This window comes from Mesorhizobium sp. WSM4816 (assembly GCF_055811535.1).
This window is the reverse complement of the sequence record NZ_JBVVQR010000035.1, coordinates 1-57,671: the sequence shown is the minus strand read 5'-3', so window position 1 is coordinate 57,671 and position 57,671 is coordinate 1. Positions and strand designations below refer to the sequence as shown.

The following is a 57,671-nucleotide window of genomic DNA, read 5'->3' as shown; positions in this document are numbered from 1 at the left end:
AGAAACCGGCGGGCGCTCCCAGCCGGCCGAGCGCTATTGCCGTGTTGAACACCGCGCCGCCGACATAGGGGGCAAAGGCCGGCTCGCCCTCAGTCGTGGTGCGTGGCAGCATGTCGATCAGGGCTTCGCCGCAACAGAGGATCATGATTTTCTGGTCTCCGGCGGATAGATCACACCCTTGCGGATGATGATGTTGGCGTAGAGCCGCGGCTCGCTTGTCGCGACGATCGCGTGTGCGGACCTGACCCGTTGATAGAAGTCGGCGCCGGCAAGCGCAACCACCTTGCGGCCCGGAGCACGCTCGGCGCAGATCGCCTCCATCTCGTGATGAACGGGATCGGCAAGCAGGGGATCACCTTTCACCGAGGCGCGAAACAGCGCCTCCGGCACCGCGTCATCGACAGGCAATACGCTGAGGATGGCGTCGAGCATCGGAGCAAGATGATGACCGTCGGCACGGATGAGCCGGTGTGCCTGCTCTTTCGCCGGGTAGTTTCCGTCGACAAGGGCGATCTCGTCGCCATGGCCCATGGCACGCAGCATCGCCAGAAGCTCCGGGCCGAGCAGGGCCGGGATTCCGATCAGCATTCAGGTGCTCCTGGAAATCGTGGTCGAACCGATGAGGAAGCGCTCGGAAAGCGGCAGACTGGCACCGCCCAGGGCACGCGCATGAATGCCGACAGTCCCCTCGCGCACGGCCGGAAGCTTCAGGCCTTCACCGTCGATCTTGCCGATAGCATCGATAACGGCATCGACGAGCCGGCGCCGCACGGCCTTCGGCATCCATCCGTCGATCACCGCCGCCTCGAAATCGATAACCGATGACGCCGCCACAATGGCATAGGCGAGCGCCTGCGATGCGCAGGCGATCCAATCGTCGAGCTCGACGCCGATTTCGCCCCAATCCTCCGGTGACGTCCACAGATGTGAGGCTTCGACGCCGCGCGCGTTGAGTGCCTTTTCCAGCATGGCGATCGACGCCACGCCGATCAATTGGGTCGGCTTGCCGTCCGGTCCAGGCACCGGCATCGAACCCAGCGCGCCGGCATTGCCGGTCGGTCCGCCGAAAAGGTGACCGTTCAGCACGATGCCGCCGCCGGCGAAGGCACCGATGTAGAAATAGACGAAGTCGCGTGCCGTGCCCGCTTTGCCGAACACCAGTTCGGCGCCGCAGGCAGAGGTGGCGTCATTTTGCAGGTAGACGGGGAATTCGCACTGTGCCTGGATGTCGGCGCGGATGTCTCGGTGGCGCCATTCGTCCATGACGTCGCGCGGCGCACCTGCCGTATTGGCCCAGCTCCACAATTCGAACGGCATGGCAATGCCAAGTCCGGCAATGCGCTTGTCCTGCGCCGGGGTGAGTTCGCCGCGCATCGTCTTCATGCCGGAGGTGACGAACTCGACCGTCTCGCGCGGTGCCGGATAGCGGTAGGAATGCTGCAGCATCGAGCGCACATTGCCGAGAAAATCGATCAGCACGAGTTCGGCGCTGCGGCGGCCGATCTTCAGGCCGATGAAATAGGCGCCATCGGGATTGAGCGCCATCGGAATGGAAGGTTGGCCGATCTTGCCGCGCAGCGGCGCCTGGCGGACAAGAAGGTTGTCCTCCTCGAGCTCGCGCATGATGACCGAAACGGTCTGGGCCGAAAGTCCGGTCATGCGCGCAATGTCGGACTTCGCCAGGCTGCCGTGCTGACGCACCAGCGACAGCACCAGCCGCTCATTGTGGTCCCGCATGCCGCTCTGGTTGGTGCCGCGGTGAATGCGGCTTTTGGCTGCCTCGGGCGAACCGTGCCTTGGTATGCCGGTCTCCACCCCTTCTCCTCCCGTCGTTTCCCTTAATGCTTTTGGCCAGAATGAGTGACCGACGCCACGCTGTCAATAATAAATAAGAGTGATTTAATTATTGACAAGAGCCTCAGTCTGGTATTCTCTTGGGGCAAGCGTCCACGCTGGGAGAAGTCGCTGGATGCTCATGCGATGCCGGTTGGCCGGCATCCGAACTGGTCCCACTGGGAGGAAAATCGTGACCAAGACAGCACTGCTAAGATCCACCGTTTTTGCCGCGGCCGGACTGGGTCTGATGGCATTCACCTCGGCTGCGTCCGCCGCCGATGTCGGCGCCTGCCTGATCACCAAGACCGACACCAACCCGTTCTTCGTCAAGATGAAGGAAGGCGCGAGCGCCAAGGCCAAGGAACTCGGCGTCGAACTCAAAGCCTACGCCGGCAAGATCGATGGCGACAGCGAGAGCCAGGTGGCGGCGATCGAAAGCTGCATCGCCGACGGCGCCAAGGGCATCCTGATCACCGCGTCGGATACCAAGGGCATCGTCCCGGCGGTGAAGAAGGCACGTGACGCCGGTCTGCTGGTGATCGCGCTGGACACGCCGCTTGATCCGCTCGACGCCGCCGACGCGACCTTTGCGACCGACAATCTGGAAGCCGGCAAGCTGATTGGTGCCTGGGCCGCAGCGACGCTCGGCGACAAGGCGAAGGATGCCAGGATCGGCTTCCTCGACCTGACGCCCTCGCAGCCGACGGTCGACGTCCTGCGCGACCAGGGCTTCATGATGGGCTACGGTATCGACGTGAAGGACCCCAACAAGATCGGCGATGAGGATGATCCGCGTATCGTCGGCCACGACGTCACCAACGGCAACGAGGAAGGCGGCCGCAAGGCGATGGAGAACCTCCTCCAGAAGGATCCTGGCATCAACGTCATCCACACCATCAACGAGCCGGCAGCCGTCGGCGCCTACCAGGCGCTCAAGGCCGTGGGTCTCGAAGGCAATGTGCTGATCGTGTCGGTCGATGGCGGCTGCCCCGGCGTGAAGTCGGTCGCCGAGGGCGTGATCGGTGCGACCTCACAGCAATATCCGCTGCAGATGGCGGCACTCGGCATCGAAGCGATCGCCGCTTACGCCAAGGACGGGACGAAGCCCAAGCCGACCGAAGGCAAGGATTTCTTCGACACCGGCGTCAACCTCGTGACCGACAAGCCCGCGGAGGGCGTGAAGTCCATCGACACCAAGGAAGGCCTCGCCAAGTGCTGGGGCTGATGCCGGTCTGACAGGCAACAGACCGAAGCGGCCAGGGGCTTGATCCCCGGCTGCTTCGGGTGGACGATGCGGAAATCGCAAGCGCGAACAATTCCGGCGGCAGATCGGGAACGGTTGGACGGGCGTCGGCGCGTAGCTGAAGCCTCATGGGAGGAAACATGTCTCAGGTTCAGGAATTCGAAAAGGCTCTCGCGAACAGCGAGACAAGCGTTGCTGCTTTTGACGAGCATGGTACGTCGCTCGTCAAGCGCATCCAGCATTTCCTGCATTCCACTCCGGCTGCGGTGCCGCTGATCGTGCTGGTCCTGTCGATCGCTGTCTTTGGCGTCACGATCGGAGGACGGTTCTTTTCGTCCTACACGCTGACGCTGATCCTGCAGCAGATCGCCATCGTCGGTATTCTCGGCGCCGCGCAGACGCTGGTCATCCTGACAGCCGGCATCGACCTGTCAATCGGCGTGATCATGGTGATTTCGGCCGTGATCATGGGCAATTGCGCGGTCACCTATGGCCTGCCGACCTTGCTTGCCGTGGTGATCGGGCTTGCCGCCGGCGGGGCCTGCGGGCTGCTCAACGGGCTGCTGGTCGCCTACATGAAGCTGCCGCCCTTCATCGTCACGCTCGGCACCTGGAACATCGTCATGGCCACAAACTTCATCTATTCGGCCAATGAGACGATCCGTGACGCCGACGTCGACGTCCAAGCCCCGCTGCTGCATCTGTTTGGCCTGAACTTCAAGGTCGGCACGGCGGTGCTGACGTTCGGCGTCATTGCCATGGTCGTGCTGGTGCTGTTCTTGTGGTATGTGCTCAATCACACGGCATGGGGCCGTCATGTCTACGCTGTCGGCGACGATCCGGAGGCAGCGAAGCTGTCGGGCATCCAAACCAAGAAGGTGCTGATCTCGGTCTACACGCTTGCCGGGCTGATCGCCGCTTTCGCTGCCTGGGTCTCCATCGGCCGCAACGGCTCGATCTCGCCGTCCGCTGCCGTCACCGACTACAATTTGCAGGCGATCACCGCGACGGTGATCGGCGGCATTTCCCTCTTCGGCGGGCGCGGCTCTATTCTGGGCACGCTGTTCGGCGCGATGATCGTCGGCGTGGTTTCGATGGGCCTCAACATGCTGGGCGCCGATCCGCAATGGAAAGTGCTGCTCACCGGTGTGCTGATCATCGGCGCCGTGGCGATCGACCAGTGGATCAGAAAGGTTTCGGTGTAACCATGACCCAGGAGCCCATCCTCACCGCGCGCGGCCTCGTCAAGCGCTACGGCCGCGTCACCGCACTGAACAGCTGCGACTTCGATCTCTATCCGGGAGAGATCCTGGCCGTGATCGGCGACAATGGAGCCGGCAAGTCGACGCTGATCAAGGCGATCTCGGGCGCCGTTGTCCCGGACGAGGGGATCATCGAGTTGGACGGCAAGCAGGTGCTCTTCAAGTCGCCCATCGAAGCCCGCGAAGCCGGCATCGAAACCGTCTACCAGAACCTGGCGCTGTCGCCGGCGCTGTCGATCGCCGACAACATGTTCCTCGGTCGCGAGATCCGCAAACCGGGTTTTCTGGGCGACTGGCTGCGCATGCTCGACCGCCCGGCAATGGAAAAGCGCGCCCGCGACAAGCTCACCGAACTTGGCCTGATGACCATCCAGAACATCAGCCAGGCCGTGGAAACGCTCTCGGGCGGCCAACGCCAGGGCGTGGCGGTGGCGCGCGCCGCCGCCTTCGGCTCGAAGATGGTCATCATGGATGAGCCGACGGCGGCGTTAGGCGTCAAGGAGAGCCGCCGCGTGCTCGAACTGATCCTCGACGTGAAGAAGCGCGGCCTGCCGATCGTGCTGATCTCCCACAACATGCCGCATGTCTTCGAGGTGGCCGACCGCATTCACATCCATCGGCTGGGCCGTCGCCTCTGTGTCATCGATCCCAAGCAATATACGATGTCGGACGCCGTCGCCTTCATGACCGGAGCGAAGCTTCCGCCGGAGGCGGCACTGGCGGCCTGATGCATGTCGCCCAAAAGCATGCCCTCGGGCGCACCGAGGGTGCGCTGCGGTTTTGGGACGTTATGCACATAACTAAGACTCTAAGATGCGTCGCAGACGCCGCCCAAACGCGACGCACTTCAAGTTGCTAAAACCGCCGCTGGGTAAGCTTCCCCGCGGCAATCTAACTCGATTGAACGCATAACAATATGCGCTAGCATGGGCTGGGAGGAATGGTGAAAGCCGGTATGATCATGGCAACCGCACGAGAGGCAGCATGACGCGCGCGATGACATCCAAAACCCCCATTCTCGAAAACTCCGATCCCAAGGCGCTTGCCGACGAAGTCTTGAAGGCCCTCAAATACAGGCTCGGCAAGGGGACCAGTGTCGCGACGCAATACGACTGGCTCACCGCCTCGATAAAGGTCGTGCGCGACCATATCGTCGATCATTGGATGCAGGCAACGCAAGAGGCCTACGCCCATCAGGAAAAGCGCGTCTATTACCTGTCACTGGAATTCCTCATCGGTCGCCTGATGCGCGACGCCTTCTCCAATCTCGGCCTGATGGACAATATGCGCGAAGCGCTGCGGTCTCTCGGCGTCGACCTCGACCTCATCGCGGCCCTCGAACCAGATGCAGCGCTTGGCAATGGCGGTCTCGGCCGGCTCGCCGCCTGCTTCATGGAAAGCATGGCAACCGTCGACATTCCCGCGCATGGCTATGGCATTCGCTACGCCAATGGCATGTTCCGGCAGGAAATCCATGGCGGCTGGCAGGTTGAGCTGCCCGAGACCTGGCTCGATCACGGCAACCCCTGGGAGTTCGAGCGGCGCGAACGCTCATTCGAGGTCGGTTTCGGCGGCTCGGTGGAATCGATCACCTCGAAGGACGGCAGGCTCGAGCGCCACGTCTGGAAGCCGATCGAACATGTTCTGGCGGTTGCCTACGATACGCCGGTGGTTGGCTGGCGGGCCAACCGCGTCAACACGCTGCGGCTCTGGTCCGGCATGCCGATCGATCCGATCCTGCTCGACAAGTTCAACGCCGGCGACCACATCGGTGCGCTCGCCGAAAGCAACAAGGCCGATGCCTTGTCGCGCGTCCTTTACCCTGCCGATTCCCACAAGGCCGGTCAGGAGCTGCGCCTCAGGCAAGAGTATTTCTTTTCCACCGCATCGTTGCAGGATATCATTCAGCGTCATCTCAGCCAGTATGGCGACCTGCAGTCGCTGCCCGACAAGGCGGCGATCCATCTGAACGACACCCATCCGGCCATCGCCGTGCCCGAGCTGATGCGCCTGTTGATGGATGTCCACGGCATGGATTTCGATCAGGCCTGGAGCATCACCAAGCGCACTTTCGGCTACACCAACCACACACTGCTTCCAGAGGCGCTCGAAAGCTGGCCGGTGCCGCTGTTCGAGCGGCTGTTGCCGCGCCATATGCAGATCGTCTACGCCATCAACGCCGAAGTGCTGCTGGAGGCGCGCGCCTCCGATCAGTTTTCTGACGAGCAGATCAGCCAGATCTCGCTGATACAGGAAAACGGCGAGCGCCGGGTGCGCATGGGCAATCTGGCGTTTGTCGGCTCGCACTCGATCAACGGCGTCTCTGCCCTTCACACCGAGCTGATGAAGGAAACGGTGTTTGCCGAGCTCCACCGACTCTACCCCGACCGCATCAACAACAAGACCAACGGCATCACGCCGCGGCGCTGGCTGATCCAGTGCAATCCCGGTCTCACCGCGCTCACCCGCGAGGCGATCGGCGACCGCTTCCTCGACGATATAGACGCGATCAAGGAGCTCGATGCCTTTGCCGACGACGCCGCCTTCCGCGACAAGTTCGCGGCAGTCAAGCGGGCGAACAAGGCCAAGCTCGCCAATCTCGTCGCCGACCGCCTCGGCATCAGGATCGATCCCTCGGCGCTGTTCGACATCCAGATCAAGCGCATCCACGAATACAAACGCCAGCTCCTGAACATCCTCGAAACAGTCGCGCTCTACGACCAGATCCGCTCCCATCCCGAGCGCAACTGGATGCCACGCGTCAAGTTCTTCGGCGGCAAGGCGGCGCCCAGCTATCACAATGCCAAGCTGATCATCAAACTCGCCAACGACGTCGCCAAAGTCATCAACCGCGACCCGGCCGTTCGCGGCTTGCTCAAAGTGGTGTTCGTGCCGAACTACAATGTCAGCCTGGCCGAGATCATGATCCCGGCCGCCGATCTTTCGGAGCAGATATCGACCGCCGGGATGGAAGCCTCCGGCACCGGCAACATGAAATTTGCGCTGAACGGTGCGCTGACCATCGGCACGCTCGACGGCGCCAATGTCGAGATCAAGGAATGCGTCGGCGACGACAACATCTTCGTTTTCGGCCTGACCACCGAAGAGGTCGCCGAGCGGCGCAGCAACGGCTACGATCCGCGATCGGTGATCGAAGCCTCTCCCGAACTGGCGCAGGCCGTGGCTGCCGTTTCGACGGGCGTCTTTTCGCCTGACGATCCGGAACGCTATCGCGACCTGATGAACGGCCTCTATCAGAGCGACTGGTTCATGGTCGCCGCGGATTTCGATGCCTACGCCTCAACCCAGCGCGATGTCGACGCGGTCTGGCGCGACAGCCCGGATTGGTACGCCAGGGCAATTCGCAATGTCGCCCGCGTCGGCTGGTTCTCGTCCGATCGCACGATCCGCCAATATGCGAAAGAAATCTGGAACGTGCCCGTTTGATATGATTGCATGAGGCCACGAACAACGTGGTCCGGGTGCCGGGGAGGGTCACTGCCTGATGAGGAAGCCGCGCGCGACCGCTGCGACAAGCGGGCCGGATGGACTGGCGTCAGCCGGTGATGTCGCGGCAATTGTCGCCGGCACGCATGGTGATCCTTTCGCTGTCCTCGGTGTGCACGAGGTCGACAAGGGCTTTGTCGCCCGCTGCTTTGTCCCTCATGCCGAGTTCGTCACTGCCTATACGCTGACCGGCAAGAACGCCGGCGAACTCTCCAGGCGCGACGAAGGCGGCTTCTTCGAGGGCAGCCTGTCGCTCAGAAAGCGTCAGCCGCTGCGCTATCACGCGCGCAATGCCGGCGGTGACTGGTGGCTGATCGATCCCTATTCGTTCGGTCCGGTACTGGGTCCGCTGGACGACTATTACATCGCCGAAGGTTCGCACCTCAGGCTGTTCGACAAGCTCGGGGCGCATCTCATCGATCACGAGGGTGCATCCGGCGTGCATTTCGCCGTCTGGGCGCCCAATGCAAGGCGCGTTTCGGTGGTCGGCGACTTCAACGAATGGGACGGCCGCAGGCATACGATGCGCGTCCGCCGCGACACCGGCATCTGGGAGTTGTTCATCCCCGACATCGGCGCCGGACGGCCATACAAATACGAGATCATCGGGCCCGATGGCGTGAGGCTGCCGCTGAAGGCCGATCCGTTCGCTTTCAAGTCCGAACTGCGACCGGCCACCGCTTCGGTGACGGCGCTTCCGCCGGCGCATCAATGGGGTGACGAGGCGCACCGCGATTTCTGGCGCAACGCCGACGCCCGCCGCGAGGCGGTGTCGATCTATGAGGTCCATGCCGGCTCCTGGCAGCTTCACGACGACGGCAGCTTCCTGTCATGGGACGAGCTTGCCGACCGGCTGATCCCGTATGTCGTCGACACGGGTTTCACCCATATCGAATTCATGCCGATCTCCGAACATCCCTATGATCCGTCCTGGGGCTATCAGACGACGGGCCTCTACGCGCCGTCGGCCCGCTTCGGCGATCCGGACGGTTTTGCCCGGTTCGTCGACGGCGCCCACCGCGCCGGCATCGGCGTCATCCTGGACTGGGTGCCGGCGCATTTTCCGGTGGACGCGCATGGCCTGGCCAACTTCGACGGCACCGCGCTCTATGAGCATGCCGACCCGCGCAAGGGCTTCCATCCCGACTGGAACACCGCGATCTACAATTTCGGCCGGCGCGAGGTGGTCTCGTTCCTGGTCAACAATGCGCTGTTCTGGGCCGAAAAATACCATGTCGACGGTTTGCGCGTCGATGCCGTCGCCTCGATGCTCTACCTCGACTATTCGCGCAAGGCCGGCGAATGGATTCCCAACGAAAAAGGCGGGCGCGAAAACCTCGAGGCGGTCAGCTTCCTCCAGAGGATGAACAAGGAAGTCTATGGCCATCATCCGGGTGTGATGACGATCGCCGAGGAATCGACCTCATGGCCAAAAGTTTCGCAGCCGGTACATGAGGGCGGGCTGGGTTTCGGCTTCAAGTGGAACATGGGCTTCATGCACGACACGCTGGAGTATTTCTCCAAAGAGCCGATTTTCCGCAAGCATCACCACGGCGACATCACCTTCGGTCTGGTCTACGCCTTCTCAGAGAATTTCGTGCTGCCGCTCTCCCATGACGAGGTCGTGCACGGCAAGGGGACGCTGCTTGGCAAGATGGCCGGCGACGACTGGCAGAAATTCGCGACGCTGCGCGCCTACTACGCCTTCATGTGGGGCTACCCCGGCAAGAAGCTGTTGTTCATGGGGCAGGAATTCGCCCAGCGCCGCGAGTGGAGCGAGGCGCGCGCACTCGACTGGAACCTGCTCGATTTCCGGGCCCACCGCGGCGTCTGGCAGACGGTGCGCGATCTCAACTATCTCTACCGCTCACGGCCGGCGTTGCATGCGCGCGATTGCGAACCGGAGGGCTTTTCCTGGCTGATCGTCGACGACAGCGCCAACTCGGTCTTTGCATGGCTGCGCAGCGCACCGGGCGGAGCCCCGGTCGCCGTCATCTCCAATTTTACGCCGGTGCCGCGCGACAATTACCGCGTGCCGTTGCCAATGGCTGGAAGATGGCGCGAGATCATCAACACGGACGCCTCCGACTATGGCGGTTCCGGCAAGGGCAATGACGGTGCCGTCGAGGCTCGGAAGGAAGCAGGAGGCATCTCGGCGACGATGCTGTTGCCGCCGCTGTCGACGATCATGCTCGAATTTGCTCCGGACTAGGCGATGTCTCGCAGCGCGTAACTTGGGAGGATAAGAATGGCAGAGATAAAACGGACCCAGCCGCTGGCGCGCGATGCCATGGCCTATGTTCTGGCCGGCGGCCGTGGCAGCCGCCTCAAGGAATTGACCGACCGGCGCGCCAAACCGGCGGTCTATTTCGGCGGCAAGACGCGCATCATCGATTTTGCGCTCTCCAATGCGCTCAATTCCGGTATTCGCCGCCTCGGCGTGGCCACCCAGTACAAGGCGCACTCGCTGATCCGCCACCTGCAGCGCGGCTGGAACTTCCTGCGGCCCGAGCGCAACGAGAGCTTCGACATCCTGCCGGCCAGTCAGCGCGTATCGGAAACGCAATGGTATGAGGGCACGGCCGATGCCGTCTACCAGAACATCGACATCATCGAGGCCTACGGGCCCGAATACATGGTCATCCTGGCCGGCGATCACGTCTACAAGATGGACTATGAGCTGATGCTTCGCCAGCATGTCGATGCCGGCGCCGACGTCACCGTCGGCTGCCTCGAAGTGCCGCGCATGGAGGCGACCGGCTTCGGCGTCATGCATGTCGACAAGAAGGACACCATCATCTCCTTCATCGAGAAACCCGCCGATCCGCCCGGCATTCCCGACAAGCCGGATTTTGCCCTGGCCTCGATGGGCATCTACGTGTTCAAGACCAAGTTCCTGATGGAGCAGCTGCGCCGCGACGCGGCCGAACCGGGCTCAAGCCGTGATTTCGGCAAGGACATCATCCCCTATGTCGTCGAGCACGGCAAGGCGATCGCCCATCGCTTCGCCAAATCCTGCGTGCGCTCGACCGCCGAGAACGAAGCCTACTGGCGCGATGTCGGGACCGTCGACGCCTATTGGGAAGCCAATATCGACCTCACCGACATCACGCCCGAGCTCGATCTCTACGACCGCGACTGGCCGATCTGGACCTATGCCGAGCTGAAGCCGCCGGCGAAGTTCGTGCATGACGAGGATGGTCGCCGTGGCTCGGCGGTATCCTCGCTGGTCTCGGGCGATTGCATCGTCTCAGGCGCGTCGCTGAAGCGAAGCCTGATCTTCACCGGCGCGCGCATCAACTCCTATTCGACGCTCGAGGACGTCGTCATGCTGCCCGACTGCCAGGTCGGCCGCAGCGCGAGATTGAAGCGCGTGGTGATCGATCATGGCGTCAGGATTCCCGAAGGGCTCGTGGTCGGCGAGGATCCCGTCCTCGACGCCAAGCGCTTCCGCGTTTCCGAAAAGGGCATCTGCCTCGTCACGCAGGCCATGATCGACAAACTGGGACTGTCGTGAATGCAGGTCCTGTCGGTCACGCCCGAAATATTCCCTCTGATCAAGACTGGCGGGCTTGCCGACGTGACCGGCGCGTTGCCCATCGCGCTCGCCGGCAAGGGCGTGGCGATGCGCACGCTTGTTCCCGGCTATCCCCAGATCATCGATGCCTTCAAGAAGAAAAAACCCGTTCACCACTATCCGCTGCTGCAAGGCGGCAAGGCTTCGGTCCATGCCGTCCAGATCGCCGGGCTCGACCTGTTCGTGCTCGACGCGCCGCATCTGTTCGATCGCCCCGGCGGCCCCTATGGCAATGCCACCGGCGCCGACTGGCCGGACAATTGGCGGCGTTTCGCGGCCCTGAGCCAGGTTGGCGGCGACATCGCCGGCGGCGCCGTCTCGGGTTACCAGCCTGACATCGTCCATGCCCATGACTGGCAATCGGCGATGACGCTGGCCTATATGCGCTACGGCAAGGCGGTCGGCACGCCGTCAATGATCACCGTCCACAATCTCGCTTTCCAGGGCCAGTTCGGCGCCGGCATCTTTGGCGAACTCGGCTTGCCGGCGGCGGCCATGGCGCTCGACGGCGTCGAATATTACGGCGGCGTCGGTTTCCTCAAGGCTGGCCTGCAGGCCGCCTGGGCCATCACCACAGTCAGCCCGACCTATGCGCAGGAGATCCGCTCGCCGGAATTCGGCATGGGGCTCGATGGCCTCATCAACATGCGGTCCGTCGATCTCTATGGCATCGTCAACGGCATCGACACCGAGATATGGAACCCTGAAACCGACAAGCATCTGGTCTCCAGCTACACGGCCAGGACGTTGAAGGCGCGGCACCCCAACCGGACCGCCGTCGAGGATCGTTTCAACCTTGACCGCGACGACAGTCCGATCGTCTGCGTGATCAGCCGGCTCACCTGGCAGAAGGGAATGGACATACTGGCAACGGTCGTCGACGGGATTGTTGCGAGGGGTGCCCGCCTGGCGATCCTGGGGTCCGGCGACGCCGGCCTGGAAGGCGCGCTGCTGGCCGCCGCCGCCCGCCATCGCGGTCGCATCGGCGTCGTCGTCGGTTATGACGAGGCGCTTTCCCACACCATGCAGGGCGGCTGTGACGCAATCATCATCCCGTCGCGCTTCGAGCCTTGCGGACTGACGCAGCTTTACGGCCTGCGCTATGGCTGCATGCCGGTCGTCGCACGCACCGGCGGTCTTGCCGACACGATCATCGACGCCAATGAAGCTGCGATTTCGGCAGGTGTGGCGACCGGCTTCCAGTTCGCACCCGCCGATGCCGGCGCCTTGCTGCACGCTATCCGCCGGCTGGTCGCGGCGCACGCCAACCCTGCGATCTGGACGTCGATGCAGCGGCAAGGCATGAAGGCGGATGTGTCGTGGGATAAAAGCGCAGAAAAATACCTCGAACTCTATCGCTTGCTGCTTTCGAAAAGGGCTTGACGCATGATACGCACCGTCGCCACCAAACCTTATCTCGACCAGAAGCCCGGCACATCCGGGCTGCGCAAGAAAGTGCCGGTGTTCCAGCAGGAGCACTATGCCGAGAACTTCATCCAGTCGATTTTCGATGCGCTGGACGGGTTCAAGGGCAAGACGCTGGTGATCGGCGGCGACGGCCGCTTCTACAACCGCGAGGTCATCCAGAAGGCCATCGCCATGGCGGCGGCAAACGGTTTCGGCAAGGTGATGGTCGGGCAGGGCGGCATCCTGTCGACGCCGGCCGCTTCCAACATCATTCGCAAATACAACACCTTCGGCGGCATCATCCTGTCGGCCAGCCACAATCCGGGCGGCCCGCACGAGGATTTCGGCATCAAATACAATGCCGGCAATGGCGGCCCGGCACCGGAAAAGCTGACCGACGCGATCTTCGCCAAGACCAAGATGATTTCGAGCTTCAAGACCGCCGATATCGGCACGGTCGACCTCGACACGATCGGTACCGTCGAGGCGGGCGGCATGACCGTCGAGGTGATCGACCCGGTCGCCGACTATGCCGAGCTGATGGAAAATCTGTTCGATTTCGATGCGTTGCGTGGGCTGTTCAAGTCAGGCTTTCGCATGCGCTTCGACGCCATGCATGCCGTGACCGGTCCCTATGCCAAGGAGATCCTGGAAAACCGGCTCGGCGCGCCGAAAGGCACCGCCCGCAACTTCGTTCCCCTGCCGGATTTCGGCGGCCACCACCCAGACCCGAACCTGGTCCACGCAAAGCACCTCTATGACGAGATGATGGGACCGGATGCGCCGGATTTCGGCGCCGCTTCCGACGGCGACGGCGACCGCAACCTGATCATCGGCAAGGGCATTTTCGTCACCCCGTCGGATTCGGTGGCTATGCTTGCCGCCAATGCTCATCTGGCGCCGGGCTACAAGGCTGGCCTGAAAGGCATCGCCCGCTCGATGCCGACCAGCGGTGCAGCCGACCGCGTCGCGGAAAAGCTCGGCATCGGCATCTATGAAACGCCGACCGGCTGGAAATTCTTTGGCAATCTGCTCGATGCCGACATGGCGACGATCTGCGGCGAGGAAAGTGCCGGAACCGGCTCCAACCATGTCCGCGAAAAGGACGGGCTGTGGGCCGTGCTTTTGTGGCTCAATATCCTCGCTGCCCGCGGCGAAAGCGCCAAGCAGATCGTCACCGAGCACTGGGCCGCCTATGGCCGCAACTACTACTCACGCCATGACTACGAGGAGGTCGAGACCGACCGCGCCAATGCGCTGGTCGACGAATTGCGGGCCAGGCTCGCTTCCTTGCCCGGCACCAGCGTGCGCGGCATGAAGATCGCCAGCGCCGACGATTTCGCCTATGACGACCCGGTCGACGGCTCGATAGCCAGGAACCAGGGCATCAGGGTGCTGTTCGAAGGCGGATCGCGCGTCGTCTTCCGTCTCTCCGGCACCGGTACCTCGGGGGCGACGCTGCGCGTCTATATCGAGCGCTACGAGCCGGACAAGTCCAGGCACGATCTCGACACGCAGGAGGCGCTTGCCGACCTGATTGCGGCAGCCGATGATATTGCCGGGATACGCAGCCATACCGGCCGCGCCGAGCCGAGCGTGATTACGTGAGTTTGGTTGACAGCCGGCCGTCTGAGTTCGGCCTGCGTTGCGAGGCTCCCCCTTCTCCCCTTGGGGGGGAAGGTGGCCGAGCGAAGCTCGGTCGGATGAGGGGTGTTCCAGCTTGGCGCACACCTTTGCTCAAATCGCCCATGCCTCGTTTCTTCCAGCACCCCTCATCCGTCTCGGCGCTGCGCGCCAATCCACCTTCTCCCACAAGGGGAGAAGGGGTCGCCGTATGAACTCACTCGGTGCCACCGTCACCCGCGGCGGCATCCGCTTTGCCGCATGGTCGTCCGCGGCCAGCCGGCTCTGGGTCTCGATCTTCGACGAGCAGGGAGAGAGGGAGATCGACCGGCTCGAACTCCAGCCGGAAGGCGAGGGCGTTCACGCGCTTTTCGTTACCGGCCTCGCCGCCGGCACCCGATACGGATTTCGCGCCGATGGCGATTATACGCCCGAGAACGGGCTTTGGTTCGATCCCGACAAGCTGCTGGTCGACCCCTATGCCGTCGAAATCGACAGGTCTTATGTCTATGACGTCAGGCTCGCCGCGCGCCGGGGCGAGGGCACGGACACTGCGCCGCTGCTGCCGAAGGCGATTACCGCCACCCTGCCGCGGCCGGCGCCCGTCTTGCCGCCGCTGTTCCAGCCCGGTGGCCTGATCTATGAAGTGCCGGTGCGCGCCTTCACCATGCTGCATCCGGACATCCCGAAGCACCAGCGCGGGACGGTTGCAGCCCTTGCCCATCCGGCTATCGTCGAGCACCTGAAAAAGCTCGGGGTCGGGGCGGTCGAACTGATGCCGGTGACGGCATCGATCGACGAGCGGCATTTGCCGCCGCTCGGGCTGCGCAATGCCTGGGGCTACAATCCCGTGACCTTCATGGCGCTCGACCCGCGCCTGGCGCCCGGCGGTCTCGCTGAATTGCGGCAGACGGTTGCCACGCTGCGTGAGGCCGGTATCGGCGTCATCCTCGATCTTGTCTTCAACCACACCGGCGAAAGCGACAGGCTTGGGCCGACGCTGTCGCTGCGCGGTCTCGACAGCCGCGCCTACTACCGGCATCGGCCGGACGGCAGCTTGATCAACGACACCGGCACCGGCAACACCGTCGCTTGTGATCATCCGGTCGTCAGGGAAATGGTCCTCGACACGCTTCGTCACTTTGTCCGCCATGCCGGCGTCGATGGTTTCCGCTTCGACCTGGCGCCCATTCTGGGGCGGGTCGATGGCGCGTTCGACGCCGCTGCGCCACTGCTCATGGCTATTCGGGATGATCCGCTCCTTGGCGACCGGGTGCTCATCGCCGAGCCATGGGATATCGGCCCGGACGGCTATCAGCTTGGCAATTTTCCGCCGCCCTTCCTCGAATGGAACGACAGATATCGCGACGACATCCGCCGGTTCTGGCGCGGCGACAGCGGGATGGTCGGCGCGCTCGCCACCCGGCTTGCCGGCTCGTCCGACGTGTTTGCCAAGCCAGGCCAGCAGACGAGCCGCAGCGTCAATTTCATCGCCGCGCATGACGGCATGACGCTGGCCGACATTGTTGCCTACGAGCACAAGCACAATGAGGCCAATGGCGAGCAGAACCGCGATGGCCACGACGACAATCTGTCCTGGAACAATGGCGTCGAGGGCGAGACCGGCGACCGGGCGATCGTTACGGCACGTTTCCATGACCGATGTGCGCTGCTGGCCACGCTGTTTGCCTCACGCGGCACGATCATGCTGACCGCCGGAGACGAATTCGGCCGCACCCAGAAGGGCAACAACAACGCCTATGCGCAGGACAACGAGATCACCTGGCTCGACTGGTCCGGGCGCGATCGGGCGCTGGAACAATACGCCGTTTTGCTCGCCGCGACGCGTCGTTGCGTGCCGGCGCTTTCCGACACGCGCTTCCTGACAGGAGAGCCGCCGCCCGGATCAGAGCAACCGGACGCGGTCTGGCTCACTGAAACCGCCACGCCGCTCGACGAGGCAGGCTGGCACGATCCGGCGCGGCACCGCCTGGTCATGATGCTCGGCAGCGATGATTGCCGCCTTGCCGCGGTCATCAATGGCGATCGCCGGGCGTGTATGTTCACGCTGCCGGAGCACGACGGATTTCGCTGGCAGCCAGCCATCGAAGCATCGGACGGCGCAGCCGGAATTTCACGGCCGGTGCCGGGGCGAACGGTGATTTTCATGATCGAACACGAAGCCGCGCAGGCTCAGATAAAGGAGAACCCGAGTGGCAAGTGACCACGCCGAGTGGTGGCGCGGCTGCGTCATCTACCAGATCTACCCGCGCTCCTTCCAGGACACGACGGGGGACGGCAGTGGCGATCTGCGTGGTATCACATCGAGGCTGGCGCATGTCGCATCGCTTAGCGCTGACGCAGTCTGGCTGTCGCCCTTCTTCAAGTCGCCGATGGCCGATATGGGCTACGACGTATCCGACTATACATCCGTCGATCCGATGTTCGGCACATCGGAGGATTTCGACGCAGTGGTCGCCGAGGCGCACAGTCTCGGCCTGAAAGTCATTATCGACCAGGTCCTGTCGCATTCGTCCGACCGGCACGAATGGTTCGTCGAAAGCCGCGCGAGCCGCGATAATCCCAGGGCGGACTGGTATGTCTGGTCCGATCCGAAGCCAGATGGCACCGCGCCCAACAACTGGCTGTCGGTCTTCGGCGGCCCAGCCTGGGAGTGGGACGCGACCCGCAGGCAATATTACATGCACAATTTCCTCGCCTCGCAGCCGGACCTCAATTTCCACAATCCGGAGGTTCAGGACGCCCTGCTGGAAACGGTGCGGTTTTGGCTGGAGCGCGGCGTCGACGGGTTTCGCCTCGATACCGTTAACTACTATGTCCATGACCGCTGGCTGCGCAGCAACCCGCCCCTGGCGTCAAGCGTCGCAGGCACCAACACCGAAACCAATCCGTACCTCTATCAGGAGCATTTGTTTGACAAGACGCAGCCCGAAAACCTGGCTTTCCTCAAGCGGTTTCGGGCGCTGCTCGACGAATATGAGGGCCGCGTCGCTGTCGGCGAGGTCGGCGACGAAGCCCGTTCGTTGCAGACGCTCGCCGCCTACACCGGCGGCGGCGACAAGCTCGACATGTGCTACACATTCGACCTGCTCGGTCCGCAATTCTCGGCGGCGCATGTGCGTGGCTGCGTCGAAGCGTTCGAGAGTGCTGTCTCCGACGGCTGGGTCTGCTGGGCGTTTTCCAACCACGATGTCGTTCGCCATGTGACGCGATGGACAAGGCCCGGCGGCGACCCGGAAAGGACGGCGAAGTTCTCCATCGCGCTGCTGTCATGCCTGCGTGGATCGATCTGCCTCTATCAGGGTGAGGAACTCGGGCTGGAGGAGGCGGAATTGGCGTTCGAGGATCTGCGCGATCCTTACGGCATCCGCTTCTGGCCGGGGTTCAAGGGCAGGGATGGCTGCCGCACGCCGATGGTGTGGGAGAAGGGCGCCAACAATGCCGGCTTTTCAATCGGCAAGCCGTGGCTTCCAATCCCGGAAAGCCATCGCGCCCGCGCGGTCGATATCCAGAACGGCGAGGAAAAGTCAGTTCTGGCCAGCTATCGGGCGATGCTGGCGTTGCGCAAGCGGCATGCGGCGCTGGTACAAGGTTCGATCCGTTTTCTCGATGCCGAGGGCGAAGTGCTTGCCTTCATTCGCGAAGGCGGCGGCGAGAAGGTGCTGTGCGTTTTCAACTTCGCCGAGGAGCCGGCCAACTGGCCGTTGCCGCAGGGTATCGATGTCGCAGAGACGATCGACCTTGGCGCTGGTGCCGCCTTGCAGGAAAAGATTCTGTCGCTGCCGCCGTTGGGCTGCTTTCTCGGACGGGCCGGCTGATCTCTCCAGCTCACTGAACAAGCACAGAGCGCCCGCAAGTCGCGCCCATGACCCGGACATCGGCCTCGCCGACGCGCACGCCCAGCGTCCCAAGCACGTTGTAAACCAATTCGTCGACCGGCGCCGTCACGCCGTTCAGCAGCGCCACCACTGCCGGCTTCACGGTTCCGAGCAAGGCGGTTACATCAAGCCCGAGGCCCAGCGCACTGACCGAAAGCGACAAATTGTTGACCAGCGACGTGGTGAGAGATTGCGTCAGGTTCTTCGTCGAGGCGTTCTTTATCGTCTTGCTTGCGATGTCGGTGCTGTTGAAGGTCAAGATCGTCGGATCGTTGTTGGCGATCTCAACGGCCGCAGAACCATTCACGCCGATCAGATTGAGGGTGAGAAACAGAAGCTTCACGCTGACCTGCGCGATTTCGGCATTTTGAAACGACTGTGGGTTGCTGAAATCGGCGAAGGCGGATGGGCTGTTATCGGCATCGCTGGCGCCAAGGTGCAGCGAGGCAAGGCCCGGACGTGCGGCAATGGTAACTTTCAAACTGTCGGGGTGCCCCGTCGGGCAGCTGATGTCGGTCAGCTTGGCTTCGGCAGAGGCCACCTCGACATGCAGCGGCAGTTTGACGGCCAGCAGGCTGATGCCGCCACCGAGGTTCGCATTGCTGCCGCCGACGGACGCCACCAGCTTGATCCGCGTCTGCGCCGTACGCACCACAGCACCCTTCTCGCCGATTGTCAGCCATGGCGAGAATTGTGCAGGTTCGCCGATCGCAATGGCAAGCGTGGTGGAGGCAAGCCCCGGAATGGTGGCTCCGAGATTGAGCTCGACCTGCTTCGAGCCGTTGGCCAGTGCAGCAGCGGTGGTCAGCATGCCCATGGCGCTGGCGGCGACCGAAAAGCCGGGCGACTTTTGCCCGAGGCCCAACTGGCCCATTGATCCAAGATCGACAAGATGATTGAGCGGTATCTTGACCGTGTTGGTGGTCCTTGACGCGATTGTCTGCAAAGCCAGCTTGCTGGTGCTGCCAACGGGTGAAACATTAGCCATGGCGGTCGCTATCTCGCCCACCGTCGCTTTCGAAGCCAGCACCTCCGAATAGCTGACACCCGTCAGCTGCATCTCAACGGCAAGGGCATCGATGAACGAAAGCAGGTTCACGTCGGCAGCGATCAGAGCGTTGTAGTCCATGACGCTGAGCGCGATGTTGCCGCCCAGGAACTTGCTGAGAAGAGCGTTGAGGATGCCGCCATTGACGCTGAGAAGCCTGGACCCGACCGAGAACATCGCCTGCGGCGCTATGCTGGCCACGGCTTGGGTGCCGATCACCGGCGTAGGGATAAGCGAACTCGCGAAATAGCGGGCAGGAACCTTTTTCAACGTGACATGGACGGCGTTGTAGGGCGTTTTGCCGGCCTCGAAGCGCTTGTCGACGCCGAGCGACGACTCTGCTGAATATCGGCCGGGGGTGACCGACACCACAGTCTTTCCGAGGGCAGGGGTGATCGTCTGCCCTGCCTTCTGAACAACGATACCCGGCATTCCGTTGTCGCCGAGCGTGGTCACCACCGCGGCGTCAATGTTGTTGATGTTGGAGGCGGCGGTGATTGCCGCCAGATCGACCAGCGACTGAGCCTCCCGGCGCTCCACATAGATCGAGCCTTCATCGATGGCGAAGGCGGCCAGCGCCAGCGCGAACGGTGCGCACAGCGCCGTCATGACGGCGAAGTTCGCCGTCTGGTCGCCAAGCATCGAGCGGGCGCCCCGGCCGATCCTGCCCGCCAAAGTTTGCCACATTCAGATGCCTCCAACCCGGATTGTCGACTGACGTGAGATCGTGGTGCCAGGCATTGGCAGTGCCGGGAACAGATTCCAGACCGGCAGGTTGCGGGCATCATATTGGATTGACACGACGAACTGGTTTCCGTCGGCCGTGCTGTCCTTGGCCTGGTAAGTCAGCTTGTCGGAATCGACGAATGGATATCCCGCGGCATTGGTGGTGACGAAACTGGTCACCAGCGCCTGGCGCTCAACTTCGTTCAGCCCGGCAATCGCCGTGCGTGCGGCGTCCGCTGCGATCTGCTGCACGGAGTGACTGGCGCCAAAATAGATCCCATATGCAACCATGCCGAGCAGAAGCATGATAAAAAAGGGCGCAAGCAGTGCGAATTCGATCGCGGACGTTCCGGACGGTTCTCGAAACTGGTGTAGTTTGCGTTTTAGCTGACGCGTATTGCGCCGCTTTATAGCTATTGTCCCAATTTCCGCGCTGTTCATGTCCGTCGCCCATCAAGACATACCGAAGCTCGCAAAAGATGTAACCCGTGGCTGCTTAAAGGCGGATTAAGACATTGTGGCAAAGTGGAATCGACGAAAGATTTCCTGCCGGAAGCGAATGCTTGAAGCGGTTCTTCCGCCAAGTCGTGGAATTCATCAGCCGACGCAGCGCCCCGCTTCGACGCCCGACTTCTTCAACAAAAGCGGCGCAACCTGCTCGTTGCAGAGAAAGCGCCGTCGATCCCATCGACCACAACCTAAAGTTTAGTTGTAAGGGTCCCCATTGACTTGCATCAATATCATGCGATCCGCTGCAGGCTATTGCCCGTCCCAACGTCCCGCGCGTAACGGGGAGGGGCTTTCTCAAGAGGCCTTGGTGAGATTGACGCGGAACCGGTCACGTCGGCGCTGAGGCACGGTCCACGGGCTCGACTGCTATTTTGCCGATCGCGCAGTGGCTGTCGCTGCGCCTTACTTAGGGTGACCTCACGAGTCTGTTGAAATAAAAAATCACCACGTTACTGTTTGCCCACCAGCCGCCGGAAAGGGAACCGGCGGCGCGCTCAAAGGGGCCAGCTAATCGGCTTCGGGGCGTCAACACTCAAGAGGCGCAGCTGAACGGCCGCCTCGACAGGGAGAACTTCATGCTGAAAAACATGCTGAAGGCGACGGTGTTCGCCACAACCATGGCTTTGGCCGCCGGCACGTTCTACACGCCAGCCTTCGCCGAGGTCGTCTACAACCGCGGCACCGCCGCCGAATCGGAGTCGCTCGACCCGCACAAGACCTCGACAATATACGAAGCCGCTGTATTGCGTGACCTGTTCCAGGGGCTGGTCATGCAAGACCAGAAGGCGAACGTCATTCCGGGCGCCGCCGAAAGCTGGACTGTATCGGACGACGGCACCGTCTACACCTTCAAGCTGCGCAAGGACGGTGTCTGGTCGGATGGTAGCCCGGTCACGGCAGATGACTTCGTCTACGCGTTTCATCGGCTGGAAGATCCAGCCACCGGCGCCGAATATGCTTCGATGCTCTATCCCGTGAAGAACGCCGAGGAGGTGAACACCAAGAAGGCGAAGCCGGAGGAGATGGGCGTCAAGGCAATCGACGCAAATACCCTGGAAGTGACGCTGAAGGCGCCCACGCCCTATTTCCTTGAAATGCTGACCCACCAGGCGACTTTTCCGGTCAGCAAGGCGTCCATTGACAAGCTCGGCGCCGATTGGATCAAGCCGGGCAATCTGGTCTCCAACGGCCCCTTTAGCCTGGCGGAGTGGGTTCCCAACGACCACATCAAACTGGTCAAGAATCCGAAATTCTGGGATGCTGCGAGCGTCAAGCTCGACGTCGTCAACTACATCCCGACCGAAGATCGTTCGTCGGCGATAAAGCGCTTCGAGGCCGGCGAACTCGACAGCTACGACGACCTCCCGACCGAGCAGCTCGCCGATCTCAAGGCCAAGTTTGGCGATCAGATTCGCGTTGGACCTTACCTCGGCACCTACTATTTTTCGATCAAGACCGACAAGGCTCCGTGGGACAACGTCGAACTGCGCAATGCTATCTCCATGGCAGTCGACCGCGATTTCCTTGCCGAAAAGGTCTGGCAGAACTCAATGCTGCCCGGCTATTCGATGGTGCCTCCGGGCATTGAGGGCTATACGCCGGCAATGGCCAAATACGCGGACATGTCGCAGATCGACCGCGAGGATGAGGCCAAGAAGGTACTCGAGAAGCTTGGCTATACGCCCGAGAAACCGCTGAAGATGGAAATCCGCTACAACACGTCGGAAAACCACAAGAACACTGCAGTCGCCATCCAGGAGCAGTTGAAGCCGCTCGGCGTCGAAATCACGCTGCTCAACACCGACACCAAGACCCACTACTCCTTCCTTGAGCAGAAGGGCGACTACGACGTGGCGCGTGCCGGCTGGATTGCGGACTACAAGGATCCGGAAACCTTCCTCGGCATCTCCCGCAAGGCAAGCGGCAACAACTATTCGGGCTACAACAGCCCGGAATTCGAGAAGGCCATGGACGAGGCGGCCGCCGCCGGCGGCAAGCCCGAAGAGCGCATGAAAGAACTAGCCGAGGCCGAGCGCATCCTCGTCGATGACGTCGGCAACATCCCGCTTCTCTACTATAGCTACAAGGATATCGTTTCTCCGAAGCTTCATGGCTTCGAGGACAACGTCATGGATGTGCATCCGTCCCGCTTCATCTCCAAGGACTGATCTCCTTGGCCGGGCTGCCGCTCCCTACAGCGCCGCGCGTCCTTTGGGGCGCGCACAGGGCGCTGTAACGTATTGATTTTGCACGTGATCCTCTCCGGACCTTCGGCTCGGGTCATGCGTTAGGGGCGGCGGTCCCGGTTTGCTAGCAAAGCGGGGAACCGATGCTGCGTTACGTATTCCGGCGGCTTCTGACCGCCATTCCGACGCTGTTGGTCATCGTGACCATGGCGTTCTTCCTGATACGCGTCGCGCCTGGCGGCCCGTTCAATCAGGAGCGGGGCCTGAGCCCCGAGATCAAGGCCAATCTCGAAGCGCAGTTCGGTCTCAATGACCCGCTCTGGCTGCAATATGTCCACTATCTCGGCAATCTGCTGCGCGGCAATTTCGGTCCGAGCTACAACATGCCGGATTTCACTGTCGGCGAATTGTTTGCCAGGGGCCTGCCCGTTTCGATCCAGATCGGCGCCTCGGCCCTGATCCTGGCGCTGCTGCTCGGCGGCCTCCTCGGCACCATTGCCGCGCTCAACCAGAACAAGCTTGCCGACTATTCGGTGATCGCTCTGGCGACCGCCGGCAGCACCATTCCGACCTTCGTCATTGCGCCGGTTATCCAGCTTCTGTTCGGTCTGACCTGGAAACTGCTGCCGATCGGCGGCTGGGGCGATGGCGCCCTGCTCAACAAGATCGGCCCTGTGCTGACCCTCGCCCTGCCGCAGATCGCCATCGTCGCCCGCCTGATGCGCGGCTCGATGATCGAATCGTTGCGCTCGCACCACATTCGCACCGCACGTGCGCTCGGCCTGTCGGACTGGTCGGTGGTCGTCAAGCATGCGCTGCGCGGTGCCATATTGCCGATTGTCTCCTTCACCGGCCCGGCGGCGGCGGCACTGCTCACCGGCTCGATCATTGTCGAGACGATCTTTTCCATTCCCGGCATCGGCCGCTATTTCGTCGAGGCCGCGCTCAACCGTGACTACACGCTGGTCATGGGCACCGTGGTGGTCATCGCGCTGTTCACCATCGTCTTCAACCTGATCGTCGACGTCATGTATGCCTTCGTCGATCCGAGGGTGCGCTATGACTGACATCGCAGCCACCGCTCCGGCCATCGTCGGCCGTTCCCTGTGGGGCGATGCCTGGGCGCGCCTCAAGGCCAACCGCGCCGCCATGTTCAGCCTGTATTATCTTGCCTTCATCGCGATCCTCAGCGTGTTCGGACCCTCTTTTGTGCCGCATCGATACACCACCATCTACGCCGACTATGTGCGCATGCCGCCGAGCTTGTCGGCCTATCCGAAGCCCGACAAGATAGAAACCGCGCTCAACGAGGCGATCAAGCGCATGCGTGTCGAAATCAAGCAGTGGCGGCAGGAAGACAATCGCATCTTTGTCACCGTCACATCGCGCAAGCCGATCGACGACCGCAATGTCCGCTACCTCGACCGTTCCGATGCCTTCGACAACACCAAGATAGAGAGCAAATCGGCTGACGGCCTTGAAGCGGTGATGAGCGCTTCAATCAGGCAGCAGTATTTCCTGTTCGGCACCGACAATACTGGCCGCGATCTCCTGTCGCGGACGCTGATGGCCGGGCGCATCTCGCTGGCCATCGGCCTGCTCGCCGGGGTCGTTGCGGGCGTCATCGGCGTGCTCTACGGCGCTGCGTCCGGCCTTGCCGGCGGCAGGATAGACGAGGTGATGATGCGCATTGTCGATGTGCTGTATTCGCTGCCGTTCATTTTCTTCGTCATTATGCTGGTGGTGTTCTTCGGCCGGAACTTCGTGCTGATGTTCCTGGCGGTCGGCGCCGTGCTGTGGCTCGACATGGCGCGCATCGTGCGCGGACAGGCGCTGTCGATCCGGCGGCAGGAATATGTCCAGGCGGCGGAGGCGATGGGCATAGGCCAGCGCGGCATTCTGATCCGCCACGTCATTCCCAACCTGCTCGGCCCAGTGGTCATCTATATGACGCTGCTGGTGCCGCAGGTCATCATCCTGGAGAGTTTTCTGTCGTTCCTCGGGCTCGGCGTGCAGGAACCGATGACCAGCTGGGGCGTGCTGATCTCGACCGGCGCCAAGAACATCGGCACCGCCAACTGGCTGCTTCTGTTCCCAGCATTTTTCCTTGTCTCGACGCTGTTCGCGCTGAATTTCGTCGGCGACGGCCTGCGCGACGCGCTCGACCCGAGGGACCGTTGAGATGATCGCTTCCGAAACCATCCTCAGCGTCAAGGACCTTCGCGTCCGCTTCCGCACGCTTGACGGCGTGGTCGAGGCGGTCAAGGGCATCAACATCCACGTCAATGCAGGCGAAACCGTTGCCGTGGTCGGCGAATCCGGTTCCGGCAAAAGCCAGACGATGATGGCGGCGATGAGCCTGCTGGCCTCGAACGGCGAGGCGACCGGCGTCGTCGACTATCGCGGCCGCAACCTTTTGGCCCTGCACAAGTCCGAGCTCAACCAAGTCCGCGGCCGCAAGATCAGCATGATCTTCCAGGAGCCGATGACCTCGCTCGATCCGCTCTATTCGATCGGCAACCAGCTGATCGAACCGATCCGCCGGCATCGTGGGCTAGGCGCGGCGCAAGCACGCGAAGAGGCGCTCAAGCTCTTGCGGCTGGTCCATATTCCCGATCCCGAGCGGCGGATGAAATCCTATCCGCACGAATTGTCGGGTGGCCAGCGACAGCGGGTCATGATCGCCATGGCGCTGGCCAACGATCCCGACATACTGATCGCAGACGAACCGACGACCGCACTCGACGTGACCATCCAGGCGCAGATCCTCATGCTGCTCGCCGAACTGCAGCGCAAGCTTGGCATGGCGATCGTCTTCATCACCCACGATCTCGGCATTGTCCGGCGCTTTGCCGACCGGGTCTATGTCATGCGCTACGGCGAAGTCGTCGAGGAGGGCGAGGCGGAAGCGATCTTCGTCAGTCCGCAGCATGCCTATACCAAGATGCTGTTGGCCGCCGAGCCGACCGGAACCAAGGCGCCGCCACCGCCAAATGCGCCCGTCCTGCTCGAAGGCAGGAATGTCGAAGTGACCTTCAAGATCGGCGGCGGGTTTCTCGCCGGAGAGCCGCTGATCCTGCGCGCGGTCGACCACATTTCGATACGGCTGAAACGCAACCAGACCATCGGCATCGTCGGCGAATCCGGTTCAGGAAAATCGACGCTCGGCCGAGCCCTGCTGCGGCTCCTGCCAAGCGATGGGCTCATCCGCTTTGGCGATCGCGATATTTCTGCCGCCGACCGCCAGGCCATGCGGCCGCTGCGGCGCGAATTGCAGCTGGTCTTTCAGGACCCGTTCGGTTCGCTGTCGCCGCGCATGACCGTCGGCCAGGTCATCACCGAAGGGCTTCTGGTGCATGAGCCGACCCTGTCGGGCAGGCAACGCGACCTCCGCGCCGTCGAGGCCTTGCGTGAGGTCGGGCTCGACCCGAATGCGCGCAATCGCTACCCGCACGAATTCTCCGGCGGCCAGCGCCAACGCATCGCCATCGCGCGGGCGATGATCCTCAAGCCCAAGGTGGTCGTCCTCGACGAGCCGACGTCGGCGCTCGATCGGTCCGTCCAGAAGCAGATCGTCGAATTGCTGCGCGAGCTGCAGGCCGACCATGAACTGTCCTACCTGTTCATCAGCCACGATCTCGCCGTCGTGCGTGCCATGGCCGACTACATCATCGTCATGAAGCAAGGCAAGATCGTCGAGGAAGGGCCGACCGAGGCGATCTTCAGCAATCCGCAGGCACCCTACACGCAGACGCTGATGGCCGCGGCCATCGACGTCACACGGTTTCGCTTGAGCGCATAGCGCGGCCGGTCAGGACTGCAGCGGATAGTGATTGAAAGGTCCCGAGGCGAATAGACCGTCGTCTGCAGCCAGGGCTGCTATGGCTTCGATCTCGATCATCGCCTCGGGCGTTTAGAGCGCTATCATCTCGACGGTCGTCTCCGCCGACAGGGCTTGAAAAAACTGCTTCCGGCGGAGTTCAGCGACCTCCTTGAACTTGCTCATGTCCTGCGCTGGATTCAACATAACGCCCGAAGTTGTCCAGGATCGCCTGCCAGCCGTCACGCTGCATGTCCATGGAGTTCTGCGTCTCGGCATCGAATATGGTCGTCACCTTCGTTCCGTTGCCTGCAGCTTCGAAGGTCGTACGCGCCTTGCGCCCGTCGCTCATGGCGAATGCGATCGCCTTGTACGGCTCGACCTCTTCGTACACCGCCTCGAAATCGAAGCCGAAGCTGCCGTCCTTGGCTTCCATGCGCGCCTTGTAGCCGCCGCCCACCTTTAGGTCGGCTTCCGCGCTTGGGCAGCACCAGTCGTCGGAAGCGAAGTTCCACTGTGTGATATCGCCGGGCGTCGTGTAGGCCTCCCAGACGCGTTCGATCGGCGCGGCGATCGTGGTGGCAATGGTGATCTGCTGGTTGGTCATTTTGGTTTCCTTGTTGTCGCAGCCGGATGAGATCTCGCAGACGGTTTATTGCGTGATTTCGGGCTCGACGAGGTGAGCAAGCTTGCGCAGCGACTCTTGCCAACCGAGATAGCATGCCTCGACCGGGATCAGATCGGGCACGTTCTCCTGAACCACCGTCATCTCCGTTCCGACTGAAACGGCCGTCAGCGTGACGGTCACTTTCATCTCGCCCGGAAGGTTCGGATCATCGAACACGTCGCTGTAGACGAGCGTCTCGCCGGGGACGAGCTTCAGATAGGTGCCGCCGAAGGAATGGCTGTGCCCGGTCGTGAAGTTTCGAAACGACATTCTGTGCTTGCCGCCTTCCTTCGCTTCAAGCTCATGCACCGTACAGGTAAAACCGAAGGGCGGGAGCCAACTCGCGACCGCGTCAGGTTCCAGAAATGCGCGGTAGACCTTTTCGGGTTTGGTGGCGAGAACCCGGTGCAGTTTAACGGTGTTGGGCATGATCATCTCCATTCGTTGAGTTCACCAGGGCGTCGTTGCCGTGGATCGGGTTAGCCTGCTGCTGCGGCTTCCAGCGCCGCGATATCGATTTTCTTCATCGTCATCATCGCCTCCATCGCGCGCTTGGCCTTGGCGCGGTCGGGACTGGTCGTCAGTTCCATCAGCCGCTTCGGCGTGATCTGCCAAGAGAAGCCCCACCGGTCCTTGCACCATCCGCAGGCGCTCTCGCTGCCGCCGTTTCCAACAATCGCCTTCCAGTAGCGGTCGGTCTCTTCCTGATCTTCGGTCAGCACCATCAGGCTGACGGATTCGTTCGCCTTGAAATTCGGACCGCCGTTCAGGCCTAGAAAAGACTGGCCGAGCACTGTGAACTCGACCGTCAATTCATTGCCTTCCTTGCCGCCGGGATAGTCCGACGCGGCCGCATTCAGCCGATCCACATGGCTGTCGGGAAAGGTGGCGGCATAGAACTCTGCCGCCTTGCGTGCTTCGCCGTGGTCGAACCACAGGCAGGTCACGAGTTTCGTCATCATCTAATCTCCTCGGTTCTTGGGGGTATTTGTTCGCGCCGCGACTGCCAGATCTCAGTCGAACCGGCCCTTGGGCGCCTCGCCAGCCAGAACGGGACCGATGAACACCATCATAAGGTCGGCCTGGATTACATCGACCGCATATGTGTCCGATGATCTAAGCTCGCTCACGGTTTTTTCACCTGGTCTCGTTGCTTCCTGTCCAAAGGACGAACAAGTCGTGCGCCTCCCGACAGCCAACCTGTTATTTTTTGTCACGCGGCAAGGCCCACCTAACCCGAGTCGATCCCTCCAACCGCCGGCTGGTAAGAGCGGGTCGGCGTAGGGCCGGGCCGTTTGCTTCAGCACCGGTTGTCCATATCACGAGGCGTTCGTGAAGAAGGCGCTTGAGGTCCTCGGCGCGTTGATGCCCGCCGTTTTCGCGGAAACAAACAACAACCTAAAGCGCGCCGCATGAGGCCGGTCAAACGCGACGCGCTTTAGTCGCCCGCCGTCGTCGAAGGTGCTGGTGCACGCTGATCGGCTGCATCGCCTTCGCGGGCAGGCCGGTTCACGGCAAGCACCGACAATTCATGCCGGCGCCCATCTCGCGCGGTCCACATGATCGACTGTCCGGCCGAGAGGCCGATCAGGGCCGTGCCGATCGGCGTAAGGATTGAAACCTTGCCATCGGAGATGTCCGCATCGCCAGGAAAAACCAGCGTAATCGTTTTCGCGTCACCGGTATCGGGCTTGAACGTCACCGTCGAACCCATCTGGACGGCGCCCGCGGAGATCAAACCATCGGAAACGATGCGCGCTCGCTCGAGTTCGGCGAGCAGATCATCGGAAGCCTGCGGATTTCGTGCGGCCACGGTGCTCGCAAGCGCCGATAAACGCGCATGGTCCGATTTCGAGATGCGGATGGTCGGCTTGCGCCGGGTCTTCATTTTATCTTGCATTTTCGAGTACTCGTATTCTCAGTTGAGCGGGTTGCCTCAAGCATGGTTTAACTGGCCAATTCGAGGCAGATCTTGCTCAAAACCGATGCCCCAGAGCCGGTGCTGGCCTGCCTACGTTCGATGTCGATTTTATGTGCTTGCCCCGCGGCCCGGGGCACATGGCAGCCGAGCCGGGGGTTACGATCCCGCGATGGGGCAAACCCGGAAAAGAAAATCGCGACGGATCTTTTTTGTGGCGTTCATGTAATCGTAGTTGGTGCCGAGATCGGGGAAGTCAAGACGACCCTGCAGCAAGGCGCGACCTTCAGCCTTCTTCGGCAGATTACGCTTGAAGTTCATGCTCGATAGACTAAGTTTACCTGACTAAGTCATGGAGTTCGCAATGCACATCGTCAATATCCACGAGGCCAAAACGCATCTGTCCCGCCTTATCGACAAGGCAGCCAAAGGCGAGTCTTTCATCATCGCCAAATCCGGCAAGCCGATGGTGAAGGTCATCGCCATAGACGCTCCTGCGGCCGGCGAAACGCGTCGCGTCGGGTTTATGACCGGGCAGTTTTCCGTTCCGGACGATTTTGATCGCATGGCCGGTGAGGAAATTGAAAAGCTGTTTGGCGGCGGCGCATGAAAGTTCTGCTCGATACCCATCTTCTGCTCTGGGCGGCGGGCGAGCCCGACAAGCTTTCGCCTGCCGCTCTCGCGGAGATCGAGAATGCCGACAATATTTTGACGTTCAGCGCCGCAAGTCTTTGGGAGATTGCGATCAAACGGGGGCTGGGCCGGGCAGACTTTACCGTCGATGTGCGCCTTTTGCGTCGGGGCCTGATCGACAATGGCTATTATGAGCTGCCGATCACAAGCGAGCATGCCATAGCGGTAGCGGGGCTTCCCCCCATCCACAAGGATCCCTTCGATCGGATTCTGATTGCTCAATCGATCGTGGAAGGCATTACATTGCTGACCGTCGACGATCTGGTCGCGCAGTATCCCGCGCCCGTGCGTCGCCTTTGACGAATCCGCGCCACCAACTCTGATGTTGATCCCGGTATCATCGTGTGATGCCAAGCCGGAACAATTCGACAGCCGGTGAGTTTCCACGATGAAGGGCGATCTGTTTCGGAGGAAACTGCGATGAAACGCGTCCTTGCCCAAAACGTTGTACGGCTGATGCTGGGCGGCGTAACCGCCGGCATGCTCACGGTCGTCGAGATTCCCAGCCCGGTGGCGCCATTGTCGCTTGTGTCCGAGGCGAGGGCTGCCACCGACGTTTCCGTTTCGATCAGCACATTTTACGATGAACTGTCTTCGCATGGTGATTGGGTTTCGTACCGGGGAGCGACCGTTTTCGTCCCGGTTGATGTGCCTGACGATTGGCGTCCGTATACCATTGGGCATTGGGTCTATACCGAGCAGTATGGCTGGCTCTGGGTGTCCGACGAGCCGTTCGGGTGGGCGACCTACCATTACGGCCGCTGGGGCTATGCCGACGACATCGGCTGGTACTGGGTTCCCGGCACTCGTTGGGCGCCAGCATGGGTGAGTTGGCGGCGCGAAAGGGAGCACGTCATCTGGGCTCCGCTGCCGCCGCGCCGCGATCCCGATTTGATTTCGATCGAGGTGACCATCGACACCACGCCGGATTTTTACTGGGTCGTGGTCCCCACCCGCGAATTCCTTGCTGACGACATTTCTGTCGTCGTTATCCGTGATGAGCCGGAGTTTGTGCGCATTGTCGAGGCGGCCGAGCCGGCCGGCGACGTGACGATCCAGAACAACGTGGTGATCAACAAAGTCGTTGATGTTGATGTGATCGAGAAGGAGACAAACCAGCAGGTGACTGTCGTCGAGGTCAGCGAGACCGAGACGCCCGAGCAGGCCGGCAAAGTGGAAAACAATACGGTCACGGTCTTTGAAGGTGAAGTGAAAGCCGATCCCGACGCCAAACCAGCTGAGCTCAAAGACATCGAGGAGGTGAAGCAGGTTCAGGCAGGCCGGAAATCGAAGCCGACGGAAGACGCAGCAACGACCGAACAGGCGCCGGATGAAGAGGTTAAGCCGGAAGAGACCGCCAAGCCTGAGAAGCCGACGACCGAGGAACAACCGGCCGCCGAGCAGGAGCAGGCCGAGCCGGAAGAGACAGGCAAGCCTGAGAAGCAGAAGGCCGAGAAGCAACCGGCCGCCGAGCAGCAGCAGGCCGAGCCAGAAAAGGCAGCCAAGCCTGAGAAGCAAAAGGCCGAGGAGCAGCCCGCCGCGGAGCAGCAGCAGGCGGAGCCGGAAAAGACGGCCAAGCCTGAGAAGCAGAAGGCCGAGGAGCAGCCCGCCGCCGAGCAGCAGCAGGCCGAGCCCGAACAGGCGGCCAAGCCTGAGAAGCCGAAGGCCGAGGAGCAGCCCGCCGCCGAGCAGCAGCAGGCCGAGCCCGAACAGGCCGAGCCCAAACCACAGCAGCAAGAAAACGAGGCGTGCGATCCGCAGACTGGGGCGAACTGCTAGGTGGGTGGGTACAGACTACAGGCACCGCGATCGTTCCACCGCGGTGCCTGCTGTGAGCCGAGCCTTCATTGGTCGCGGTTTTTGGCAACCCCGCCACCCGCCGTAAGCCATCTTGCATCGAACCAGCGGTCCGCCGGTCCGTCATAGGGCAGGCGCGTGATATCCCAATGGCTGACGAAGCGCGCGTAGGCGCTCCACACTGGTGGACCGCCGCCGATGAAGACGACGCGGCCGACGAAGCGCTGGAGTGTGTCCTCGGGATCCATGCTGGAGCGAACGACGACAAGTTCCCGATCCGCGCGAGCAAAATCCGGAATGCTCGTGATCGTCTTGGGACCGGCGAGCAAGACGTGTCCTCTGGTCAGGTCGAAAAATCGTGCAACGTCGGCGACGAACTCCGGCGACCGGTTGCCTTCCCAGGGAAGGCGCCCTTTGAGGCCGAGCTGTCCGGCTTGGCCAATGGCACAGACGACTCTAACGACAGTCTTCTTCATGCGTACTCCACCGATAGCCGGTCTGATCGCATTCGCAACGCTTGCACGTCATGCTGCGCCACGCACTTTGGTAAGATGACCCAACCCGCTGCCTTACTCCGCTGCGGCTGGCTGGTCCACCGCCTCGTTGAGGAGGTGGTTTTGAGTGTCGTCGGTCGGACTATGGAACTCCTTCTCAAAAGTCCATCCCGGCACTGAAACAAACGAAACACTTCGAGTTCGGCGCGGAAAAACCCCTGAAACAGCGATGGTTTAAATCCAACGGCACCGCTGCACCCCGCGGCGCCAATCAATGGAGTATTGCGATGTCGAGAATGCGAACAGCTTACCGCTCATTTCGGAATTACCGGATTCACCGCATGGCGGAACGGACCCTTGCGGCAATGGACGATGCCCTCCTGAAGGACATCGGGATCAGCCGGTCCGAGATTGGCTTGGTGGTCCGCGGCTTGCATCGCGGCCAAGAAGACAAGGCGGGCTGAAACCATGGCCGCCTTCTGGCGGCGTCCGCCGCCAACGCTCCATCTGGCGGCCTCCGCCGCCAATGCCCATGAGACGGGCGATCCGCCTTGCCAGGCCAAGGCGGCGGCGCGCTCAGGAGTAGAGGTAACCCATGCCGCGGATCGTCCTGATCACCTCCGGCTTGGAGGGATCGACCTCGATTTTCTTCCGCAGGCGCGAAACGCGAATGTCGATGCTGCGATCGAAGGGATCCCACCCGCGGTCATGGGCGAGTTCGAGCAGTTGATCGCGGTTGAGTACGCGTCCGCGATGTTCGCTGAATACTTTCAGAAGCCGGAACTCCATCGGGGTGATCGCTATTTCGATTCCCTCGGCGTTGTATAATTTGTGTGCGTCCGGGTCGAAGCGGCACTTGCCGAACTGGAACTGGTGAGGGCCCGGAGTACTCGCTTTCCCCGCAGCGCGTTCGCTCGCCGATGTCCTGCGCAGCACGGCCTTGACCCGCGCCAGCAGCTCCCGCAGGTCGACGGGCTTGACGACATAGTCGTCGGCGCCGATCTCCAATCCGACAACGCGGTCGACGATTTCCGCCGATCCGGTCAGCATGATAATGGCAACGTCTGAGTGCTCTCGTAGATATCGCGCCAGGGAGAGGCCATCCTCACCTGGCATTCGGATATCCAATATGACCACATCGACGTGCTGACTCTCAATAAGGTCACGCAGGGCAGGCCCCGCGTTGGCGGGCGTCACGGCATAGCCATGGAGCTCCAGATATTCCGCCACCGTGTCGCGGATATCCGGTTCGTCATCGCAGACCACTATGTGTGCGTGCGTCGTCAAAATCGACCACCGAACAACCAGTCCAATAGATAAGTTGCCTCTAAAGTGACGTGCAAATCAACGGGTCTGTCAAGCATTGTTGTTGACCAGATTAGAGACAAACGAACGGAGCTCGTTCGGTTTGATCGGTTTCTCGAGATAGGGCCGTTTCGCGGCGCGCAGGAACATCTGCGCGTCCGGACTGATTGTGTCCCCCGTCAGGAAGGCTAACCTGTCGAGTTCAGCCGGATGGAGCTTGGCAATCTGGTTGAACAATCCCCGCCCGTCCATATCAGGCATTTTCAGATCGCTCAGGATCACCGCGAAACTGCGGTTCTTGAGGTGCAGCAGCGCTTCTTTGCCGGATCTGGCAATGGTGACGTTGAAACCATCTCGCCTGAGCACCTCAGCAACCAGCTCACCCACTTCCTCTTCGTCGTCCACCACCAGACAGGCAATGCCGGTCGAATTCGGGAGCTCGTCTTCAGCCGTTTCGGTTCCTTCGTCGAGACGGTCCGAAGCAGGCAGCGAAAGTATGAAGATCGAGCCACCCCCCTCTGGGGATTCGACCTCGATGGTTCCGCCATGGGATTGAACGATCCGATGACAGAAGGACAGCCCGATCCCAGTCCCTGCCCCAATCTCCTTGGTCGTGAAGAACGGCTCGAAAATGCGGGGACGTATCTCTTTGGGAATTCCCGGACCCGTGTCGGCAACGCTGACGACTATGTTGCCGGTTTTAGGGTGAAGCCGCGTTGAAACCGTGATTGTCCGTCGTCCTTCCCAGCCGTGCAACGCCTGTTCTGCATTGACAAGCAAGTTGATCAGCACCTGGCCAAGCTGATCGGGATCCGCCCAGATCGGGGGAAGACCAGGTTCAAGATGAACTGAAAGGCCGATGTCCGACGATCGAATCGAATAGCTCGCTACTTCGACCGCTTCGGAAATGATGTCATCGATCGCAACGTTTGAGGTTCGCGTCGGCTGCTGTCTGGCCATAGCCAGGAAAGTCTTGACGATCCTGGCGCAGCGTTCGGCTGCCTTGCTCATCTTGTCGGCGCGTTCGACGACCTTGGCGTCGGTAGCGGTTTCCTTCAACAGCGATGACAGGCCAAGCACCACCGAGAGCGGATTGTTGAGCTCATGCGCCACCCCGGCCAGCAATCCGCCGAGCGCCGACATTTTCTCGTTCTGGTGCAGCGTCTCGCGCTGCCGCTCCAATTCCTGCTGCATTTTTATCCGGTCGGTGAGATCGTAGGCGTGGGAAACAATCACCTTCTCACCGTGGTAATCGATCAGTCGAGACGAAACCGAGCACCAGCAGGTTCCACCGTCCTTGCGCTTGAGCCGGGTTTCGAAATCGTCGACCAATCCCGTCGCGAGCAGCCGCGCAACGTATCGTCTCCGCTCTGAAGGATCGACATAGTAGTCGACGGCGCTGGTGACGTCGCCGAGCAGTTCAACGGTGGCGGGGCTGCGATAAAGCAGCTTCCCATCATGCGCGCGGGTCATCTGGATGTTGACGGGGCAGGCTTCGAGGACTTTACGGACCAGTTCGTCCGCTTCCTTGGCGGCCTCCTCGGCCCGCTTGCGCTCTGTAATGTCGACACGGGTGACCACGAACCCGCCTTCGCGGGTCGGACAGTTCGAGACGAAAAACCAACGCCCGTCCGTATGACGGAATTCCTGTTGGCGGAATTCGCGGCGGTCCCTTGCCCTTTCGGCAAGCCAGTCGTCGATCTTGTCGCGTGGAACCGGAAACTGGTTGCGCTCCGCGGTCACGCGGAGGAAATCGAACCAGTTCACCCCGGGAACGAGCACATCCGCGCTTATCGCGTGCATCTGGCGATACCTGCTGTTGGCCAGCACCAGGCAATCGTTCCTGTCGTAGAGGGCAAACCCTTCGGCCAGAGATTCGATCGCGTCGATCAGCCGTTCGTTGGCCTTGCGCGTTTCTTGCTGAGCGGCGATCATGTCGGTGATATCAGTCGTGTTCGACACGATCACCTGCCTTCCCTGGAAATCGATCAGGCGAGCGGAAATCGAAGCCCAGAAGGCCTTGTTCTCGGTGTCGTACTGCTGGACCCGAAAATCATCGATCCTGCCCTTTTCGATCAGGGTGCGCTCCACTATCGCGCTATCGTCTGGATCGACATAGTGGTCAGTTATCCGAGGACGGTCGGCGTAGAGATCTCTGGTGGCAGGATTGCGGTAGAGCGTTTCTCCCTCGAACGTGGTCATGCGTATCGGTGAAGGGCAGGCATCGAGCACCTTTTGCAGCAGTGTCGTGGCGTCGCGCTCGAAAGCCTCGGCCTTCTTGCGCTCGCTGATGTCGGCGCGCGTTACGACGAAGCCGCCAAGGTCGGTGGGATGTATCGATACCGAGTGCCATTTGCCGTCGGAGAGGGGGACCTCGAAATGGGAGTGGAACTCGATCCGGCTTTGGAGCCGCTCGTCGAGCCACTCATCTTCGCGCCCAACCGCATTGCGGTACACGCCGCGCCTGGCGGATTCGCGGAGGAGTTCGTTCCATTCCACACCCGGTTCGACGAGATCCCGCACCGGGTGGTTCAGTTCGCGGTAAAGGCTGTTGCACATGACCAGGCGGTGGTCTTCGTCGTACAGCGCGAATCCCTCGGAGAGTGATTCAACTGCGTCTGCGAGCATCTCCCGCGCCGCGGCGACTTCGCCGTCACGCTTCTTCTGCTTGGTCACATCGGCGATGCCGGCGAGAACCACTCGCCGGCCCTGGAACTCGACAATCCTTAGATTGCCCGTGGCCCAAAACTCCTGGCCGTCGGGTCTTTTAAGCAGCACCTCGCAATTTTCGACGACGCCCTTTTGCATGAGCTCGCGATTGATTTCCCGGTGCTTCTCGGGATCGACAAAGTAATCGCCGAGCCGCACCGTCTCGCGTTGCGCCTTTCTGCTCCATCCAAGCAGCCTTTCGGCAGCATTGCTCTGGTAGATGAGTTCCCCCGAACTTGCGTCGTTCATCCATACCGGCAACGGGTGATGCTTGATCAGGAAACCGAACAGATCCTCGCGCTGCTTGCGTTCCGTGATGTCCAATACCCCGATGATGAGCGAGGGACGCCCGCCGTAGACGCCGCGACGGCAGTTGGTCGAGCACCAGACGGCCGATCCGTTTGTGTTTCTGAGCTGGATTTCGTGATCCCGGACGATCTCGCTGTTGCTGGCAAGGGAACTGATTTCATCGAATTCGCCAGTATTCACGAAATGATCCGTCAGGAATTGCGGCTCGTTCGGCGTCCATTTTCGGCCAAGCAGGTTAGAAGCATCGAGGCTTTCGTAGAGGATCTGCCCGCTTTCGGCGTCCACCACCCAAACCGGCAGCGGGTGACTGTCCGTGATGCAGCGGAATATCTCGGCGTTCTCCTGGTGCGCGATCTGCGCTCGCTTCATCTCGGTAATGTCGACGCTTACCAGGGCCATGCCGCCATCCGGCCGAGGATGTGCGGTGAGCAACTTCCACCGGCCATCCAATGTCTCGGCTTCAACTGGAGCGTCGTCGATTTGCGTCCATCGCGCCGCGGCGCTTTCAACAAATGCGTTGCCCGGCTCGATGGGGCGGCCGTCGAAACTCTTTAGACGTGAGAGGGCTTCGGCGACTGCGGCAATGGCGTCCGTCGGCTGCATCTCGCCGCGGTCGAGCCGCCGGCTTCCAAATATCTGCGGATTGCTGTCGACGAGAACATGGTTGGCGTCAAAAAGGGCATAGCCTGTGTGTGTGGATGGCACCGGATTTTCAGGCCGCATGGTCGTTCCCTTTGTTCGCGTGATCCCGCGAGGGCGGATAATAGCCCCTCTTTGTTTCAGCACGCGTTCGGGCGACGCGTGATTTGTTTCAACTGTTTCGGCGCGTGGGAGACATCGCCGGCGCTGACGTGTCGCCTGTCATCCCCGTGGGGCGCGCGCTGAAACAAACGAAACACTCCCACCACACCACAGAAAAACGCCTGAAACGAAGGCGGTGTAGGACAAGAAGAGCCGCAGATGCGGCAGATTCAACCGGCGAAGCGCAAATGTCCAGCGCCCAGGATGAACAATCTAGTCTTGGCGAGTGTCGACGCGTCTTGCTCTGAAACCTGAGGGTTCAATATGGATAAGCCAGTTACTTCCCACGATCTCCCCGACCGGCTCCTCGCGAGCCTTATTGACCAAAACCATCCGGCCTATGAAGAGGCTCGCGGGCTCTACAACGCCATGATCGACAAGCGGCCGCGCTGGATCATCCCCTGCGCCGAGGTCGCCGATGTCGTCGCGGCAGTCAATCATGCCCGGGAGAAGCAGTTGCTTCTTGCCATTCGCGGCGGCGGCCACAGCGGTCCGGGCTTCGGCAGTTGCGACGGCGGGATTGTCATCGACATGTCGCCGATGAATCGGGTCGATATTGATCTCGGGACCAGCACGGTCCGCGTCGAGGCCGGCTGCACCCAAGGCGATGTCGACCGCGCCACCAGCGCTCATGGGCTGGCGGTGCCGGCTGGCCTCGTCTCGTCCACAGGCATCGCCGGACTGACGCTGGGCGGCGGCACTGGCCATCTAACGCGCAAACACGGCCTCACCATCGACAATCTGCTTGCGGCCGAGGTCGTGCTGGCCGACGGCAGCGTCGTGACGGCAAGTGAGAACGAACACCCGGAGCTGTTCTGGGCGCTGCGCGGCGGCGGCGGCAACTTCGGCGTCGTGACGCGCTTCACATTTCAGGCGCATCCGGCGAAGGATGTCTATGCCGGGCCGATCTTCTTCGACATCGCACATGCCGCAGAGATCATGCGCTGGTACCGCGACTTCCTGCCCGGAGCGCCGCGAGAGCTCGGGATGTTCTTCGGCATCAAGACGGTGCCCTCCTGCGACCCTTTCCCGCGCGAGATCTGGGGAAGGCGCGTCTGCGCGCTGATCAGCTGCTACAACGGCGCGGAGGAGGACGGCATCCGGGCGATGCAGCCCGTGCGCGACGCGCTTCCCGGGCCACTGATGGACGGTATGATGCAGATGCCCTTCGTCGATCTGCAGGCGCTGTTTGATCCGCTGCTGCCGAAGGGCTTGCAATGGTACTGGAAGGGCGATTATGTCGACGAGCTGTCCGATGCGGCCATCGCAGCCCATGCCGAGCACGGCTCGACGACGCCGAGCGAACTGTCGCTGATGCATCTCTACCCCATCGACGGAGCGGCCCAGGAAGTGGCTCCGGACGCTACCGCCTGGGGAGCGCGGCGAGCGCGTTGGTCCATGGTTATCGCCGGCATCGACCCCGACCCGACGAAGGCGCTGGAGCTGAGGCGCTGGGCGAGCGAGTATTGGGCTGCGGTGCACAAGCACAACCCGCACGGTGGCGCCTATATCAACTTCATGATGGATGATGAAGGCGAGGCGCGTGTACGCGCCGCCTACGGCGCCAACTATGAGCGGCTCGTCACGGTCAAGCGCAAATACGATCCGGCGAACCTCTTCCGCGTCAACCACAACATCCGGCCGTAAGCCGAGGCTGAGCCTGTCCGTCCTTGGGTCGAGCGAGGCGGACAGGCCTGTGGCATGCGCAAGCCGGTGTCGCGCCATCGAGGACGACCATCCACAAAATGCGTCCCGCCCCGTCGCGCGTGCCTCTGAAACAAACGAAACACTCCCACCGCGATGCAGAAAAACGCCTGAAACGAAAGCGGTGTATGACAGTAAGATCCGAAGACGTGGAAGAATAAACGAACGAAACGAAAATATATAGAGCCTAAGACAGAACATCTAGTCTTAGCGAGGGTCGACATTTTTGCTCCGAAACCTGAGGTTCAAAATGCACAGGCCAGTTGCTTCATACGATTTCCCCGACCGGCTCCGCGCGAGCCTTGTTGGCGAGAACCACCCGGCCCATGAAGGGGCTCGCCGGCTCTTGCAACGCCATGATCGACAAGGGGCAGACGTCAACCCCGCTACGCGACGGCTGATCGGGAACAGCCGCCATTCGTACGGCCGCGCTGACACTGCCGATTGGTGATGATCTCGGCTGCCATTGGGCAGCCCACCGAACAGCGCACGAACGCAACAAGAGACCGTGCGCTGAACAACCTGCCGCCGCACATCCCTAAGGATAGCGGTTGGTCGGTTTGCCCAAAGGGCATGAAAAGACGGCCTCATCGATGCGGTGCGGGGCACGGCGCGTCGAGGCCAAACGCTAACCCTCAAAAATGGAGAATTGAAATGCTCAAGATCGTTCTTGCCACTGCCACCTTGCTGTTTGCCTCCGGCATGGCTTTTGCCGGCAGCGACCACTATGGCTCCGACTACAGCCATGGCTCCTTCTATCCGAAGACCGGTGACCATTCGATGGCGTCCGACAACGGCTACGCGCTCGACCCGAGCGGCACAGCGAGTGTCGACACGGGCGACAGCGTACCGACCTCGGCTGGAAATTCGACCTTCGATAAGCCCGCACCGGGTTACGGACAGGGGATTTGGGGGAGCCGATAACAGCGTTCGGCCACACGGTCGAAGTTAGACTTCCAGGCGGCGGGTTCGCCCGGCGCCTGGATTCACCTCACGCCCGGCGGATTTAATCTGAAGCCGCGCCCAGTCGTGAGTAAGCGCCGCCGCGCGCCACCAATTCATCATGCGGGCCTTGTTCGACGATGCCTGTATCGGCGACCACCACGATGCGATCGGCATTGCGGATCGTCGCCAGCCGGTGTGCGATCACCAGCGTCGTTCGGCCCTGCGCAAGGTCTGCCAGCGACTGCTGGATCTCCCGCTCGGTCTGCGTGTCGAGTGCCGAAGTCGCCTCGTCCAGGATGAGGATGGTCGGGTTCTTCAGGAACATGCGCGCGATTGCCAGGCGCTGCTTCTGACCGCCCGAAAGCTTTACGCCGCGCTCGCCGATGATCGTATCGAGCCCTTCCGGCAGCGAGGCGATGAGTTCGTCGAGGCGCGCGCGGCGCGCGGCCTCGACGATCTCGCTCTCGACCGCGTCCAGCCGGCCATAGGCGATGTTCTCGCGGATCGTGCCGCCGAACAGGAACACGTCCTGCTGCACGATACCGATCTGCCCGCGCAACGAGGCCAGCGTCATATCGCGGATATCCAGACCGTCGATGGTGATGGCGCCGCTGTCGACCTCGTAAAAACGCGGCAGCAGCGAGCACAGGGTCGTCTTGCCGGCGCCGGATGGCCCGACGAAGGCGATGGTCTGTCCTGCTGCGATGTCGAGATTGATGCTCTTCAAAACCGGCCGTTCGCCGCTATAGCCGAAGCTGACGTCCCGGTAGCTGATGTCACCCCGGAGCATCGGTGCGTCAAATGCACCGGGCAGATCTGCGATGTCCGGCTCAGTGTCGAGGAGGGCTGCATAGCGGCGAAATCCGGCGATGCCTTTCGGATAGGTTTCAATCACCGAATTGATCTTGTCGATCGGCCGGAAGAACACATTGACCAGGAGCAGGAAGCCAACGAAGCCGCCACTGGAAAGTTCGCCACGCAGCACGAGATAGCTTCCGGCGATCATCACCACCAGTTGGATCAACCGCATGCTCATGTAGCTCATCGACGTGCTTGCGGCCATGATGCGATAGGCATCGAGCTTGGTTTTGCGGTAGCTGGCGTTGTCGCGCGCGAACAGGTTGCGCTCGTGGTCTTCATTGGCGAAAGCCTGCACCACCCGCATGCCGCCGACATTCTCCTCGATGCGAACGTTGAAATCGCCGACCCGCCCGTAAAGCGCCTGCCAGTTGCGCGTCATGCGCGCGCCATAGCGGCTTGTCACCCAGGCGACCAGCGGCACAATTGCCGCCGTAATCAGCGCAAGCTGCGGATTGACCAGGAACATCAGCGCGAAGGCGCCGATGAACGTCATGATCGCGATGAACAGGTCTTCCGGGCCATGATGGGCAACCTCGCCGATTTCCTCCAGGTCCTTGGTGACCCGGGCGATGAGGTGACCGGTCTTGTGATTGTCATAGAAGCGGAACGAGAGCTTCTGCAGGTGATCGAAGCTCTTCCGGCGCATCTCGGTCTCGATGTTGATACCGAGCATATGGCCCCAGTAGACCACGACCGCCATCAGTCCGGTGTTCACCACGTAGATGACAAGCAGGCCGGCCGACGCAGCAAGGATCAGCAGCCATTGCTGAGTCGGCAACAGCTCGTCGACAAACAGCTTGACGGCCATCGGAAACCCGAGTTCCAGCAGGCCAGACAGGACCGCGCAGCAGAAATCCAGGATGAACAGACTTCTCCAGGGGCGGTAGTAAGCGAAAAATCTACTCAGCATTGGGACGCTTTTTCTGTTCGAAGGTCTGGCCTGCCAGGAGCATGGCTATGCGAGGGCTGTCGCTACAGGCATTTCTTGCGGCGACTGCTCAGCGCCGCCGACTTGTCCGAACGGATAGCTTACGATAAGTGGAGTGTAAACATCATATTATGAGGTCTCCATGCTGACTGCGATCACGCGCTGCGAAACGCCGAATGCGGGCAAATATCTCCAGCAGCTTTGCAAGCATTTCGCGCACAAGGTCGAGGTCGCCTATGGCGATGGGCATGGGCAGTGCCGGTTCTCCTGCGGCACGGCTACCATGAATGCCGGTCTCGAACGGCTGGACATAGTGGTGGAAGCGGCCGACACCAAGGCGTTGACCGAGACCAAGCAGGTCATCGAGTCGCATCTCGTCCGGTTCGCCTTCCGCGAAAATCTCCAGCCGCTGGCCTGGCGCGATTGAAGCGTCGTCTTCGCTACGGAGCATGCTCATGAGATGGCTCAAGTCGGTCCTGGCCTTGCCGGCATTGGCGCTTTTCCTCGTTCAGTCGTTCGCAACCGAGATCGAGACCGCGAACGGCCCGGCAACGGTCGGCAAGACGCCGCAAACGCTCGCGGTGTTCGACATTGCGGCGGTCGATACGTTGACCAGCCTGGGCGTGAAGGTCGCCGGCTTGCCCGATAAGCTCTATGTGCCCGAACTCGCCGGGTTGAAGGACGGCGTGGAAATCGTCGGCACCATCTTCGAGCCCGATCTGGAGGCGCTGAGCGCGCTGGCGCCGGACCTCATCATTGTCGGCGGGCGCTCCTCGCCGCAACTGGCGGCGACCAGCCGGATTGCGCAGAGCATCGATATGACGATGAATGGCGATGATCTGTTCGCGCAGGCGAAGCAGCGCCTGACGGCCTACGGCGCTCTCGTCGGCAAGCCGGCCGAGGCGGCGGCGCTTGCTTCGGAACTCGATGACGCGCTTTCGTCGACGCGTGCCGCCGTCAAGGGCAAGGGCACGGCGCTGATCCTGATGACCAGCGGCCCGAAGGTGACCGCCTACGGCAAGGAGTCCCGCTTCGGTTGGCTGCATTCGGCGCTCCAGCTCACGCCGGCGGTCGAGGATGTCGAGGCCGCCACCCACGGCGAAGCGATCTCCTTCGAGTTCCTCCGCGACGCCAATCCGGACTGGCTTATCGTGCTCGATCGCGCCGCCGCGATCGGTTCGGGGGAGCAGAACGCCAAAGCGACGCTCGACAATGAACTGGTGGCCGAAACCACGGCCTGGAAGAAAGGGCAGGTGGTCTACATGCCGGCAGCCGATTTCTACATCGCCGCAGGCGGCGTCCAGTCGACGAAGCGCGTGCTTGAGACCATTCGAGACGCTTTCTCGCGGACCCAATGACCGCCGGATCGCTTGGCTCTCAAGGCTTCGCCTATCAGGCAATCGGCGCCGCAACCCTGCTGGCGCTGTTTGTGGCCAGTCTGTTCGTCGGCGTCAGCGAACTCGCCATAGGCAGTCTGGCCTCCGACCCGGAAGCCTTGCGGCTGATCATGATCAGCCGCTTGCCGAGGACGTTGGCGGCACTTCTGGCCGGCAGCGCCCTGGCCATCGCAGGGCTTGTGATGCAGACGCTTGCCCGCAACCGTTTCGTCGAGCCTTCGACGGCTGGAACCGCACAATCGGCGGCACTCGGCATACTGGTGGTGACGCTGGTTTGGCCCGATGCATCGCTTGGATGGAAGGCAGCCGGCGCGGCGGTGACCGCTCTCGCCGGGACATCCGTTTTCCTCATGCTCGCGCATAGGTTGCCGCCGACACAACCTTTTCTCGTTCCGCTGTTCGGATTGGTCTATGGCGGCGTCATTGGCGCCGCCGCGATCTTTGCCGCTTGGCACCTGGACCTCCTGCAGTATCTCGAAGTGTGGATGACGGGCGAGTTTTCCGGCATTCTGCGCGGGCGCTATGAACTGTTGTGGGTTGCGGGCGCACTGGTCGTATTGGCCTGGTGGACGGCCGACCGCCTGACGATGCTTTCGCTGGGCAGGGACGTCAGCATAGGGCTCGGCCTGAATTATGCCGCTATGCTTCGGCTCGGCCTGGTCATCGTCTCGGCCATCACCGCGCTGACCGTGGTCGTCGTCGGTACGATCCCGTTCGTCGGCCTTGTCGCGCCCAACATCGTATCGCGCTTCGCCGGCGAAAACCTGCGCCACACCTTGCCATGGGTCGCCGGCGGTGGCGCGGCGCTGGTGCTTGCCTGCGATATCATCGGCAGGCTCATCCGTTTCCCTTACGAGGTTCCGGTCGGCACGATCCTCGGCGTCGTCGGGGCGGTGCTTTTCCTAGTCCTGCTGCTTGGCCGAAACAGCAATGACTGAAGTTTTGATGCAACGCGGCCTGGTGCGGCACGAGGGCCGCCTCGTGATAATGGCGGCGGTCGCAGTGCTGGTCGGCGTGGCCTTCATGACGATCGGCCTGCGCGGCGATCTCGCCTTCGTGGTCGAACTGCGCGCAGCGCGGCTGGCTGCGATGGTTCTGGTCGGCGTGGCGGTGGCGGTTTCGACCGTCGTGTTTCAGACCGTTTGCGCCAACCGCATCATCACGCCATCGATCATGGGCCTGGATGCGCTCTACGTCTTCTGCCAGACGGCGCTGGTTTTTGCGCTGAGCGGTTTCGGCTTTGCCGGCATCGATCCCCGCCTGCACTTCTTCGGCAATTTCACGGCGATGACCAGCCTCGCGCTGGCGCTGTTCCTGCCGATGCTTCGCCGGCGTTTCGACCTGACGCTGATGCTGCTGACCGGGGTTGTGCTGGGCGTGCTGTTCCGATCGCTGACGACGTTGCTGGCGCGGCTGCTGGATCCGAACGATTTCGCCGTACTGCAGGGTACGGTCTTCGCCAGCTTCAATGCGGTGGAACCCGATCTGCTGCTGTTGGCCGGCGTGATCACCGTGGCGGGTGTCGCCATCGCCTGGCGGGCGCGACATGTTCTCGATGTGCTCGCGCTGGGCACCGACACAGCCATTGGGCTCGGCGTGGCGTGGCGCGGCACGGCTGCCGGGCTGCTGGTTGTTGTCGCCGCGCTCGTGTCGGCGTCGACGGCGCTGGTTGGACCGATGGCGTTTCTGGGGCTGCTGGTGGTTTCGCTCACTGCGCGCATCGTCGGCACCAACCGGCACGCCATCCTTCTGCCGGCAGCCGCGCTCACGGCGATAATCGTGCTCGTCGGCGGCCAGACAATCCTCCAGCATGCTCTGGGCGGGGAAGGCAGCCTCGGCATCGTCGTGGAATTCGTCGGTGGCATCGTGTTCCTCGTCATTCTGTTTGCCGGGGGCCGGCGATGATCGAGATTGCAGGCGTCTCCCTGGCTCTTGGCGGCAGCCGCATTCTGGATAATGTCAGCCTGACCGTGCCGAAGGGCGGCGTCACGGCGCTTGTCGGACCGAATGGCGCCGGCAAGTCCAGCCTGTTGTCGTTGATCGCCCGCCTGCGACCCCTGCAAAGCGGCCGCATCACAGTCGACGGGCTGCCGGTCGATACGACGCCGAGCCGGCAGTTGGCCAGGATCATGGCCATCCTGCGACAGGATCCCGGCGTCGCAAGCCGCCTACGTGTCGCCGAACTCGTGGGGTTCGGTCGTTTCCCGCACAATCGCGGGCGGCTGACCGCGAAAGACCGCGAAATCATCGCGGCGTCGCTCGAACAGTTCGATCTCAGCGACCTGGCGCTGCGCTTTATCGACACCTTGTCAGGCGGGCAACGGCAGCGCGCCCTCGTCGCCATGACCTTCTGCCAGGGGACGGATTACATCCTTCTCGACGAGCCGCTGAACAACCTCGACATGTTTCATGCAAGAAACCTTATGCGGACGCTGAGACGAATCGCCGACGAGCACGGCAAGACGGTGCTCATCGTGCTCCACGACATCAATCATGCAGCCTCGTACGCCGACCGCATCGTCGCGATGAAGGACGGCGCCGTTATCGCGTCGGGCGAAACCGGCGACATCATCCGGCCGGATATACTGGAGAGCATTTTTGGCTTCTCAATGCGGGTCGAAAACATCGCCGGTCGGCTGACCGTCCTGCACCACGCCTGAGTAAGTTCCGCGGCTGCAGCGCTCGAAGAGCGCAGCAGTTACAACGGCTTGCATAAATGGATTTTTATTATCAAGTTTATTGCCGCAGCGCAACCGATGGGCTAAGGCAGTCCCAACAGGCGCGGTTCGCGCCAGCCGGGGCTACCGTATTCGAGGGGATTTAGCCGATGTCATCAGAACTGTTGCGAGCGCTGACCGTCAGCACCGCGATGTCCATTTTCTTGTGTCCCGAAGCGCTGGCGCAGTCTGCCCCCGCCCCGGAAGCGGAAGCCGGGACAAGCACGACCGAAGAAAATGAAGAAGCCCAGGCTCCCGCCGGGGGCACGCAGCTCGACACCATTCTCGTCGTTGACGTGGGGGCAGGCGCCAACGCGACGGCCGGCGCCAACCTGATCACCATCGACCAGCAGGAGATCGACCGCAAGAAACCGCAGGATTTGAGGGAGGTGTTCTCCGGTGAGCCGCAGATCGCCGTCGGCGGCGCGATCCCCAGCACGCAGAAGATCTACGTCAACGGCGTCGATGAGAACAATCTGGCCGTGACCGTCGACGGGTCGCGACAGAACAACAAGGTGTTCCACCACAACGGCACCTATCTGCTCGACCCGGCACTTCTAAAGGCCGCGTCGGTGCAGGCAGGCGTTGCGCCGGCCGACGCCGGTCCGGGCGCACTCGCGGGCTCGCTTGGATTCGAGACCAAGGATGCGGCCGACCTGCTCGAACCCGGCCGCAATTTTGGCGGTTTCGTCACCGGCATATGGGACACCAACAGCGAGACGTTCACCACCGGCGTGAGCGGCTTCGGCCGGCAAGACGGCTTCGAGTATCTCGGCTACATCAATTACGGCCGTGGCGGCAACTTCACCGCCGGCAACGGCCAGGAGATGCCGGGGACCGGCACCGATCTGATCAGCGGGTTAGCCAAGATCGCCTACGAGAGCGTCGAGGGCCATCGTTTCGAGCTCAGTCACGAGCAGGTCCGCGACGACGAACTGCGCCCCTATCGCGCCAATGTCTATATCGATAATGGCGCGGAGCCAGTGACCCGCAACTACGATCTGCGCCGACAGAATACGGTTTTCACATATACCGACACCTCACCGGAAGGCTGGTGGGATCCGAAGATCGTGCTTGCATATTCCCGGACCGAACTGGGCACAGAAGTTACGGCCCCTCGCGGTCCCCAGGCAGGCGTCACTGGGCCAGCCTTTGGAGAAACGACCAGCCTCAACGGCAAGGTCGAAAACCGCTTTTCGCTCGACGTCGGAAGCGTCACCGCGGGTCTCGATTTCTACAGCGACAAGGCAGCACTGGATTCGCGCTTCCCCGGTTTCTTCGAATTTGCCGACGAACGCGCCAGCAACGTCGGGGCTTATGCCCAAGCCCGCCTGGAGCCGTTCGATCGGGCCAGGATCTCCTTCGGCGCACGTGGGGACCACCAATGGTTCACCGGCGTCGATGATTCGGATTGGAACAATGCGGGCCTGAGCGGCAACATTTCCGGCGAATACGACCTCGTACCGGAATTCCTGACGGTCAAGGCCGGCACCTCGCATGTCTGGGGTGGTGTTCCGCTGGCGGAGAACTTCATCCAGAATCCAGTCTGGACCTATGGCGAGGGTCCAGAGCCGGTGACATCTGACAACTACACTGCGGGGCTGGAAATGCGTTACAACGGCTTCACTTTCGAGGCCAATTTGTTCCGTACGAACATCGACAACGCACGCCTGCCGGTCTACGGACGCGCGCCATACCTTCCCGGGGATACATCGATCCGAACGCTCGATCTCGATTCGAAGGGCTGGGAAATCGGCGGCCGCTATGATTGGGACGCCGGCTTTGTCAGTGTGAAATATGCCGATATCAATGCGGACGTCGACGGCAAGCCGGCTGATACCGAGATCGGCCGCTATTTGACGACTCCTCTCGGCCAGATCGTGATGATCGGCGCCGGCTACACATTCGACGATTGGGGCGTCAAAGTCGGTGGCGACATCGAAATCGCCTTGAAGACCGACAGGACGCTGGTGCGGCATCCAACCGATCCGACAAGCGAGAAGAAGGAACTGCCGGGCTATGAGGTGGTGAATGCCTATGTCGAGTGGACGCCGCCTTCGAAGCCGAACTTCACGCTGCGCGCCGACGCCCTCAACATTTTTGACGAAGCCTACACCGACCGCGCGGCCTACGGGCAGGATTTCGTCGGGGTGGCGCCGCACTACGATCCTGGCCGCTCGTTCCGGCTGAGCGCCACCGCGCGCTTCTGACGGCTGGTCCATCAAGATCGCGGCCTCGATAGCCGACCGGCGCGCCGGCAACGCGAGCGGACGTACTCAACGGCTGTGAGGCTGATAGCGCCGAACATGGCTACCGTGTTCGGTTTACTGCCTTGAGGGATTTCCGGCGGGCCACGAACTCGCGAGCCAAGGGCAGGAAGAATGCCTTGCTGAATCGCCCGATCGGCGGATCGGGTTCAAGATAGAACGATTGGCCGACGATGTCGGTGTTGTACTCGTCGAATATGATCCACAGTCGCAGCGCGGCATCAAGGCCGCCCCGTCGCTTCTCGATATCAGGCACCTCCACAGCAAAGCGGCCCGGTTCGGGTTGTTTGGTGGTGATCGGGAAAAACAGGATCAGATCGCCACCGGCGCGGACGAGGCGGACACCAACGACAACCGGACGACTTTTGCGACCCTCTGTTTCACCGCTCACGGCTTCCCGCGCCCAAAGATAGGGATAGCGGATAACGCTGGCTGTCTGAATGTCTTCGAGGCTCAACGCTGAACTGTCTCATCTGAATCTGCGTAGGCTTCGATGGCGTCCTCGAATTCCCCCAGCAGGCTATCGGGCATGGTGTCGATTGTGCCGACAGCGCGCTTGTCCGCGCTGTCGCGCAGGCGTCGATAGTCTTCGATGTTGAGAAGCACCAGGCGCGGCTTGTTGCGTTGCGTTATGGTGACGGGATGGCGCATGGCCTCAGCGATGATATCGCCGGATTTGCGTGACAGGTCGCTGGTCGAGTACGTGCCACTGGATTTCGGCATCACCCGTCTCCTGCATTTGCTGACATTGCTGTATAATACAGCACTGCGGTAGAATCTCAAGGAGCTGAATGTCCCCCGCCTTGCAGCAATACCGGGTTTGAGCGATGGAGCTTCGGGCGATACCGCCTTGCGCCTGTCATGTCATTGTTCGCGGGCGACTCACGCCACGCCGGCGCGGATCGGTGCTTCGCGGTCCGCCCGCAGCAGACGCATGTTGCGGGCGTCGTTGGCGAGGACGTTGAAGCAGTCGCCGCCGAACCATTCCAGTGAGGCGTCCACCTCCTCGCGCTCGAACAATTCGTCGAGGAATTGCAGATAGTCCACCGCGCCGTCGAAAAGCGCGGTCATGCCCGTCCGCCTTCCGGCCGCGGCATAGACGTTTGCCGGCTCGAACACGGCGAGGTCGGCACGCGAGCGGACATTCTTCAGATGATAGTGCCGGATATGCGGCAACAGGGCGCGATGCGCGGCGACCGGATCGGCGCCGCCTTCCCAGACGTGCAAGGTGTCGAAATTGATGCCCAGCGCCGGATGGTCGACCTCCTCGAGCAGGCGCTGCGTCGACGATAGCGTATCGGCAAGCGTTCCCGGATGTGTCTCCACCAGTAGCTGGCAGCCCTGGTCCTGCGCCATCATGCAGGCGTCCTTGAGTCGCGCCGACAGTCGCCAGCGCGCTTCGGGCGAGGTGTCCCGGCTTGCCAACTTGCCGGCGAACGTGCGCACCTTGCGGGCGCCCCAGCGGCCGGCCAGACGGCAGAGGTTCGACGTGGCGTGACGCAGCGACGCCAGATCCCCATCGAGAGGCAGATAGTCGCTGAGCATCGGCACCGAAAGGCCGAATGCGGCCATCCAGTCTGCGTTGCGCTCGGTCATATGCTGCATGTTGCGCGCGTGTGCGCCCCAGAGCTCGATGCCCTGGAAATCGTTCGCCGCCGCCCATCGCGCGATGTCCTCCAGCGACAGCAGGTGATGGCGGAAGGTGATCGTGCAGAGCGACAGCCTCATGCTACGGCATCCTCGACATCGTGGCGCGGCGCGTGCAGGAGGCCGCGCGTGTCGCACCATACCCGATAGGTTTGGGCAAGACGGCGCTTCAGCGAGCGCTCCATCGCGTCCAGCATATCGAGTTTCTCGAACACCCGCGACGCCAGGGCTTCGTCGCCTGTCTGGCTGAGTTTCATGACGGCGTAGTGAAGCGCCTTGAATTCCTGGATCAGGGATTCGATGTCGTCGCAGATCGTGTCGAACCCGGCGTTGGAAAGCTGCAGCGATCGCCAGAAAAAGGCGAAGCCATGCTCCAGCGCGTATTTGCGGATCGATATGACCGGCAGTTCGCGCAGCGCCATCGACAACTCGGCCAGTTTCAGGCCGTCGCGGCCTTCCAGATGCGCCCGAACGACTTCGCGCGTTGCGCGCGTCAGCAGATTGTCGTCTTCATGGAAACAGGCAAGGAAATAGTCGCGCAGATCGACGGCGGACGGTTTCCTGATGTCGGCAGCGTCGAAGATGAAGCCGCCGGCAACGGTCGGCTGCATGATCGCATTGATGACTTTCTGCTTCTCGATCCTGCCTTCCCAGCGGAAATCGGGGTCTAGAACCATCCAAACCGCCGGATCCTCGGTGTGTTCCAACATCAGATAGTGCGGGAACGGATTCTGGTTGAACTTGTTCTCGCGCTCCGGCAGGTGGAAGAGATCGAGCATGACCATCAGGTACTCGCTCTGCTTCTTGCGTTCCAGGAGCTCCAGCATCGTCGCCAGGTTCTCTACCTTGGCTGCGTCCGGCCGATACCATTGGCGGACCTTGGCGCCGTACAGGCGCTCGAACCAATCGCGGAAGAAGTCGTGGTTGATTTCAGGCGCGTGATACGCCAGCCGCCAGCTTCTATCGACGGCGAAACCCGCATCCCAGACGCCGAAGAAGAAAGGTCGATGATCAAGCTGCCTTTGCTTCACCGCGTGGCAGACATTGCTGACGAAGCAATGGACCTTGATGTCGACGAAGTCCTCGCCATGCACGCCGATCCGCTCGGCCGCTTCTTGTTCCGCGCAAGCGAGAACAAGTTCCTTAGCCGGCTTAATCAGTGTTCCATTCTGTTCCGAGGCGTTGACGAACAGCCGCGCCAAGTCGTCCACCGTGTCCAGATCCTGACGGCTGACCACCTCCTCGGGAAGCGCGACACAGTAGTCGAGTTCAAGCGCCAGCATGAGTTCGAGAATGAGCACGGAATCGAGATACAGATCCTCGTTCAGCCTGGCTTGCGGCGCGAAGCCATCCATGTGCTGGTTGTCGAGCCTGTCGCGCAGGACCGTCCCGATCGCGTCGACTATCTGATCGTAGGTCATCAGGCTGCCTCCGTCCGTGCCGGCGCGAATTCGCCCGTGCCGCAGCGCGCAGCCACGTCGCGCCTGCTGATCTTGCCGTTCGCTTGGCGCGGGATCCGCTCCACCTGAACGATCTCGGTCGGCATCTGGTGTGCTGCAAGCCGCTCGGCGCACCATTGCCGAAGCTGCGCCCGGTCGACCGCATGTTCGGCGCTGAACAGAAGCGCGACGCGCTCGCCCGCGAATACATCCTGCTTGCGGAACACGACCGCGTCGTCAATGCCGCCGAACGTCATGACCACGTCCTCGACTTCCTTCGGATAGACGTTGAGGCCAGAGACGTTGATCAGATCGTCGAGACGCGACAGGAAGACCAGCATGCCGTCGTCGCGGCGGTAGCCCAGGTCGCGCGTCTCGACGACCACGCCTTTGCGCTCGACGGCAATTTCCTTCGGCTCAATGGCCGTGCCGGCGTCGCGCAACGCGAAGCGCGGCAGCACATAGCCGATTTCATTAGCCGACTGCACATCAGGATTGATCGCGATGCAGCCGGCTTCCGAGCACCCGTACTGCTGGAACATGTGCCTGGACTTGGCCCTGATCTGCCCGAACCAGGGGTCGGGCAAGAGGGTGCCGGATGTCATCGTTGCGTGGATCTGCTCGCCGGCCGGCAAAAGCCTGGCAAGCGTGTGAAGGATGGCCGGCGACGAGATCAGATAGGGGCGCTCCGTTTCGCGCAGTTTGCGCAGCAGGAATTTTGGGTTCCCGGTGTCCAGTATGGCGGGCGACTGGCCGCGCTTCAGCGCCACCATTACGCCGCAGATCAAGCCATATGAATGGGTGGTTGGGCCGGCGATCAACGGCGTCATGTCCTGTGGCTCGACAAACGCCGAGGTGTAGCTGTCGATCTCGTCGTCTATGTCGCTCCAGGCGCGCGCGATGCATTTCGGCTCGCCGGTCGTGCCGGAGCTCATCTGCAGCAGCTGTCCAGCTTCGCTGGCGCGCTCCTCGCAGATCGGCTCGCCTTCCAGGCGGTTGTAGAAAAGCCAGTTGCACTTCGCCGTCTCCGCCTGCCGGCGCGCCGCGGCATATGGCGTCGTGGGATGCAGCGGCAGCACGCTGGCGCCGGCCGCGCGCGCGGCAAAGAAGAATGCCAGCCAATCCTGTGCCTCGGAGAAACAGACCGCAAAACGGTCGCCTGCGCGCTTGTCGAGTTGCACCGCGGCCGCAATGCGGTGCGCCGCGTCCCGGAAATAGGCCTGATCAAAGACCGTGTCGTTGATTGCGATCATATTTTCTGTCTCCTTACGCGACTGCAAGGCTGTTTGGGATTTCGTGAGCGCATTCGGTGCCCGGTGGCGCGAGCTTGCGTCGCAGCAGCGATTCCGTGCGGATGCGTGGCTGGAACAGGCCAAGCGCGGGCTGCCGGTGTGTCAGTCCGAACTGCCGGCAATGGTCCTGCAACCGCCTGCCGACGCCGGACCAGAAGCTGTCTTCGTCGAGACCGTAACATTGCCGCAGCAGATGCGATATCTCGGCGAGGTTGTAGACGAACAAGGCGTCCAGGCAGAGCTCGCCGAGCAAATCGGCGCTCTCCATCCAGTAGTACTGGTTCGGCGCGGCGTCACGATAGGCGGGGTTCAAGGCGAGGAAGTCGGGAACAGTGGAGGGATCGCGCAGGAAGCCCGGCACATATTCGACGCTGTCGTGGAAGTCGCGCATCGCCAGTCTCACGGGCCAGCCATCGCGATGGATCAGGATCAGGTTCTGGCCATGCGCTTCCGTGGCGATGCCATGGCCGACGAGCAGGTGAAACACCGGCATCACCACCGTAGCCACAAGCTTGTCGAGCCAGGCGTCCAGCCCGTACTGCTCGACCCAGTCCGCGACGAACGGCCGGCCGTCACTCTCCAAGCCCATCAGCGCGTTGAGCGGCACCGCGGTTTCGCCGGGCTGGAGGCTGCTCGTAACGTCCTCCCGCCAGATCGCGGCGATCTGTCCTGCCAGCGGTCCTTCCCGATCTGCGATCGTGCCGGCATATTCGGCGAGGATCGTGAGCGGATAGCGCGCCTCGAATAGCGTATCGCTGGCGACAATGTCCTTGAGCCAGCGGCTGATCGACGGCGCGCTGCACACCGAATGCGGCTCGATGATGCGCCTGGCCGACGAGTTGACGAGATTCATCGGCAGTTTGAGATTGGCGCGTCGCGGGTGATCGCGATTGAACAGCGTCCGCACGGATTGGCTGGCGCTATAGCGATCGCCGGCATGGCCGAGGAAACCGGCGGAGCCCTCCGCCAGCCAGCGCGACATCTCCGAGTTCTGTAACGCTTTCCATTGCCAGGGATGCAGCAGCATCAGGCCGAACCGCCTTGCATTGTCGCCGAGCCGGGCACGGCGCTCGTCCAGCAGCGCGTAGGTTTCGGTGCCGAGTTCGTGCATCCAGAAAGCCTGCTCGTCCGTGGGAAACGCCGAGTGCAGACGTTCGGGCGCGACCGCCAGCCAAGCCAGTTGGAAGGCGTTGCCTGCTTCCGGGCCGTACGCCGCGTGGTCGGCGTAGTCGAAGCCGGTGCGCGCCTTGAAACACGGATGATAGGGATGACCCTCATCGATCGCGCTGTCGAGTTGCGCAAATGGCAGATCGCGGCGCGGTCTGGGCCGGAGATTGAGCTGGTTCCAGGCGCTGAAATCGAGCGTCCGATCCAGTTCGGACGTGAGTTGCGCGCGCCGTTCGGGGCAGGTGTCTATGCTCGCAAGTAGATCGCCGAGCGTCGCCGGGCGCCATTGGTCGGCGCAGCCCCGCTCGATCGTCTCGGCGACAACCCTGACCCGGCCGAAGGCGCCGATCGATCCCTCGCAGCGTATCGAGGCGCCGCCGCAGCGCCATTCAAAGCGGGCTTTCCCGCCGTCTCGCGACACCGCGCAATCGACCAGGCCCTCATAGACCAGGGCTTCCGCGAGCTGGCGCATCACACGCAGCTCGGGGATGCCGTGGAGATCAAGAGGCAATGGCATGTGCCTGCTCCGCGGCGACAAATAGCCCGACACGGCTGAGTGGATTGGGAAAATGCGTGTAGACGGCGCTGCCGCCCTCGGCCAGCTCATCGACATCCCCGAGTCGGATTGCCAGGTTGGCCTTCGCGGTGATGTGCGGCTTGTCCAGCAGGCTGGTCGCGAATTCCCCGCCCGCGCCAGTGAGCTCTTGCGCCAGCTTCTTGAGCCGCGCACGCAGTATGGCGAGCAGTTCGGCCTCGCTTGCCAGGCCGTCATGCCCGGCGCGCGCGATGACCGAGAAGATCTGGTTGACGATGAGATAGTAGGAGAGCCGCTCGCGAATCTCGCGATCGTCGAAGAAAAGACTGCGGATCTGGACAACTTCGGGGACCAGGCCATACCACCGGGCCCTGAAATTGTTCGAGAGGTAGAATCCCTGGCTGTCGCGATAAAAATATCGGCTGGGCAGCCCCTGCTGCGACAGGTCAAGCAAGCTGTTTTGCTGATGCGCTTCCAGCGCGACGCCGAACCGGTCATAGAGTTTGACCAGCGGATCGAGCGCACAGTCGAGATAGCATTCGAACCAGCGACGGCACGCCTGCCGCACCGAGATATCCTGATCCTGCGCGACGCGCCGGACGATGGTTTCGAACAATGAGCTGTGTCCGGGACGTGGTTCGGCCGTCAGTGCCGAAACGGTGATCACGGGATCGTCGGCGCGGCCCCGGAACGGGTTTTCGCGGAAGATGACTTCGAAACCGCTCTCGGCCTGTCCGGAAAACTCCAGCGTCACATATGCGCTGTCATGGAGAAAGCCGAGGCGCGGCTCGAACATGTCGATCCCGGCGCGTTCGAACAGGCGCGCCACCGCAACGCCTGCTTCCAGCTCGTGCCGCCTGTTGACGCGCCTGGAGTTGGTGATGCGGACGGGCAGCGAGAATTTCGGCATCCAGGCGGCGTTATCGCTGTAAACCGTGCGCACCGAAGAAGTCGCCGTGAACACCGGCCCTGCCGGACCGAGATACCGGATCTGCCCTAAGTCCATGAGCGCGCGCACCGCCGGGTCGAGCATCAATGCTTGCGCCTGAAGCGGGTGCATGGGCAACAGCATCTCGCCGTTGCCTGCGGCTACGTTGCCGGCGTCATTCCCCAGCAGTGAACTGACGATCGCGTTCACCGCGGTGCCGGCGGAATCCTCGCGGACAAGGTGGGCAGCGGCGGCGAAATAGGCCAGCTGGAAACCGCCGCGCAATTCGGGGGCATAGACCTCCTGCTGCCAGTTCGACATGCCTTGCAGGCTCTTGGGCGTCGGATGCAGCGGATGTCCGAAATACAGAGATTGCTCCGCGGCTATGAAGCCGACCGATGGCGGCGCCCGATCGGCGGCGTCGAGGTAACGCTTCGTCGCCTGACAGCTCTGAAGAATCCGTTCGAGGAGCTCCACATCGGCTTGTCGGTGCGTGGCCGATCCGGCTTCCCTGGCTCCCAGCACAAGCAGATGCACGGCCAGGATCGGTTCTATCTCGTGCCAGTTCGGACCTGCATCCTGACGAATCCAGATCTGTCCAAACAGGTGCATTCCGCAAAGCGATCGGGATTTCATTTCGATGCGCAGCACGGCATGCCGCGACGGCAGGGAAATCTCCACGCAATCGAAGTTCCGTTCTCCGATGCGGTGGAACACCGGAATCCCGGAATTCAGCTCACGCAAATAGCTGTTTGCGAAGGCTCGAAAAATTGCCTGTTCTGCTGCAATCTGATTCTTGTCGATCATTCGTTGCGGACGCCATGTCGCACAGACGCCGGGCAGGCGCTCTGCGCTGAGTTTCAAAGGTTTTGATGGCGCCGCGCGTGAAGGACCAACCTTGCTGCGGCCGCGGCTAAAAACTAAACTAAGATTGTCATGTTATCCTAGTCAGCTGCGCGGATCAACCTCCGAAGGCGGTCATCTGGGCAATGCCGGCAATGGATGCCTTACGCCCGTTCGAGCAGGCACTGCCGCAAGGAACTGGTCGCACTCGTCTTTTGGGCCGCAGCGAAGCGCGGCTTTGGAGAGCGCCGAGATCGGCAATGGGCGCGAAGCTGCCGGTCATGATGGAGTTGTGAAATATATTTCTGTATGTGAATTTTATTGACACTCGAGCCAACTGCTGCGAATGATCAACCGCTGGGCCTCGGGAGGAGGTTCGGCCTCATCAACCACAAGCGGCGGCACGCAAGTGTCCGACCGCCCAATTGACCAGGCTTCGGCCGAGGGAGGACTCTTGCGCAAATTTTTGAGCATGCTCGCCATTTCGGCAGCCGCCACCACAGTGTTGGGGGCAAGCCACGCCGCTGCCCAGGCCGCTAACCCGTTCAAGTGCGAGCCGGGTGAAAAATACGTCATGAACGTCATGGTTTCCGGCGTCGAATATTGGTTCCCGGTCTACGAGATGTTCAAGCAGGCTGGAAAACAGTTCGGCTGCGAGACCGAATATACCGGGACCCCCGAATACGACGTGAACAAGCAAATAGCGACGTTCGACCAGGCGCTGGCTCAGAAGCCGGCTGGCATCCTGGTCCATCCGATGAACTCCGATCCCTTCATCGAGCCAATCAATCGGGCCATTGAGCAGGGAACGGCGGTAGTCACATTCGCCGCAGACTCGCCCAACTCCAAACGAGTATCCTACATCACCTCCGACAACGTCGCCGAAGGCACCTATGCTGCCGATGCAGTCGCCAAGGCGATGGACGGCAAGGGCGAATACGCGGTCCTCGAAAACCCCGGACAGGACAATCACGACAAGCGCATTGCCGCGTTCATCGCCCGCATGGAAGCCAAATGGCCGGATATGAAGCTCGTCGGCCGCGCTGCGTCGAACCAGGATGCGACGAAGGCCTATCAGGCCGTGCTCAGCCTTGCTCAGGCGCATCCCGATCTGGGCGCGGTGTTCATGCCGGAAGCCAACTCGGCAATCGGCGCAGCTCAGGCCGCCAAGGAGGGCGGCGGCAAGATCCGGGTCATGCTGGCCGACGTCAACGCCAAGATCCTCGACATGATCAAGGCCGGCGAAATCTTTGGCTCAGTCAACCCGAACCAGGGCATGCAGGGCTATATGGGGTTCATGCTGCTGTGGCTGGCCAAGCATCCTGAACTGATCGATCCGATGAACGACGCCCGGCGGTCGGGCTTCAACGGCATGAGCGTGCCCTTCGTCGACAACGGCTTTTCCATCGTCACCGCAGAAAATGCCGACGATTTCTATTGGGACGCCTACCTCAAGCGGCGCGGCACCAAGGGCATCGAGGAATAAGGCCCGCCGCTCTCGGAGCTCCTTCGGAATGCTCGACCGGAGGGGGGGGGGGGGGGGGGCCCCCCCCCCCCCCCCCAAAAAAAAAAAAAAAAAAAAGGGGGGGGGGGGGGGGGGGGGCGGCGCGGGGCGGGGGGGGGGAGGGGGTGGGGGGGGGGGGGGCGCGGGCCCCCCCCGAAAA

47 protein-coding genes and 1 pseudogene (1 of these 48 running past the window's edge) are annotated in these 57,671 nt (G+C 61.9%); 28 read left to right on the top strand and 20 right to left on the bottom strand.

Annotation, left to right across the window (positions count from 1 at the left end; translation table 11 throughout):
* The 3 genes in view from AC0L3H_RS26830 to AC0L3H_RS26820 are tightly spaced (each overlapping or abutting the next) and all read right to left on the bottom strand, a layout consistent with a single transcriptional unit that may run on beyond the window.
* On the bottom strand, positions 1–145 hold the start of the coding sequence (locus AC0L3H_RS26830; protein WP_473587462.1) for a carbohydrate kinase family protein. The gene continues 779 nt to the left of window position 1, outside the view; the window shows 145 of its 924 coding nt (coding positions 1–145); its start codon is at positions 143–145; the stop codon falls past the left edge of the window.
* Positions 142–588: an RbsD/FucU family protein gene (locus AC0L3H_RS26825; protein ID WP_473587461.1), complete on the bottom strand. Its 447-nt coding sequence runs from the start codon at positions 586–588 to the stop codon at positions 142–144. Before AC0L3H_RS26825 ends, AC0L3H_RS26830 begins: the two co-directional genes overlap by 4 nt.
* A complete protein-coding gene (locus AC0L3H_RS26820) occupies positions 589–1,815 on the bottom strand; it encodes an ROK family transcriptional regulator (RefSeq protein ID WP_473587460.1) in 1,227 nt (408 codons plus the stop codon).
* Positions 1,816–2,083: 268 nt separating this feature from the next.
* Here AC0L3H_RS26820 and AC0L3H_RS26815 point away from each other — a divergent pair, with 268 nt between their 5' ends.
* The 10 genes from AC0L3H_RS26815 (at position 2,084) to bglA (ending at position 18,294) form a co-directional block, all read left to right on the top strand.
* Complete coding sequence (locus AC0L3H_RS26815; protein ID WP_236388945.1) at positions 2,084–3,061, top strand: sugar ABC transporter substrate-binding protein; 978 nt, start codon at positions 2,084–2,086, stop codon at positions 3,059–3,061.
* Positions 3,062–3,219: 158 nt separating this feature from the next.
* On the top strand, positions 3,220–4,284 hold the full coding sequence (locus AC0L3H_RS26810; RefSeq protein WP_236388051.1) for an ABC transporter permease: 1,065 nt from the start codon (positions 3,220–3,222) through the stop codon (positions 4,282–4,284).
* Positions 4,285–4,286: 2 nt separating this feature from the next.
* Positions 4,287–5,069, top strand: a complete 783-nt coding sequence (locus AC0L3H_RS26805; RefSeq protein ID WP_023802796.1) for an ATP-binding cassette domain-containing protein — start codon at positions 4,287–4,289, stop codon at positions 5,067–5,069.
* Positions 5,070–5,325: 256 nt separating this feature from the next.
* Positions 5,326–7,788, top strand: coding sequence for a glycogen/starch/alpha-glucan phosphorylase (locus tag AC0L3H_RS26800; RefSeq protein WP_473491662.1), 2,463 nt, complete (start codon positions 5,326–5,328; stop codon positions 7,786–7,788).
* A gap of 58 nt (positions 7,789–7,846) precedes the next feature.
* Entirely contained in the window at positions 7,847–10,060 is a 2,214-nt protein-coding gene (gene glgB / locus AC0L3H_RS26795) for a 1,4-alpha-glucan branching protein GlgB (protein ID WP_473587459.1), read from the top strand.
* 36 nt (positions 10,061–10,096) lie between these two features.
* Complete coding sequence (gene glgC / locus AC0L3H_RS26790) at positions 10,097–11,365, top strand: glucose-1-phosphate adenylyltransferase (RefSeq protein ID WP_077381220.1); 1,269 nt, start codon at positions 10,097–10,099, stop codon at positions 11,363–11,365.
* Entirely contained in the window at positions 11,366–12,808 is a 1,443-nt protein-coding gene (gene glgA / locus AC0L3H_RS26785; protein ID WP_473587458.1) for a glycogen synthase GlgA, read from the top strand. It abuts the gene before it with no gap.
* A 3-nt stretch (positions 12,809–12,811) separates the two neighbouring features.
* Positions 12,812–14,440 (top strand): alpha-D-glucose phosphate-specific phosphoglucomutase, encoded by a 1,629-nt coding sequence (locus AC0L3H_RS26780; protein ID WP_473587457.1) that lies wholly within the window; start codon positions 12,812–12,814, stop codon positions 14,438–14,440.
* Between the two features lie 226 nt (positions 14,441–14,666).
* Positions 14,667–16,679, top strand: coding sequence for a glycogen debranching protein GlgX (glgX, locus tag AC0L3H_RS26775; RefSeq protein WP_473587456.1), 2,013 nt, complete (start codon positions 14,667–14,669; stop codon positions 16,677–16,679).
* Positions 16,669–18,294, top strand: coding sequence for a beta-galactosidase BglA (gene bglA / locus AC0L3H_RS26770; RefSeq protein ID WP_473491654.1), 1,626 nt, complete (start codon positions 16,669–16,671; stop codon positions 18,292–18,294). The genes glgX and bglA overlap by 11 nt, the downstream gene beginning before the upstream one ends.
* 10 nt (positions 18,295–18,304) lie before the next feature.
* Here bglA and AC0L3H_RS26765 read toward each other — a convergent pair whose 3' ends face one another.
* The gene (locus AC0L3H_RS26765; protein ID WP_473587455.1) at positions 18,305–20,089 is read right to left on the bottom strand and encodes a pilus assembly protein TadG-related protein; all 1,785 of its coding nucleotides are present in this window, start codon (positions 20,087–20,089) and stop codon (positions 18,305–18,307) included.
* On the bottom strand, positions 20,090–20,569 hold the full coding sequence (locus tag AC0L3H_RS26760) for a TadE family protein (protein ID WP_473587454.1): 480 nt from the start codon (positions 20,567–20,569) through the stop codon (positions 20,090–20,092). It lies immediately after the preceding gene.
* A 644-nt stretch (positions 20,570–21,213) separates the two neighbouring features.
* Here AC0L3H_RS26760 and AC0L3H_RS26755 point away from each other — a divergent pair.
* From AC0L3H_RS26755 to AC0L3H_RS26740, 4 genes are all read left to right on the top strand, one after another.
* Positions 21,214–22,806 carry a peptide ABC transporter substrate-binding protein gene (locus AC0L3H_RS26755; RefSeq protein WP_473587453.1) on the top strand — a complete coding sequence of 531 codons (1,593 nt, stop codon included), beginning with the start codon at positions 21,214–21,216 and terminating at the stop codon, positions 22,804–22,806.
* 161 nt (positions 22,807–22,967) lie between these two features.
* Positions 22,968–23,891 (top strand): ABC transporter permease subunit, encoded by a 924-nt coding sequence (locus AC0L3H_RS26750; protein ID WP_023799733.1) that lies wholly within the window; start codon positions 22,968–22,970, stop codon positions 23,889–23,891.
* Positions 23,884–25,005 (top strand): ABC transporter permease, encoded by a 1,122-nt coding sequence (locus tag AC0L3H_RS26745; RefSeq protein WP_473587452.1) that lies wholly within the window; start codon positions 23,884–23,886, stop codon positions 25,003–25,005. The genes AC0L3H_RS26750 and AC0L3H_RS26745 overlap by 8 nt, the downstream gene beginning before the upstream one ends.
* A gap of 1 nt (position 25,006) precedes the next feature.
* The gene (locus AC0L3H_RS26740) at positions 25,007–26,626 is read left to right on the top strand and encodes an ABC transporter ATP-binding protein (protein WP_473587451.1); all 1,620 of its coding nucleotides are present in this window, start codon (positions 25,007–25,009) and stop codon (positions 26,624–26,626) included.
* Positions 26,627–26,804: 178 nt separating this feature from the next.
* Here AC0L3H_RS26740 and AC0L3H_RS26735 read toward each other — a convergent pair whose 3' ends face one another.
* The 4 genes from AC0L3H_RS26735 to rnk all read right to left on the bottom strand — a co-directional run bounded on the left by AC0L3H_RS26735 (position 26,805) and on the right by rnk (position 29,211).
* Positions 26,805–27,251 carry an SRPBCC family protein gene (locus AC0L3H_RS26735; RefSeq protein ID WP_473587450.1) on the bottom strand — a complete coding sequence of 149 codons (447 nt, stop codon included), beginning with the start codon at positions 27,249–27,251 and terminating at the stop codon, positions 26,805–26,807.
* A 45-nt stretch (positions 27,252–27,296) separates the two neighbouring features.
* Complete coding sequence (locus AC0L3H_RS26730; RefSeq protein ID WP_031255154.1) at positions 27,297–27,740, bottom strand: SRPBCC family protein; 444 nt, start codon at positions 27,738–27,740, stop codon at positions 27,297–27,299.
* 50 nt (positions 27,741–27,790) lie between these two features.
* Positions 27,791–28,270 carry a VOC family protein gene (locus tag AC0L3H_RS26725; protein ID WP_023799726.1) on the bottom strand — a complete coding sequence of 160 codons (480 nt, stop codon included), beginning with the start codon at positions 28,268–28,270 and terminating at the stop codon, positions 27,791–27,793.
* A gap of 479 nt (positions 28,271–28,749) precedes the next feature.
* Positions 28,750–29,211, bottom strand: coding sequence for a nucleoside diphosphate kinase regulator (gene rnk / locus AC0L3H_RS26720; RefSeq protein ID WP_473587449.1), 462 nt, complete (start codon positions 29,209–29,211; stop codon positions 28,750–28,752).
* Positions 29,212–29,593: 382 nt separating this feature from the next.
* Here rnk and AC0L3H_RS26715 point away from each other — a divergent pair, with 382 nt between their 5' ends.
* From AC0L3H_RS26715 to AC0L3H_RS26705, 3 genes are all read left to right on the top strand, one after another.
* Entirely contained in the window at positions 29,594–29,839 is a 246-nt protein-coding gene (locus AC0L3H_RS26715; RefSeq protein WP_473587448.1) for a type II toxin-antitoxin system Phd/YefM family antitoxin, read from the top strand.
* Entirely contained in the window at positions 29,836–30,222 is a 387-nt protein-coding gene (locus AC0L3H_RS26710; RefSeq protein ID WP_473587447.1) for a type II toxin-antitoxin system VapC family toxin, read from the top strand. Before AC0L3H_RS26715 ends, AC0L3H_RS26710 begins: the two co-directional genes overlap by 4 nt.
* Before the next feature lie 120 nt (positions 30,223–30,342).
* A complete protein-coding gene (locus tag AC0L3H_RS26705) occupies positions 30,343–31,701 on the top strand; it encodes a DUF6600 domain-containing protein (protein ID WP_473587446.1) in 1,359 nt (452 codons plus the stop codon).
* A 65-nt stretch (positions 31,702–31,766) separates the two neighbouring features.
* On the opposite strand, the gene AC0L3H_RS26700 is transcribed toward AC0L3H_RS26705, so the two are convergent.
* Entirely contained in the window at positions 31,767–32,195 is a 429-nt protein-coding gene (locus AC0L3H_RS26700) for a dihydrofolate reductase family protein (RefSeq protein WP_473587445.1), read from the bottom strand.
* 305 nt (positions 32,196–32,500) lie between these two features.
* Here AC0L3H_RS26700 and AC0L3H_RS26695 point away from each other — a divergent pair, with 305 nt between their 5' ends.
* Positions 32,501–32,677: a DUF1127 domain-containing protein gene (locus AC0L3H_RS26695; protein ID WP_473587444.1), complete on the top strand. Its 177-nt coding sequence runs from the start codon at positions 32,501–32,503 to the stop codon at positions 32,675–32,677.
* 112 nt (positions 32,678–32,789) lie between these two features.
* Here AC0L3H_RS26695 and AC0L3H_RS26690 read toward each other — a convergent pair whose 3' ends face one another.
* On the bottom strand, positions 32,790–33,500 hold the full coding sequence (locus AC0L3H_RS26690; RefSeq protein WP_473491637.1) for a response regulator: 711 nt from the start codon (positions 33,498–33,500) through the stop codon (positions 32,790–32,792).
* A gap of 69 nt (positions 33,501–33,569) precedes the next feature.
* A complete protein-coding gene (locus AC0L3H_RS26685; protein WP_473587443.1) occupies positions 33,570–37,259 on the bottom strand; it encodes a PAS-domain containing protein in 3,690 nt (1,229 codons plus the stop codon).
* Between the two features lie 342 nt (positions 37,260–37,601).
* Between AC0L3H_RS26685 and AC0L3H_RS26680 the strand changes: the two are divergent.
* From AC0L3H_RS26680 to AC0L3H_RS26670, 3 genes and pseudogenes are all read left to right on the top strand, one after another.
* Positions 37,602–38,114: pseudogene (locus AC0L3H_RS26680) on the top strand (FAD-binding oxidoreductase); the annotation flags it as partial.
* Between the two features lie 210 nt (positions 38,115–38,324).
* On the top strand, positions 38,325–38,984 hold the full coding sequence (locus tag AC0L3H_RS26675) for an FAD-binding oxidoreductase (RefSeq protein WP_473587464.1): 660 nt from the start codon (positions 38,325–38,327) through the stop codon (positions 38,982–38,984).
* A 711-nt stretch (positions 38,985–39,695) separates the two neighbouring features.
* On the top strand, positions 39,696–39,965 hold the full coding sequence (locus tag AC0L3H_RS26670; RefSeq protein ID WP_473491635.1) for a hypothetical protein: 270 nt from the start codon (positions 39,696–39,698) through the stop codon (positions 39,963–39,965).
* Between the two features lie 82 nt (positions 39,966–40,047).
* Here the strand turns inward: AC0L3H_RS26670 and AC0L3H_RS26665 are convergent, their stop codons facing one another.
* The gene (locus AC0L3H_RS26665) at positions 40,048–41,757 is read right to left on the bottom strand and encodes an ABC transporter ATP-binding protein (protein WP_473587442.1); all 1,710 of its coding nucleotides are present in this window, start codon (positions 41,755–41,757) and stop codon (positions 40,048–40,050) included.
* Positions 41,758–41,917: 160 nt separating this feature from the next.
* Here AC0L3H_RS26665 and AC0L3H_RS26660 point away from each other — a divergent pair, with 160 nt between their 5' ends.
* The 6 genes from AC0L3H_RS26660 to AC0L3H_RS26635 all read left to right on the top strand — a co-directional run bounded on the left by AC0L3H_RS26660 (position 41,918) and on the right by AC0L3H_RS26635 (position 48,099).
* Positions 41,918–42,202 (top strand): DUF2218 domain-containing protein, encoded by a 285-nt coding sequence (locus tag AC0L3H_RS26660; protein WP_091589882.1) that lies wholly within the window; start codon positions 41,918–41,920, stop codon positions 42,200–42,202.
* A 28-nt stretch (positions 42,203–42,230) separates the two neighbouring features.
* A complete protein-coding gene (locus AC0L3H_RS26655; protein ID WP_473587441.1) occupies positions 42,231–43,133 on the top strand; it encodes a siderophore ABC transporter substrate-binding protein in 903 nt (300 codons plus the stop codon).
* The gene (locus tag AC0L3H_RS26650; protein WP_473587440.1) at positions 43,130–44,110 is read left to right on the top strand and encodes an ABC transporter permease; all 981 of its coding nucleotides are present in this window, start codon (positions 43,130–43,132) and stop codon (positions 44,108–44,110) included. The genes AC0L3H_RS26655 and AC0L3H_RS26650 overlap by 4 nt, the downstream gene beginning before the upstream one ends.
* Positions 44,103–45,077, top strand: coding sequence for an iron chelate uptake ABC transporter family permease subunit (locus AC0L3H_RS26645; protein WP_473587439.1), 975 nt, complete (start codon positions 44,103–44,105; stop codon positions 45,075–45,077). The genes AC0L3H_RS26650 and AC0L3H_RS26645 overlap by 8 nt, the downstream gene beginning before the upstream one ends.
* Positions 45,074–45,832, top strand: coding sequence for an iron ABC transporter ATP-binding protein (locus tag AC0L3H_RS26640; protein WP_091589887.1), 759 nt, complete (start codon positions 45,074–45,076; stop codon positions 45,830–45,832). The genes AC0L3H_RS26645 and AC0L3H_RS26640 overlap by 4 nt, the downstream gene beginning before the upstream one ends.
* A gap of 167 nt (positions 45,833–45,999) precedes the next feature.
* Entirely contained in the window at positions 46,000–48,099 is a 2,100-nt protein-coding gene (locus tag AC0L3H_RS26635) for a TonB-dependent receptor domain-containing protein (RefSeq protein WP_473587438.1), read from the top strand.
* A 100-nt stretch (positions 48,100–48,199) separates the two neighbouring features.
* Here the strand turns inward: AC0L3H_RS26635 and AC0L3H_RS26630 are convergent, their stop codons facing one another.
* The 7 genes from AC0L3H_RS26630 to AC0L3H_RS26600 all read right to left on the bottom strand — a co-directional run bounded on the left by AC0L3H_RS26630 (position 48,200) and on the right by AC0L3H_RS26600 (position 55,971).
* Positions 48,200–48,613 carry a hypothetical protein gene (locus AC0L3H_RS26630; RefSeq protein ID WP_473587437.1) on the bottom strand — a complete coding sequence of 138 codons (414 nt, stop codon included), beginning with the start codon at positions 48,611–48,613 and terminating at the stop codon, positions 48,200–48,202.
* Complete coding sequence (locus tag AC0L3H_RS26625; RefSeq protein ID WP_473491624.1) at positions 48,610–48,879, bottom strand: type II toxin-antitoxin system prevent-host-death family antitoxin; 270 nt, start codon at positions 48,877–48,879, stop codon at positions 48,610–48,612. The genes AC0L3H_RS26630 and AC0L3H_RS26625 overlap by 4 nt, the downstream gene beginning before the upstream one ends.
* 159 nt (positions 48,880–49,038) lie before the next feature.
* A complete protein-coding gene (locus AC0L3H_RS26620; protein ID WP_473587436.1) occupies positions 49,039–49,884 on the bottom strand; it encodes a sugar phosphate isomerase/epimerase family protein in 846 nt (281 codons plus the stop codon).
* Complete coding sequence (locus AC0L3H_RS26615; RefSeq protein WP_473587435.1) at positions 49,881–51,224, bottom strand: DUF6005 family protein; 1,344 nt, start codon at positions 51,222–51,224, stop codon at positions 49,881–49,883. The genes AC0L3H_RS26620 and AC0L3H_RS26615 overlap by 4 nt, the downstream gene beginning before the upstream one ends.
* Positions 51,224–52,495 (bottom strand): AMP-binding protein, encoded by a 1,272-nt coding sequence (locus AC0L3H_RS26610; protein ID WP_473587434.1) that lies wholly within the window; start codon positions 52,493–52,495, stop codon positions 51,224–51,226. Before AC0L3H_RS26610 ends, AC0L3H_RS26615 begins: the two co-directional genes overlap by 1 nt.
* Positions 52,496–52,508: 13 nt before the next feature.
* Positions 52,509–54,218, bottom strand: coding sequence for an IucA/IucC family protein (locus AC0L3H_RS26605; protein WP_473587433.1), 1,710 nt, complete (start codon positions 54,216–54,218; stop codon positions 52,509–52,511).
* The gene (locus AC0L3H_RS26600) at positions 54,202–55,971 is read right to left on the bottom strand and encodes an IucA/IucC family protein (protein WP_473587432.1); all 1,770 of its coding nucleotides are present in this window, start codon (positions 55,969–55,971) and stop codon (positions 54,202–54,204) included. Before AC0L3H_RS26600 ends, AC0L3H_RS26605 begins: the two co-directional genes overlap by 17 nt.
* 490 nt (positions 55,972–56,461) lie before the next feature.
* Here AC0L3H_RS26600 and AC0L3H_RS26595 point away from each other — a divergent pair, with 490 nt between their 5' ends.
* Complete coding sequence (locus AC0L3H_RS26595) at positions 56,462–57,493, top strand: substrate-binding domain-containing protein (protein WP_027156384.1); 1,032 nt, start codon at positions 56,462–56,464, stop codon at positions 57,491–57,493.
* The last annotated feature ends 178 nt before the right edge of the window (positions 57,494–57,671 follow it).

Bases quoted from the DNA above. Each gene is read 5' to 3' on its own strand.
- AC0L3H_RS26825 (WP_473587461.1), bottom strand. From the start codon at position 588: ATGCTGATCGGAATCCCGGCCCTGCTCGGCCCGGAGCTTCTGGCGATG.
- AC0L3H_RS26815 (WP_236388945.1), top strand. From the start codon at position 2,084: ATGGCATTCACCTCGGCTGCGTCCGCCGCCGATGTCGGCGCCTGCCTG.
- AC0L3H_RS26810 (WP_236388051.1), top strand. From the start codon at position 3,220: ATGTCTCAGGTTCAGGAATTCGAAAAGGCTCTCGCGAACAGCGAGACA.
- AC0L3H_RS26805 (WP_023802796.1), top strand. From the start codon at position 4,287: ATGACCCAGGAGCCCATCCTCACCGCGCGCGGCCTCGTCAAGCGCTAC.
- AC0L3H_RS26800 (WP_473491662.1), top strand. From the start codon at position 5,326: ATGACGCGCGCGATGACATCCAAAACCCCCATTCTCGAAAACTCCGAT.
- glgB (WP_473587459.1), top strand. From the start codon at position 7,847: ATGAGGAAGCCGCGCGCGACCGCTGCGACAAGCGGGCCGGATGGACTG.
- glgC (WP_077381220.1), top strand. From the start codon at position 10,097: ATGGCAGAGATAAAACGGACCCAGCCGCTGGCGCGCGATGCCATGGCC.
- glgA (WP_473587458.1), top strand. From the start codon at position 11,366: ATGCAGGTCCTGTCGGTCACGCCCGAAATATTCCCTCTGATCAAGACT.
- AC0L3H_RS26780 (WP_473587457.1), top strand. From the start codon at position 12,812: ATGATACGCACCGTCGCCACCAAACCTTATCTCGACCAGAAGCCCGGC.
- glgX (WP_473587456.1), top strand. From the start codon at position 14,667: ATGAACTCACTCGGTGCCACCGTCACCCGCGGCGGCATCCGCTTTGCC.
- AC0L3H_RS26765 (WP_473587455.1), bottom strand. From the start codon at position 20,089: ATGTGGCAAACTTTGGCGGGCAGGATCGGCCGGGGCGCCCGCTCGATG.
- AC0L3H_RS26760 (WP_473587454.1), bottom strand. From the start codon at position 20,569: ATGAACAGCGCGGAAATTGGGACAATAGCTATAAAGCGGCGCAATACG.
- AC0L3H_RS26755 (WP_473587453.1), top strand. From the start codon at position 21,214: ATGCTGAAAAACATGCTGAAGGCGACGGTGTTCGCCACAACCATGGCT.
- AC0L3H_RS26750 (WP_023799733.1), top strand. From the start codon at position 22,968: ATGCTGCGTTACGTATTCCGGCGGCTTCTGACCGCCATTCCGACGCTG.
- AC0L3H_RS26745 (WP_473587452.1), top strand. From the start codon at position 23,884: ATGACTGACATCGCAGCCACCGCTCCGGCCATCGTCGGCCGTTCCCTG.
- AC0L3H_RS26740 (WP_473587451.1), top strand. From the start codon at position 25,007: ATGATCGCTTCCGAAACCATCCTCAGCGTCAAGGACCTTCGCGTCCGC.
- AC0L3H_RS26735 (WP_473587450.1), bottom strand. From the start codon at position 27,251: ATGACCAACCAGCAGATCACCATTGCCACCACGATCGCCGCGCCGATC.
- AC0L3H_RS26730 (WP_031255154.1), bottom strand. From the start codon at position 27,740: ATGCCCAACACCGTTAAACTGCACCGGGTTCTCGCCACCAAACCCGAA.
- AC0L3H_RS26725 (WP_023799726.1), bottom strand. From the start codon at position 28,270: ATGACGAAACTCGTGACCTGCCTGTGGTTCGACCACGGCGAAGCACGC.
- rnk (WP_473587449.1), bottom strand. From the start codon at position 29,211: ATGCAAGATAAAATGAAGACCCGGCGCAAGCCGACCATCCGCATCTCG.
- AC0L3H_RS26715 (WP_473587448.1), top strand. From the start codon at position 29,594: ATGCACATCGTCAATATCCACGAGGCCAAAACGCATCTGTCCCGCCTT.
- AC0L3H_RS26710 (WP_473587447.1), top strand. From the start codon at position 29,836: ATGAAAGTTCTGCTCGATACCCATCTTCTGCTCTGGGCGGCGGGCGAG.
- AC0L3H_RS26705 (WP_473587446.1), top strand. From the start codon at position 30,343: ATGAAACGCGTCCTTGCCCAAAACGTTGTACGGCTGATGCTGGGCGGC.
- AC0L3H_RS26700 (WP_473587445.1), bottom strand. From the start codon at position 32,195: ATGAAGAAGACTGTCGTTAGAGTCGTCTGTGCCATTGGCCAAGCCGGA.
- AC0L3H_RS26695 (WP_473587444.1), top strand. From the start codon at position 32,501: ATGTCGAGAATGCGAACAGCTTACCGCTCATTTCGGAATTACCGGATT.
- AC0L3H_RS26685 (WP_473587443.1), bottom strand. From the start codon at position 37,259: ATGCGGCCTGAAAATCCGGTGCCATCCACACACACAGGCTATGCCCTT.
- AC0L3H_RS26675 (WP_473587464.1), top strand. From the start codon at position 38,325: ATGTTCTTCGGCATCAAGACGGTGCCCTCCTGCGACCCTTTCCCGCGC.
- AC0L3H_RS26670 (WP_473491635.1), top strand. From the start codon at position 39,696: ATGCTCAAGATCGTTCTTGCCACTGCCACCTTGCTGTTTGCCTCCGGC.
- AC0L3H_RS26665 (WP_473587442.1), bottom strand. From the start codon at position 41,757: ATGCTGAGTAGATTTTTCGCTTACTACCGCCCCTGGAGAAGTCTGTTC.
- AC0L3H_RS26660 (WP_091589882.1), top strand. From the start codon at position 41,918: ATGCTGACTGCGATCACGCGCTGCGAAACGCCGAATGCGGGCAAATAT.
- AC0L3H_RS26655 (WP_473587441.1), top strand. From the start codon at position 42,231: ATGAGATGGCTCAAGTCGGTCCTGGCCTTGCCGGCATTGGCGCTTTTC.
- AC0L3H_RS26650 (WP_473587440.1), top strand. From the start codon at position 43,130: ATGACCGCCGGATCGCTTGGCTCTCAAGGCTTCGCCTATCAGGCAATC.
- AC0L3H_RS26645 (WP_473587439.1), top strand. From the start codon at position 44,103: ATGACTGAAGTTTTGATGCAACGCGGCCTGGTGCGGCACGAGGGCCGC.
- AC0L3H_RS26640 (WP_091589887.1), top strand. From the start codon at position 45,074: ATGATCGAGATTGCAGGCGTCTCCCTGGCTCTTGGCGGCAGCCGCATT.
- AC0L3H_RS26635 (WP_473587438.1), top strand. From the start codon at position 46,000: ATGTCATCAGAACTGTTGCGAGCGCTGACCGTCAGCACCGCGATGTCC.
- AC0L3H_RS26625 (WP_473491624.1), bottom strand. From the start codon at position 48,879: ATGCCGAAATCCAGTGGCACGTACTCGACCAGCGACCTGTCACGCAAA.
- AC0L3H_RS26620 (WP_473587436.1), bottom strand. From the start codon at position 49,884: ATGAGGCTGTCGCTCTGCACGATCACCTTCCGCCATCACCTGCTGTCG.
- AC0L3H_RS26615 (WP_473587435.1), bottom strand. From the start codon at position 51,224: ATGACCTACGATCAGATAGTCGACGCGATCGGGACGGTCCTGCGCGAC.
- AC0L3H_RS26610 (WP_473587434.1), bottom strand. From the start codon at position 52,495: ATGATCGCAATCAACGACACGGTCTTTGATCAGGCCTATTTCCGGGAC.
- AC0L3H_RS26605 (WP_473587433.1), bottom strand. From the start codon at position 54,218: ATGCCATTGCCTCTTGATCTCCACGGCATCCCCGAGCTGCGTGTGATG.
- AC0L3H_RS26600 (WP_473587432.1), bottom strand. From the start codon at position 55,971: ATGATCGACAAGAATCAGATTGCAGCAGAACAGGCAATTTTTCGAGCC.